Origin of the sequence: Nocardia sp. NPDC057440 (assembly GCF_042802915.1) — a bacterium.
Lineage (GTDB): Bacteria > Actinomycetota > Actinomycetes > Mycobacteriales > Mycobacteriaceae > Nocardia.
This window is the reverse complement of sequence record NZ_JBHVDF010000026.1, coordinates 1-55895: the sequence shown is the minus strand read 5'-3', so window position 1 is coordinate 55895 and position 55895 is coordinate 1. Positions and strand designations below refer to the sequence as shown.

Here is a 55895-nt window from a genome sequence, read left to right as displayed (position 1 = left end):
CGCGTTCCCCCCCCCCGGCCCAACCCATCAGCAAACCCCCCCCCCGAGGGGCGCGGGGTGCCGGTACAACCCCCCGCGATTGACCCCCACCATGCCGCTGTCCAGGCCCTCGGCGACGCGCAGCGCGCGATCGAGGTCGCGGGTGTAGACGTAGCTGACCAAACCGAATTCGGTGTCGTTGGCGGCGGCGAGCCCCTCGGCCTCGGTCTCGAAACCGACGATCGGGGCGACCGGCCCGAACACCTCCTCACGCAGGATCCTGGCGTGCGGCGGCACCTCGGTCAGGATGGTCGCGGGGTAGAACCAGCCGGGGCCGCCCGGCGCCTTGCCGCCCAGACGCACCTGCGCGCCCGCCGACACCGCGTCCTCGACGAGTTCGCTCACGATGTTCAGCTGGTCCTCGCTGATCAGCGGGCCGAGGGTGGTGCCTGGATCGGTGCCGGGACCGAGCGTGACGGTGCTCGACATGGTCTCGACGAACTTGGTGGTGAACTCCTCGAGCACGCCGCTCTGCACATGGAAACGGTTGGCCGCGGTGCATGCCTCGCCGCCGTTGCGCAGCTTCGCGAGCATCGCGCCCTGCACGGCCGCATCGACATCGGCATCGTCGAACACCACGAACGGCGCGTTGCCGCCGAGTTCCATCGAGGTGCGCAACAGTCCGTGGGCCGACTTCTCGATGAGCGTCTTACCGACCTCGGTCGATCCGGTGAAGGTGAGCTTGCGCAAGCGCGGATCATCGAGCAGCGGCTGCGTCACCGCGCCGGAACGGCTGGAGGTGATCACCGAGAGCACACCGTGCGGCAAACCGGCCTCGCTGCACAGCTTCGCGAGCAGCAGCATGGTCAGCGGGGTCGCGGAAGCGGGCTTGACGATCATCGTGCAACCCGCGGCGAGCGCGGGACCGATCTTGCGAGTCCCCATGGCCAGCGGGAAATTCCACGGCGTAATCGCCAGGCACGGTCCGACCGGCTGCTTGTGCACCATGATCCGGCCGGTGCCGGACGGCGCGTGCAGATAGCGCCCGTGCACGCGCACGGCCTCTTCGCTGAACCAGCGGAAGAACTCGGCGCCATAGCGCACCTCGTTGCGGCTCTCCGGCAGCGCCTTGCCCATTTCCAAGGTCATCAGCAGCGCGAATTCCTCGGCGCGTGCGGTGATCGCCTCGAACACCGCGCGCAGGATCTCACCGCGCTCCCGCGCCGAGGTGGCGGCCCAATCCGCCTGTGCCGCGTCGGCCGCGTCGAGCGCGCGCACCGCGTCCGCCGGCGTCGCGTCCGCGACGCGCGTCAACACCTCACCGGTGGCCGGATCGTGCACCTCGAAAGTGCCGCCCCCGGTGGCATCGACCGGCCCGCCGATCCACAACTGCGTCGGTACTGACTGAAGAAGTTCGCGTTCGGACACCATGTCGCCAGCCTATGCCGACCGATCGACCGATCACCGCAGAAATCTCCCTCGATCGAGCGGCTGCCGCGCCCGGCTCCGGTGGCCAAGCGCCCAACACCCGCCCAAGTTTCCGTACCTTCCCTGCGCGGCGGATCGAGGGCTTGTACCCTCGGCGAACGTGAGCAGCGACATCACCGCATCGGCGGCATGGGGGAAACTGCACGATCACCACGGCGCGGTCGCCGAGCGACACCTGCGTGAGTTCTTCGCCGAGGATCCGGCCCGTGGCCGTGAGCTGACCGTCCAGGTGGCAGACCTGCATATCGACTACAGCAAGCACCGCGTCACGCGGGAAACCCTTGACCTGCTGGTCGAATTGGCCCGCGAGGCGGGCGTCGTCGAGCGCCGGGACGCGATGTTCCGCGGCGCGCACATCAACACTTCGGAGAACCGGGCGGTCGAGCACATCGCGCTGCGCCTGCCCGCCGGTGAATCACTGATCGTGGACGGCGCCGACGCGGTCGCCGAGGTGCACGAGGTGCTGCGGCGGATGGGCGAATTCACCGACTCACTGCGCTCGGGCGCATGGCGCGGCGCGACCGGCGCACGGATCACCACGGTGGTCAATATCGGGATCGGCGGGTCGGATCTGGGACCCGAGATGGTCCATCGCGCGCTACGCCACTACGCCGACGCCGGGATCAGCGCGCGCTTCGTGTCGAATGTCGACCCCGCGGACTCTGTCGCGAAACTCGACGGCCTCGATCCGGCGACCACGCTGTTCATCGTTGCGTCCAAGACGTTCTCGACACTGGAGACCTTGACCAATGCCACCGCCGCGCGGCGCTGGCTGGTGGCGGCGCTCGGCGAGGACGCCGTCGCCAAGCACTTCGTCGCGGTGTCGACGAATGCCACGCGGGTCGCCGAGTTCGGCATCGATACCGCGAATATGTTCGGGTTCTGGGATTGGGTCGGCGGACGCTACTCGGTGGATTCCGCCATCGGCCTTTCGGTGATGGCGACGATCGGCAAGGAACGCTTCGGCGAGTTCCTCGCCGGCATGCACGCCGTCGACCAGCATTTCGCGACCGCCCCGCTCACGGCGAACGGTCCGGTGCTGCTCGGCCTGCTCGGCGTCTGGTACTCGAACTTCTTCGGCGCGGAATCCCGTGCGGTGCTGCCCTATTCGAACGACCTCGCGCGCTTTCCCGCCTACTTGCAGCAGCTGACCATGGAGTCCAACGGCAAGTCGGTGCGCGCCGACGGCACGCCCGTGACCACCTCGACCGGGGAAATCTTCTGGGGCGAACCGGGCACCAACGGCCAGCATGCCTTCTACCAGCTGCTGCACCAGGGCACCCGCCTGATCCCCGCGGACTTCATCGGATTCGCCCGTCCCACCGATGATCTGCCCACTCGCGACGGCACCGGCAGCATGCACGACATCCTGATGAGCAACCTGTTCGCCCAGACCAAGGTGCTCGCCTTCGGCAAGACCGCCGAGGAGATCGCCGCCGAAGGCACCGACCCGAAGGTGGTGCCGCACAAGGTGATGCCGGGCAACCGGCCGAGCACCAGCATCCTCGCCCCGCAACTGACTCCGTCGGTGGTCGGCCAGCTGATCGCCCTGTACGAACACCAGGTCTTCGTCGAGGGCACCATCTGGGGCATCGACAGCTTCGACCAGTGGGGCGTCGAATTGGGCAAACAGCAAGCCCTCGCGGTGGCGCCGCTGCTCACCTCTCCGGAAGAGCCCGAGCCCCAAGGGGATTCCTCCACCGACGCGCTGATCCGCTGGTATCGCGCCAACCGCTGACGGAGATCGCTCAGCGTGCCGTCTCGGAAACGTCAGTCATGCGGGGTGTTTCGCACGCCCGCGGCCTCCAATCGGCGGATAATGCCGGCGTTGACGACCGCGACAAGTATGCCGATCACGACGATATCGAAGGCCACCTGCACCATCGTCGCCACCCGGGCAGCCTGGCCGACGGCGCGCACGTCGCCGAAACCGACCGTGCCGAGGGTGACGATCGTGTAGTACAGCGCGTCGGTGCGGGTGCTGAGCCCCTCGAACTGGCCGGGGTTACGCAATTCGAGAATGTAGTAGAACAGCGCGAAGAACATCACCGCCGAACACAGCGCGAACAGCACGCCGTCGACCCGTCCACTCGTTGCGTCCGGATCCGCGATATAGCGACTGACCCGCTGCCAGCTCAGCCAGACCAACCCGACGACCCCTGCCATGAAGGCGAACAACCCGATGACCTTGGCGGGCCAGTTGTCGCTCAGCTCGAATCCGAGCGGTACGCAGTAGTAGAAGAGCAGTACACACACCATTGTCGCCGCGTTGCGCGCCGCGTGCGCGCGCCGCGAGATTCGCCGTGACTGCTTCATCGGTCCATGATCGGCCCCCATGTGCCGTCGAGCCGCAGCACTCGCCGAGCCGTTTCGACGCGGCCGATTGTCCGGGTATCGAGACCTCAGGCGTCCGCGGTGTAGTAGCGGCCCTCACGCTGACGGAGCACCAGATCAGCGCGCTGCCTCGTGCCCGCGATCAGGTCGGCATTCGGCAGATCGCTGTCGCGCACCTTGATTCGAGCGGCGTCGGCGCTGCGGCCACCGCGGATATGGCGGCGTATCAGGCGCTGTTCGATCACGTCCCGATGGACGTCCAAGTACCAGACTTCATCGAGCAGCGGACGCACCCGGCACCACGAGCTGGATTCGCGATCGTCCAGGAGCAGATAGTTGCCCTCGGTGATCGCGATCTCGTGCCCGGCGAAGACGACGCCCGCCTGCGTCGGTTCCTCGATGGCGCGGTCGAAGGTCGGCCATGGCACCGGCTCGCCGATCGGGGTATCGCGCAGGCGGCGCAGCGTGTCGAGGTAGCCGTCGACGTCGAAGGTATGCGGTTCGCCCTTGCGCTCGGCATCGCCCGTCGCGCGCAGCACCGCGTTCGGCAAATGGAAGCCGTCCATCGGCGCGATCTCGGCGATCAGCGCGCCCGCTCGGGTGTTCAGCTCATCCCGGATGGACTTGGACAGCGTGGACTTGCCCGCCCCCGGTGGCCCCGCGATGCCGAGCACATACCGACGGGCACACGCCGCCGCCCGTATCCGCAGGTGCTCGACGAGCGAGCGCACAGGCATTTCGACGGTAGTCCGCGTCATCGGAGCCACAGTACTCAGACTGCGCACCGCTGCCCCGAATTTGCCCCCGTGGCCGGTGAAGTCGGCTATCGAAGTCGATGCCGTACCTCGGCGGACAGCTCGGCCGCGCCATCGCGTAGCGCCTCGGTGAACATGCGCCGCGGCTCGGCGTCCCCGGCCTCGGATCGATAGACGACGACCGTGCCGCGCACCGCCGCGGGATGGTCGATGCGGACGAGTCCGATCGTCGGCGGAAGCACCGGCACCGCGATGCCGGGCACCACGGTGATGCCCATACCCGCCGCGACCAGACCGAGCTTGGCAAACCAGTCGCGTGCGACGAAGGCGATGTCGGGCTCCCAGGTGGCGTCGCCGAACGCACCGAGCAGGGTGCTGTTCGGCTCGGCGCTGCCCGCGATCCAGCGCTCACGGCGCAACTCCGCCGGCGTGACGCTGACCCGGTCCGCGAGAGCGTGGCCCGGCCCGACCGCGACAAGCAGCGGATCGTCGAGCAGCGATTCGACCGCGAGGTCGCCGGGCACGTTCGGTGTCGCGGTCACCACGGCCAGATCCAGCCGGCCCCTGGCGACGGCCACGAGCAGTCGCGGGCTGGTCCCCTCGCGCAGCGGCACCCGGGCCAGCCGTGCGGACGTGGCGGCAATGGCCCTTGGCACCAGCGCCGCCATCGCGGTCGAGAACGCGCCGACACGAAGCAGCGCCGGCGGACGCGCGACGAGCTCGTCGAGGTCGTGCCGGGCCGCGCCGATCCCGGCGAGCACCGTTTCCGCGTGCCGAAGGACGATCCGCCCCGCATCCGTCGGCCGAACCCCGCGCGCGTGTCGTTCGAACAACGTCTTGCCCGCCGCCTGCTCCATCAGGGCGATCTGCCTGGACACGGCCGACTGCGTGTAGCCGAGGTTCTCGGCGGCGGTCGAGAACGATCCGCATCGGCCCGCCTCACGAACCACGCGCAAGCCGATAATCGTGAACTCACCCATGCGATCTACTCATACCAAATATGCGAGACTCTCGCTTGTCGCATGCGTCAACACTGCATACCGTCGAATCCATGAGTGCAGCCGAAAACAAGAAACTGATCGAGCGCATGTTCGATCAGATGACACAGGGCAATACGCGGGCGATGAGTGACGCAATGGCCGACGACTTCCGCTGGACTTTCCCAGGGAACTGGTCATGGTCCGGCAGCTGGGAATCGAAAACCATTGTGCTGAAGGAACTTCTGCGCCCGCTGATGGCACAGTTCACCGAATATCGGAGCAGCGCCGATTTCCTCATCGCCGAAGACGACCGCGTCGTGGCACAGGTCCGCGGTCACGCGATCACAATTGGCGGCGAGCCGTACGAACAGACCTATTGCATGATTTTCCGACTCGCGGACGGTCGGCTCACCGAGCTGATCGAGCACTGCGACACCGCACTGGTCGAACGCGTACTCGAACGCCCCGCACGCGGCCGTCGTCAACAAGCGTGAGCTTCCCATAGGCGGTAAGACCGGCCCCCGCGCGGATCGATCACTTTTCCTAAACTCGGGTGGATGGCACAGCCAACTCCCTGGCAAACGGGCAAAAATCCACCCGGGCAAGGCGACCCGCCCAACCCAACCGCTCGCGGCGCGCCCCAACGTCGGGTCGAACTCCAGAACGCGATGACCACACTCCGGCCGTACCTGGCCCCGCTCCAAGGAAATTGGGGCTACGTGGTCGCCGCAGCCGGAAGCGTGGTCACTTTCTGCACACTGTTCCAACCGTGGGTAAACGCTGCCACGCTCGACGGCAGAATCAAAGCCACCCCCTTCGGGAAATTCGAAATATCCAGCTCCCTCGTGGCCCTGTGGTCGGGAGCACCACCGCCGCAGGCGAAAGTCAACGGCACATGGGCCGTTCTGGCCTGCGTCGCCATCGCCGTCACCTTGTTCGCCGTGGTTGTCAATCTTCGGGCGCGCACCACGACACTGTCGCATTTGGCCGCGTGCTCTTCGGTGGCCATGGCACTATTCATTGTCTTCGCCCTTGTCCATATGAACGGCAAGGCACCCGAATTGCGGTCCATGCTCGGATACGGACGAACGACGGATCTGGGCGGCCAAATCGGCCTATTGATGCGCTGGGCCTCCGGCAACGGCAAATACCCGATGCCAGGTATCCGCCAAGTTTCGATAACCACCGCCAGCCTCACCGCGTGGGCATGGTTCGCCGCCGCGACCGCAGTGGTTTCGGCCGTCGCGGCCATCGCCCAGTGGGTCCGCAATCGCCCGGCCGGACCTATCCAGATACCGCTGCAGATACCGCTGCGCATGCCGATCGTCATTACGCGGCCATCTTCTGCCCCTGCTCCTGCTCCCGACTCTGCACCCACACCCGACCCCACTCCAGCGCCCGCACCGGACCCGCCCGAGTGACGCGGAAAGTCTCGAGCGCACGGCGACCCCGCCGGATGCATGCGCCGACCGAGGCGAGCTTCCCACCGGCGGTGAGCTCGGATCGAACCACAACGTGGGATGACTTCTAAACTTGGCCAATGGTGCAGCCGACGCCCTGGCAAGCGGGCAAAACTCCACAGGCGCAGGCTGTTTCGCCCAGTCGAGCGGCTCGGGGCGCGCCACGACGACAGGTCGACGTCGCGAGCACCCTTACCTCGCTGCGACTGCTCCATGCCAGGCTCCGACCGCATCTTGTCTTGTTCCAAGGCAATTGGGGTTATCTCGGCGCAGCGCTCGGCGGCGTCATCACGCTGTACGCGCTGTTCCAGCCGTGGGTCAACGCCTCCTCGACCGATGGCAAGATCAAAGCCACCCCGTTCGGAAAATTCGAGATATCCAGCTCGCTCGTGGCCCTGTGGTCGGGATCGCCACCGCCTGCCGCGAAGATCAACGGCACCTGGGCTGTGCTCGCGTGCATCGCCATCGCCGTCATCGTCGTCGCCGCAGTAGTCAATCTGCGGGCGCACACTCGGGCGCTTTCGACTTTGGTGATGGGTTCCTCGATAGCCCTGTCCCTTTTCGTCGTCTTCGCCTTGGTCCACATGAACGGCAAAGCGCCCGACGTGCGAAACATGGTCGGAAACGGCCCCACACGGGATCTGGGCAGCCAGGTCGGCATGATAGTGCGCTGGGCCTCCGGCAACAGCGGTTACGCGCTGCCCGGTGTCCGCCGGTATACCTGGACCACCGCCGGTCTCACCTCTTGGGCATGGTTCGCCGGTGCGATGGCGGTGATTTCGGCAGTGGCCGCGATCGCCCAGTGGGTACGCAATCGCCCGGCCGGACCCATCCAGATACCGCTGCGCATGCCCATCGTCATTACGCGGCCATCGTCCGGCCCCGCCCCCGCACAGCCGGCTCCTGCGCCGCAACAACCGTCGGCTTCCCCGCAGCCTGCTCCCGAGCCCCAGCAACCAGCACCGGCTCCTCAGCAGGCATCTCCCGAAGTCGCCGCCCAGCAGGCACCGGAGGCCGCCGCCCAGCAGACGCCCCCCGACCCGGCCACCAAACGGCCATCTCCCGACCCCGATCAAACCAACTGATCCAGCCGGGATTTCGACGACGCCCGGGGACGCTCCTGTTCACCCGAGCGAACGAAGCGATCACAGACGCTGGTCGAGCGGATACTCGACCAGCGCGGCGTCCGGTCAGACGAAGGCGCGTTCGATGATTGCGCCGGTGTCGACACCCGTCGGCAGGGTGCCGAAGGCGATGCCCCAGTCCTCGCCCAATCGGGTGGCGCAGAAGGCGTCCGCGACGGCGGGGTGGCCGTGGCGGACCAGTTGCGCGCCCTGCAGGACGAGGGCCATGAGTTCGATAACGCGGCGTGCGCGGTATTCGATGTCGCTGAGGTCGGAGAGTTCCTTGCCGACCCGGGTGATGGCGTCGTCGAGACGGGGGTTCGCACCGCGGGCCAGCGAGACCTCGTTGAAGTACGCCTCGACGGTCTCGGGCTGACGACCCATGGCGCGCAACGCGTCCAGGGCCGCGACATTGCCGGAGCCCTCCCAGATCGACATCAGCGGAGCTTCGCGGTAGAGGCGCGGCATCCCGGATTCTTCGGCATAGCCATTGCCACCGAAGCATTCCAGTGCCTCGGCCGCGTGCGAAGGCGCGCGCTTGCACACCCAGTACTTGGTGATCGCCAAGGCGATTCGGCGCAGCGCCGCCTCGGCCGGATCCTGGCCTGCCCGGTCGGTGGCGCCCGCGAGACGCATCATGACGGTGGTCGCGGCGTCGGATTCGATCACCAGGTCGGCGAGCACATTGCGCATCGCGGGCTGATCGATCAGTTTCTTGCCGAAGGCATCCCGGTGCCGTGCGTGGTGCACCGCGTACACCGCACCGACGCGCATACCGGTCGACGAGCCGATCACGCAGTCGAGGCGGGTCATATTGACCATTTCGATGATGGTCTTGACCCCGGCCCCCTCCGCGCCGACCAGCCAGCCGGTGGCGTTCTCGTATTCGATCTCCGAGGAGGCGTTGGACTTGTTGCCGAGCTTGTCCTTGAGTCGTTGGATCCGAATCGGATTGCGGGTGTCATCGGGCAGCACCCTCGGCAGCAGGAAGCAGGACAGGCCGCCGGGCGCCTGCGCCAGCGTGAGGAACATGTCCGACATGGGCGCGGAGGTGAACCATTTGTGTCCGACGATCCGGTAGCTGCCGTCGGGCTGCGGAGTCGCGGTGGTGGTGTTGGCGCGAACGTCGGAGCCGCCCTGCTTTTCGGTCATCGACATGCCCGCGATGAGCCCGGCCTTGGTCGACGGCTCACGAAGGCCGAAGTCGTAGGTCCTGGAACCGAGCAGCGGTTCGTATTTCGCCGCGAGTTCCGCGTTGTGGCGCAGCGCGGGCACCACCGCGTAGGTCATCGAGATCGGGCACATATGGCCCGCGTCGGCGACGCCCCAGGTGTAGAACTTGGCCGCACGGGCGGTATGAGCGCCGGGCCGGTCGTCGAGCCAGGGCGAGCCGTGCAGTCCATGCGAGACAGCGACATTCATCAGGTCGTGCCAGTGCGGGTGGAATTCGACCTCGTCGATGCGATTGCCGTAGCGGTCGTGGGTGTGCAGCACCGGCGGATACTCGTTGGCCAGCCTGCCCCACTCCTGCGCCGCGAAACCGCCCGCGAGCCTGCCGAGTTCACGGACCTCTTGCTCGGCCCAGCCCGCGCCCTCACGGTGCAGGCCCTCCAGCAGCGCCGGGTTCTGCGAGACGTCGAAAGGCACGATGTTCGGAACCTGGTTGAAGACTTCATGCGTCGGCATCGGACAACTCCTGTTTCTATCGAGCGCCCAGGGCGCTCTGATCATCGCGCACGCCGAGCGCGCGCATCGCGAAGGCAACGAGTTCAGGGACAACGGATTCGCCGTGTGGTGCGTGGGCCAGCGGACCGACGAGCACCTCACCGATCGCACCGACCAATGCGGCGGCGCTGATTCGCGCGTCCTGCGCGGGCAGTTCCCCGCGCGCGACACCCTCGGCGATAGCCGATTCGAAGGCCTCGGCGAAAGCGCGCCGGAAATGCAGGCGCTCATTGTCGACAGCCGCGTCGACCGGTTCGACGAGCAGGACGTAGGCGAGCTTCGGATTCTTCAGCGCGCGCCCCGCGAAGGTTTCCACCGCGGCGGTGACGCGTTCGACCGCGGAGGCCACGGTGTCGGCATCCGCGATCCGTTCCGCGGCCGCCGCGGTGACGGCGGCGACCTCACGGGCGACCACCTTCCGGAAGACCGCGCTCACCAGTTCGGACTTGCCTTCGAAATGCTTGTACACCGTTCCGGTCGCCACCGCGGCCTCGTTCGCGACCGCCGCCATGGACAGCCCGGCGAAACCCTCCCTGGAGAGGACCCTCGTCGCGGCGTGCACGATCAGCGCGGCCTGCGCATCGAGGCGGGCCTGCACGGCAGGGGTTCTGCGGTACACCACGCAAGAAGTGAACCATGGATTCACTTCTTGGCGCAAGGACTGTTTCCAGGCTGTTGTACGTCGTATGGTCGTGTACGTGACTGACCAAGCCAGCGGTCCCGCCGTCCGTGTCGAACACTCCGGACCCGTGACGACCGTCATCCTGCATCGCCCCGCCGCGCGCAATGCCGTCGACGGCCCGACCGCCGCCGCACTCGCCGACGCGTTCCGCGCCTTCGACGCCGATCCCGACGCGTCGGTCGCGGTGCTATGGGGTGACGGCGGCACCTTCTGCGCGGGCGCGGACCTCAAAGCGCTCGGCACCGAGAACTCCAACCGGCCGGTCGAAGACGGGGACGGACCCATGGGCCCCACCCGCATGAAGCTGTCCAAGCCCGTGATCGCCGCCGTCTCCGGTTACGCGGTCGCGGGCGGGCTCGAGCTCGCGCTCTGGTGCGATCTGCGAATCGCCGAGCAGGACAGCACCTTCGGCGTATTCTGCCGCCGCTGGGGCGTGCCGCTGATCGACGGCGGCACCGTGCGGCTGCCGCGCATCATCGGGACCGGGCGGGCGATGGACCTGGTGCTCACCGGCCGTGCGGTGGGCGCACCGGAGGCCTTGCAGATGGGCTTGGTGAATCGGGTGGTGCCGAACGGTGACGCGCGCCGGGCCGCCGAGGAGGTCGCCGCCCAGCTGGCCGCGCTGCCGCAGACCTGCTTGCGCTCCGATCGGATGTCGATGCTCGAACAGGACGGGCTCGACGAGGACGCCGCGATCCGCAATGAGTTTCGGCACGGCATGACCGCCCTTGCCGACGGGGCCTTGGAGGGGGCCCAGCGATTCGCCGCGGGGGCAGGCCGCCACGGCGCACGCGCCTGACCCGGATGGGCCGACCCAGCGCACGGAATCGACTCGACGACGGCAATCGCCCCGGCGGCAGCGACCGCCACGACGACAGCAATCGACTCGACGACGCCAACCGATTCGACCTCACGGATCGACTCGGCAGCAGCCGTCGACTGAGCGTCGTCGACGAAATCTTCCTGCGCACCCATCGCGGCCTCGGCACCCCGATCGCCCTACAGGGTCTATGGCGCACGGCCGACCGCATCGACCCACGGCTGCTCCAGGAGGTCCACACCGCCTTGCGCACAGGGCCGTTGGGCCGCCGCGTGATCCGCCCGCGCGTACCCGGCGCCCGACGATCCTGGCGACCGAACACCAGGGCCCACCCGCTCGACAGCACGACCCAGCCGATCCCTGCCGAAACACTGCTGGACTGGGCCGACAGCCGAGGCGCCGACCTCGACCCCGAGTTCGGCCCAGGGTGGCGACTGTCGGCCGTAGCACTCGACGACGGCGGAACCCTTGTCTCCCTTGCCTGTTCACACGCCATCGCCGACGGCCGCGCACTCGTCCTCGCGGTCGACGAAGCCCTGCGCAGCCGGGCCGCAAGGCATCCCGCCGCATCCGACGGCGGTCGCGGCACGAACTCGACAGCACCGCAATCACATCGAGCCGACGCCACCCGCGCCGTCGACTACGCGCCGAGCGGATCGGACCTGGTCGATTCGGCGAACCTCGCCAGTCGATCGACTAATTCCCTTGCCTCGAAATCGGATTGGTCCGATGCGCTGCGGCAGTGGTCGATCGTATTGCGTGGCACTGCCCGCGCATTGCGCAATGGCATTCCACAGCGCCCCGGGACAATCCAAGCGGACCGTACCCGCGCCGATTCCAGCAGTGCACCGACGCACAGCGCGATCATGCAGTGCGCGGTATCCGACTGGGACCAGGCGGCCGCCGCACAGGGCGGTACCGCCAACAGCCTGTTCATCTGGCTGGTGGCGAACATACTGTGGGCCACTGGATTCCCCCACACGACGATCGATGCCAGCCTCCCCGTCGACACCCGAGACGAACCCCGTGTCGACAACGATCTCGAGATGACGGAGATTACCGTCGACCGCGCCGATACCCCCGCGACGATTCGCGAGAAGTCCCGCATCGCCTACGAGCGTCGCATGTCCAGCCCCGGCGGCATGCCCGAGGAACTGCTACAGGTGATTCCCGATCGCTGGGCCTACGCGCTGTCCAAGGGCGCCGGTGAACGAGACATCCTGTGCTCCAATATCGGAACCCTCCCCGCATCCCTGCGCACCCTCGGCCCACACCACTGCACCGGCGTCGCCGCCCGCGCCATCCACCCCGGCCTCACCGCGAACCTGCTCCCCCGCACCCGCCTATCCGGCTACCTGTGCCGCATTGCCGACGACTACGTCTTGTCCCTGGTCGGCCTCGACCCCCTCCGCATCGAATCCACTTCGGCATTAACGGATCTCGTTCGCGCGACAGCAGCAGATCAGCATTTGCCGCTCACCATGTGGTGACGAGCGATCTATCCGACGCCCGGCGCGTCCGTCGGAGCACGCGGCGCACCGCACTCGTCGTCGCCCCCATGGGTGGTCGAGGCTGGATGGCGGTAGTTTTTTCGAGCCCGTCCAAATTCGGCGCGGTGAATCCCTTGGCGAACGCGCAGTGACCAGACGATCAGCAGCTGCGCGGATCACCCTGGTCTTCGTCGACTACCGGCGAAGCTGTGACCGGCTCCCGGAAACGGATGCCCTCCATTACCAGTGAAATCAGCTGTTCTGCTTGCTCACCACCGTCCAACTCTCGCTCGGTGACGAAGGCGATCGCGTTGACGAGTTTGAGTAGTTGCGCCGCCGTGACATCAGGGCGCACGGCTCGGGACTGCCGAGCTCGGGTGAGCAGTGCTGTCGCGGCGGCGAATATCGTTTCGCGGCACCACGACATATCCGATCCCTCGTTGTGGAGGGCGGCCGTCAGCGCGGCAACCAGCCCACGTGAGGTACTTCCGTGGGCAGCGACAGCCCGCAACCAGGAGGCCAGTGCCTCGCCTGGTGCTTGCGCGGTAAGCAATTCCCCGGCCTCTTCCGAGAGTGCCTCGATCTGGTCGCGGTGAACAGCTTCCAGCAGGGCCTGCCGTGTCGGGAAGTGGCGGTAGAGCGTCGCGTTTCCGACCTCGGCACGCCGGGCGATGTCGTCGAGAGACGCGTCGATGCCGTGCTCGGCGAACGCGGTCCTGGCGGCGACAAGCAGCTGTTCGTAGTTACGCCGCGCGTCGGCGCGCATCGGACGCCGGGTAGGAGCGTCCTGGCCCTTCGGTTTCGTCACGCGTCTCTCTCGGTTGCCAAACGGGGACAGTCCCCATATCGTAGCAGCACGAAAGCAGGGAGACTCCCCGATTAACTGCGTTGGGCCACGATGGAGGAAGACATGCCTGCAGAACAACCGATTCTCGTAACAGGCGCCACCGGGTGGCAGGGCGGCGCCGCGGCGCGACACCTGCTCGCGAATGGCTGGCGGGTCCGGGCGCTCGTCCGCACACCGGGCAGCCCAGCGGCTCAGGCACTTGCCGAGGCCGGTGCCGAACTCGCGCCGGGCGACATGGACTCCCGCACCTCGCTCGACGCGGCGATGCGGGACGCATACGGAGTCTTCAGCGTCCAGCCGACCCAGGGCTATCCCGGCACCCCAACCGAATTCACCATCGATGACGAAATCCGACTTGGCGCCACTGTGGCCGACGCGGCGAAAGCCGCCGGCGTTCAACACTTTATCTATGCCTCTGTCGGCGGCGCGGACCGCAAGACCGGCATTCGACGATGGGAGAGCAAGCGGCAAGTCGAGAGGCACATCGACAACCTCGGCCTGCCGGCCACGATCCTGCGCCCGGTCAGGTTCATGGAGAACCAAGCCGACCCGCAACTCGGCGTGCGGGACAGCACCCTCGCCGATGTATTCCTCCCCGAAGTTCCCGTGCAGCTCATCGCCGTGAGCGATATCGGAGCCTTCGCCGCACTGGCCTTCGGCAGCCCGCACGAATACCTAGGTAAGGCAATCGAATTGGCGGGTGATGAACTGACCATGCCACAGATAGTCGAGGCGATCACCAAGGCCACCGGACACCCCGTCACCTACCGCCACATCCCACGAGAAGCACTCGAAGGACGTGACCCCGACGCGATCGCGGGTTACATCGTCGCCAACGAAAAAGGCGGCTGGCAGGCCGACATCCCCGCCCTACGAAAACTGCACCCCACACTCATGACCTTCGACACCTGGCTCACCAAAGAAGGCAAAGCGCAATTCGACTTGCACGCAGAACGGTGAAGTCTGTGTGATCAGGATGCCGTGACGGCGTCCGCGCGGTCGAGTACATCCCGCGGCACTTCGAGGCCGGGCTCGAGGTCCGCCGAGGGCACCGGCGCATCCCACACCTGACGTATGGGCAGCACGCCTGCCCATACGCCGCCTGCCTCGATGTCCTCGAGATCGTCATTCGGGCCACCGGTCCTGACCTTCACCGACGCCTCGGTGAGGTCGAGCGCGAGCACCTTGGTTGCGGCCATTTCCTTCTTGTTGGGCCTGCGTACCCGATCCCATGCGCCGGGTGCGGAGTGCTCGATCACTACACGCAGCGCGTGCATCCGTTCTTCGGGGTCGGTCACCTCCACGGCGCGGCCGCGCACCACCGCCGAGCGGTAGTTCATCGAGAAGTGCATGGCCGAGCGGGCGTAGATGAGGCCGTCGACGAGGGTGACGGCGATGGAGATATCGCCGTCGAGCGCGGCCCGGAGATTGCCCGCACCGGTCGAGCCGTGCAGGTAGAGCGTGTCGCCGTCACGCCCGTAGACGGTGGGGATCACCACGGGAGTGCCGCCGAGCACGACACCGAGGTGGCAGACCAGCCCCGCGTCGAGGACCGCGTCCAGGTCGGTCCTTTCGGTCTCGGCTCGCTCCTTGGCGCGGGTCGGCGTGCTGCGCGGAGTCGGCGAGAGCGGAGGCCGAGAAGTGATCGACTTGGTCATAGCACTATCCTGAAAGGGAAAGTGGCATTCTGAAATAGCCAATTCAAGAAAAAGTCAACAGTCCAATTCTGGAGGATCTTGTGCTCGACGAGCTCCCGTTCATGCTCGATCGAGATGCCGCGCAGCCGCTGTCCGCGCAGGTCGCGGCGGGTTTGCGGGCCGCGGCAAGCACCGGCGTGCTGCGGACCGACGACCGGCTGCCATCCTCACGGTCGCTTGCGCAGCGGCTGGGAGTGAGCCGCACCGTCGTCGCCGCGGCCTATGACCAGCTGCACGCCGAGGGCTGGATCGCGGGCAAGCGCGGGTCGGGCACCTACCTGACCACCGCCCCCGTCGCGAGCCCTACCCGGCCGAGTGCCTTATCCGGATCGACGGACAACCCGGAGCTGCTCGACCTAGGCCCCGGCGCACCCTGCGTCGAAGCCATCGACCAGCCGGCCTGGCGACGGGCCTGGCGGGCCGCAGCCGACATCGCCCCGATGGTCCGCAAAGACCGCGGCGGCGAGCCGGAGTTCCGGTCGACGATCGCCGAGCACCTGCTGCGGCACCGCGGTCTCGGCGCGAACAGCGACACCGTCGTGCTCGCCACCGCCGGCACCAGTTCGGCGGTCGGCGAACTCGCCGCCGCGCTGCTGCGACCCGGCGATGCGATCGCGATGGAGGACCCCGGCTATCAACGCGCCGCGGGTGCGTTCCTGGCGGCGGGGGTCCGGGTGCTGCCGGTTCCCGTCGATGCCGAGGGACTGCGGGTCGAGCTGCTGCCGCCCGGCATCAAGGCGGTGTATTGCACACCGGCACACCAGTTTCCGATCGGCGCGCGCATGCCCGCGGCGCGCCGGGTCCAGCTCGTCGAATTCGCCAGGCAGGCAGGTGTGCCCATCATCGAGGACGACTACGACGGCGAGCTGCGCTATGACACCGCGCCTTTGCCATTGCTCGCGGCGATGGCGCCGGACGTGGTCGTACATCTGGGCACAACGAGCAAGATCTTGTCACCGAGCCTGGGCACCGGCTGGTTGGTCGCGATGCCGGAGATCGCCGACGCGGTACTCGCGCAGCGAGAGCTGACCGGCACCGGGCCGAGTCCGGCGGGCCAGCGGGTGCTCGTCGAATTCGCCAGGCACGGTGACCTGGCGCGACACCTGCGCAGGCTGCGTCGCGCACTGCCGCCGCGCCGGGCGCTGGTGGTCGACGAGCTGCGCAGGCGGGGTCTCGAGGTGGTCGGCGACGACGCGGGTTCGCATGTCGTGGTGCCGCTGACATCGGCGGCGGCCGAACAACAGGCCGTCGCCGAGGGCCGGGCACGCGGCATCGCCCTGGACGGATTGGCCCGCCACCACATCGGCGCGCGACAGTTCTTCGGCGTCGCTCTCGGTTACACCGCGCTCAGCTGGGCAGACCTGGAGATCGCCGTTCCATTGGCCGGAGATTGCCTGACCCGGTCGTAGCATGGTCTGCATGACCGAACAGGACATCCTGGCGCGTATCAAGAATTTGGTCGACCGCGAGCACGATCTGCGGTCCAGAGCGACGGCCGGCGAGGTCGATCCGGTGACCGAGCGGCAGCAACTCGCGGAGCTCGAAGTCATGCTCGATCAGGCCTGGGATCTGCTGCGGCACCGGCGGGCGCGCATCGATCATGGCGGCTCGCCCGACGATGCACAGGTCAATTCGGCCCGTCAGGTCGAGGGCTATCTGCAGTGACCTCGGGTCCGGAGACCACCGAGTACGACGTCATCGTGATCGGTGGTGGGCCTGCCGGGGAGAACGCGGCGGCCTACGCCATCGCCGGTAGCGAGCGCACCGCGGCCATCGTGGAGCGCGAACTGGTCGGGGGCGAATGCTCGTATTGGGCTTGTATGCCGAGCAAGGCGCTGTTACGTCCCGTGCACCTGTTGTCCGACGCGCAGGCCATGGCCGGGATCTCCGCGAGCGGTCTCGACGTCGAAGCGGTATTGCGCAGACGAGACAGCTTCACCCACAACCACGATGACAGCTCGCAGGTGCAGTGGGCCACCGACAACCGGATCGACGTGATCCGCGGCAGCGGCCGCCTGGGCGGCGCACGACGCGTCGAGGTCGAGGGCCGCGCACTGCGCGCCAGGCACGCGGTGGTGCTGGCCACCGGAACCACCGCCAGCGTTCCGGACATCCCCGGCCTGCGCGAGGCACTCCCGTGGACCTCGCGAGATGCCACCAACCTGCACGAAGTCCCCCGGCGGGTAGTGATCGTCGGCGGCGGTGTCGTCGCCTGTGAGGCCGCGACCTGGCTGGCAGGTCTCGGCGCCGAGGAGGTCACGTTGCTGGTGCGCGGGAATTCACTACTCGGCAATGCCGAACCGTTCGCCCGGGAGCGCGTGGCCGCCGGATTGGCCGACGCTGGTGTCCGGGTCCGCTTCCGGACCCAGCTCGCGAAGGTGGAGCGCGCGGACGCGAAGGACACCGGCGAGGGGCGCGTCCACGGCGGCCCGGTGACTGTGTGGTTGCGCGGCGAGGACGTCGATCCGGATAGTGCCCGGATCGAGGCCGACGAGATCATCGTGGCCGCCGGGCGCGGACCGGCCACCGAAGCACTCGGCCTGGCCACGGTCGGATTGCCCGATGGCCCGGTCGAGGTGGACGACCAGTTGACCGCACGCGGTGTCGAAGGCGACTGGCTGTACGCGGTGGGCGATGTGAACGGGCGCGTCGCGTTGACGCACATGGGCAAATACCAGGCCAGAGTGTGTGGGGATGTCATTGCCGCGCGGGCGGAGGGCCGGGAGCTTTCGGACGCGCGGTTCGCCGCGACCGCCGATCACCGGCAGGTCCCGCAGGTCGTGTTCACCGCACCCGAGGTCGCCTCGGTCGGACTCACCGAGGCTGCGGCGCGCGCGGCCGGCTATTCGGTGGAGACCGTGGAGATCGATATCGCGGTCGCCGGTTCGTCATTGGCGCGCGACGACTATTCCGGGCGCGCGAAGCTGGTGATCGACGCCGCCACCGACACCGTGCTCGGTGCGACCTTCGTCGGCCCCGAGGTCGGCGAGCTCATTCACGCGGCGACCATCGCCGTGGTGGGCAAGGTACCGCTGGCAACACTGTGGCACGCAGTGCCTTCCTACCCGACGGTAAACGAGCTCTGGTTACGTCTGTTGGAAGCACGTCGAACGTAGTTACCATCGGTAGATGGCAGATATCACGACCGCCGACGGAGTTGTCCGCGGTCAGCGCGGCCGTCGCGTGGTGCGCTGGCGATCCCTTCCATACGCGGCGGCTCCGGTGGGAGACCTGCGCTTTCGCGCACCGCAGCCGGTAGTCCCCTGGACCGGTGTCCGGGTGGCGACGCGATTCGGTTCGGCCTCGATGCAGCACAGGTCCGGCGCGCGGATCGGGCCGCGGCGCTACCAGCCGACCAGCGAAGATTCGTTGACACTCAATGTCGTCGCACCGGCTGAGCACTCGTCGACACCGCGTCCGGTGCTGGTGTTCATCCACGGCGGCGGCTATGTGATCGGCACGTCGGCGCTGAGCCTGTATTCGGGCGCGCGGCTGGCGGTGCGCGGCGATGTCGTCGTGGTGTCGCTGAACTACCGGCTCGGCGCGTTCGGCTATGTCGACTTCGGCGAATTCGGCACGCCGGAACGGCCTTTCGACGCCAACCTCGGGTTGCGCGATCAAGTCGCCGCATTGGCGTGGGTGCAGCGCAATATCGCGGCATTCGGGGGCGATCCCGGCAATGTCACCCTCTTCGGTGAATCCGCGGGCGCGCACGCGGTGCTCTCGCTGCTTGCCACTCCCGCGGCCGAGGGCTTGTTCCACCGCGGCATCGCACAGAGCCCGCCCGCCGATTGGGCGATGAGCTCCGAGGACGCCCGCGCCTTCGCCCGCCGCTGCGTCGAGGCGCTCGGCGCCACTCCGGAAAACGCGGCCGACGCGCTGATCGCGGCCGACGCGAACGACATTCGCCGCGCGGTCGACCGGAGCAGCGGGCGGGTGCTGCGGGAACACCCGGGCCTGTTCCCCATCGCACCGACAGTCGACGGCGCCTGTCTGCCGAAGGCGCCGATCGAGGCGATCACCGATGGCACCGCGCATCGGGTGCCGCTCATCATCGGCACCAATCGCGAGGAGGGCGCCCTGTTCGCGAAGTTCGCCGATGAACTGCCCACCGACCCCGACCGGCTGCACCGGCTGCTTTCGCAGGCGAGCGACGAAGCGGAATCCCGGGTCACCGCAGCGTATCCCGGCTATCCCGCGCCGAAGATCGCGGTGCGCATGGGTGGCGATTACGTCTTCTGGCGGCCCTCGGTCACCGTGACGGAAGGCCACAGCCGCCACGCGCCCACCTATGCCTACCGCTACGATTTCGCCCCGCGCGCATTCCATCTCGCGGGCGTCGGCGCGACCCACGCGACCGACCTGATCCCGGTATTCGGCGCGGTCGACTCCCCCTTCGGGCGGGCCGTCACCGCAGCGGGCGGGCGGCGTGGCCTGCGCGCTGTCACCCGCCAGTTCCAGGACAACTGGCTGTCCTTCGCGCGCAACGGCGTACCACTGCCGTCGTGGCCCGCCTATACCGAGGACCGCCGCACCACCTTGATCATCGATGATCCGACCCGGCTGGAAAACGACCCGGACTCGGCGAAACGTATTGCCTGGCAAGGTATCGGGGTGCCGACGCTGACGTGAGGTCCGAACCGGGCCGGTCGCGATCGATGCACCATGCCAAGCCTGGAAATGGCGCTCGACGGCAGCCCGCGCTGCCGCCGACTAGGGTTTGGACAACCGAGCGATAACGGGCGCTACCGGAACTTTCCACGCCGATATTCCTCGACCCCCGAGAAGGACACGCTCATGCGGACCCTACAGGGTTGCTGACCTCGATGCAGCGATCACTGTCCAACGAAGGCAATCAGCTCGAGCTTGGGCCGGTCGGGTGCGGTTCCCTCTGAGGGTAAGGGACACCGATGGGGTGTGGTTTCCTTGCGGGGTCCAGCACGGGCGGGCAGGTGAAGCGATAGCGGCAATCGGAGTGGCAATGGACCAACAGGCATCCAGAGTGATTCGACACGGCGAGTCACTCGTTCTGACCGCTCCAGGATGGGAAGCGAGCAAACAACCACCGCCGGAAGCGATCGTAGGTAGATGGATAGTGGACCAAAACGGGAATGTAGGGCCGTTTCAACCGAATCCCGATTACTTGCCGACTGATGACGCGACACCGACGGACCCTCTCGATGCCATATTGCGGCTTATCGCCGAAGGCGATCAGCAACTCATCGATGAGTTCGTGTCCACGCTCTGCCACTCGATCGTCGAGGTCGGGTGTGACAAACACAACCGACCGGTCACGTCTGTCATGCCGGACGATACTGTGTGCATTGTGATCGTCACCGCTCAGGCGCAGAAGGTCGGCGTCGAAGTGGACCACTGGTGGCCCATGGTCGGCAGCGACCTTCCAGAGATCGCCCCAGCCGGTACCGGAATTCTCTTCAATCCCAACGGTTGCACCTCCCTCTGCTTGGTGGCGGATGCATTGACACTCCCGGGCCCGGAACGACGCAGGTGAGACTATGCCATCATTATCCAAAGCTGCTGCTCTACTGAAAGAGTTCCTAGACACCCGGCTGACTCCAGTAATTACCACTGGAGCAAGAAAAATAGCGGAAGAACCCCTACATGGGTTCGCAGGAACATTGCGCGAGACTGTCGAAACAGTCGGCCACGCCGACCGCGCCGCCGCCATCCCCTTGAAGAACTTCATCCCCGATGCTGAAGGCAGAATCGAATTCACTGCCGACCAAGTCGTCGTCAACCCCATGAATCGACACGCTTCCTTAGTTCCCTACAGTAGATATAAACGTTCGATAATAGATAAGATAAACCCACATATCGGCAGGCCGAAAACTCCAGTGGGAATAGATCTGCCTCCGGCTGCAGGCGCTGACCACGGGACGCGTTGGGCAGCAGCGGAGATCTCCGATGCCGAGTTCGGCTATCAGGTCGAACTTCCCGACGGGAGTATACGGCAAGAACGAGCGCATTGGACACGCGATCGTTCCGAAATAAACATCCGCAGCAGAGCCTTGGATCGACCCTTGCCAGCGGGAACGGTGCAGACGCCGAACGGTATCCCCGAGCGCGATGAACCCAGGTACCAGAGATTGGTGACGGTCAAGACCGGCCTTCTTGGGCTGAAAAAAAGAACAGTGGTTGTAGATGACGAGACTTTTCTCAAAGTACAAGCACGGGCTATAGAAGACTACATGCGAAAGGGAGCTGGGAAGGGCCTGGCCGCAGAAGAGTCGACCCGATGGGAACCACCAGCAATGGTGCTGGCGCCCGATAAGCCTTTCAGCCACTTGCCTCCCGATTACCTGAAGTCTCTCAAAGACGAAACAGGAGCTGGTGGAGTGTACTTCCCGCAAGGTGATGTCTCGACAACGACACGGGGAGAAGCTTGGAAAGCCCCATCCCGGCCGTTTTCTTCTGATATGACAGTATCCAAACCGGAAGATGGGAGTACTCCGTGGTCGCACTATCCTCCTGGAGAATTCAGCAGCACTAGGATGCGCGCAGACCCGAACCATTCAGAAAACCCTCCTGATGGAATATAGAGGGCTTCCCTGTCAGCTAACCGGACGGGGGATTCCGGCCGACGAGCGAGCCCATCGTTAGCGAAGTGCGCGGCGGAGGTTTCCCGGGCGAACGTATTGCGGATGCGGAAGTTGAATTCAGACCTGTAGTCGTGCCTTTCGGAAAGTGACGCAGAAGACCGGTGGTGTTTTCGTTGGATCCGCATGCCGAGAGTTCCCGGGGTCATGCAGACGGACATGTCGGTGATCGCAGAGAATGGGGACCCTTCTGGCGTCCTGGCCGCGGATGGGCTCTGCGCACGGCCCGACATCAGGCTGCACACCTGGCGCTTTCGCCGTACCGGTCGGCTACTTCAACAGCCGAGACATCCGCCGATCGGCCAGCACCTTGCCACCGGTCTGGCAGGTCGCGCAGTACTGGAACGAGCGCTCGGCGTAGGAGACCTCGCGGACCGTGTCGCCGCAGATCGGACACGGAAGCCCGGTGCGCGCGTGTACCCGCATGCCGGAACGCTTTTCGCTCTTGAGGCGGGCGGCAGCCTGGCCGACCGATCGTTGCACCGCGTCGGTGAGCTCGGCCCGCATGGCCGCATACAGTGTCGAGATCGTTTCCGCCGACATGGTTTTGGTGTTGGCGAACGGGGAGATCCGCGCGGTGTGCAGGATTTCGTCGGAGTAGGCATTGCCGATCCCGGCGATCAGCGTCTGATCGACGATCGCGGTCTTGATGCGCTGGGAAGTGCCGTGCAGGATTTCGGCGAACTGCGCCTCGGTGACCTCGAGCGCGTCGGGGCCGAGGCGGGCGATGCCGGGCACCACCTTCGGGTCGTCGACGATATAGACGGCCAGCCGCTTCTTGGTGCCCGCCTCCGTCAGATCGAAGGCAGGCGTCGCCCCTTCCGGCGTGAAGAAGTGCACACGCAACGCCAACGGTCCCTTACCCGGTTTCGGCGGTGTCGCACTCGGCTCATCGATCCAGCGCAGCCAGCCGCCCCGCGACAGATGCGTGATCAGCCACAACCCGCCGCACTCGAGCCCGAGGAACTTGCCGAACCGGCCCGCCCCGGTCACATCCCGTCCGGACAGCGCCGTCACCGGCGGGTCGAACGTCTTCACCGCACTCAGCGCGGCCACATCGACACGCCCCACGACAGCGCCGACCGCATGTTCCCGCAGGAACTGCGCCAACGCCTCCACCTCGGGTAGCTCGGGCACGAATCCCAGGCTACCTGGGAGCACCGACAAAACAGCTGGATGCGCAGCGCAACACCACTCGCCTCCTCGAGCACCGAGAAATGAGCGAGCGTAGTGAAATGGTGCCCCCCCAGCCCTGCGCAACCACCATTCCGCTACCGCCGATGACCACTGTCGTGGGCACGCTCTGTGTCGGCACGAAGGAGGTAGATGTCCATGATCCAGCCCTTTTCGGCGCGCAATTCCGCACGGCGACGGACGATCTCGGACTCGACCGCACGGAGCGGGCCTTCGATGAGGGTTTCGTCGGGCATGCCGAGGTAGGCGCCCCACCAGATATGCACATGGTCGCCGGGGACTTCGGTGAAGGCGCAGTCGCCGTCGAGCATCACCAGGTTGGAACCGGGACCGAGACCTTCCGTGCGCAGGCGCCTGCCTGTGGTGATGTGCACCGGTTCGCCGATCCGGTGCAGCACCATCCGGTGCCGGGCGGCCAGCGCCTGTGCGCTGGTGACGCCGGGGATCACCTCGTAGTCGAAGCTCAGCGCACCACGTTCGAGCACCCGTTCGATAATCCGCAAGGTGCTGTCGTACAGCGAAGGATCGCCCCACACGAGAATGCCGCCGACTCCCTCGACCTGCGCGAAAGCTTCCTCCAGCAGTGCCGAGCGGCGATCGTGCCAGTCCTCGACGACACCCCGGTAGTCGGCGGGCATGCGGTCGCGCGGCGGGTCGGGGATCTCTACGATCCGGTAATCGCCCGCGAGGTGCTCGGTCAGGATGGCGGTCCGCACGTCGACGAGCTCCTGCTTCTCGACGCCCTTGCCGATGACGAAGAACACCTCGACCTGCCGCATGGCCTTGATGGCCTGCACGGTCACCTGGTCGGGGTCGCCGGCGCCGATGCCGATCACGTAGAGCTTGCGCATGTGCGGAGAGCTTGCCAGGCATCAGTAAACTCGCGAGGCGTGGCCACCAATGCTCGCGATACCCAGTACGAGGACCTGCTCCGTCTGGTCCTGGACTCCGGGACGGCGAAAGCGGACCGTACCGGGACCGGTACCCGCAGCATCTTCGGCCACCAACTGCGCTACGACCTCGCGGCGGGCTTCCCGCTGATCACCACCAAAAAGGTGCATCTGAAGTCGATCGTCTACGAGCTGCTGTGGTTCCTGCGCGGCGATTCCAACGTCTCCTGGCTGCAGGAGCACGGCGTCTCCATCTGGGACGAATGGGCCGACGCCGATGGCGAACTCGGGCCGGTCTACGGCGTGCAGTGGCGGTCGTGGCCGACGCCGGACGGCGCCCACATCGACCAGATCTCCGACGTGCTGCAGACCCTGCGCAACAATCCGGATTCGCGCCGCATGATCGTCTCCGCCTGGAACGTGGCCGAGCTGGACCGGATGGCGCTGGCTCCGTGCCATGCGTTCTTCCAGTTCTATGTGGCCGACGGCAAGCTGTCCTGTCAGCTGTATCAGCGCAGCGCCGATCTGTTCCTCGGCGTCCCGTTCAATATCGCCAGCTATGCGCTGCTCACCCACATGGTTGCCCAGCAGACCGGGCTGGAGCCCGGCGACTTCATCTGGACCGGCGGTGACTGCCACATCTACGACAACCACGTCGAGCAGGTCACCGAGCAGCTCACCCGCGACCCGTACCCGTTCCCGACGCTGCGGCTGCACCACGCGCCGACGCTGTTCGACTACACCTATGCCGACGTCGACATCGTCGACTACCAGCACCACCCGGCCATCAAGGCCCCGGTGGCGGTGTGAGCGGACCGGACCGGACGATCGGGCTCATCTGGGCTCAAACCCCTGACGGGGTAATCGGTTTCGAGAACACCATCCCCTGGCGCGTGCCCGAGGACATGGCGAATTTCAAGGCCGTCACCATGGGACATCCCGTGGTGATGGGCAGGCGCACCTGGGACTCGCTTCCACCGAGATTCCGCCCGCTCGACGGCCGCCGCAACATCGTGGTGACCAGGCAGTCCGACTGGTGCGCCGAGGGCGCCGAACGCGCAGGATCGCTGCACGAGGCGATGGCCATGAGCGCGCCGGGCACCGTGTGGATCGCAGGCGGCGGCGAGATCTATCGTGCCGCAATGGATTTCGCGACTGACCTGCTCGTCACCGAGGTCGACACCACGGTGGACGGCGACGCGTACGCACCTCCCATCGGCCCCGAATGGCAGGACGCCGAACCGGCGCAGTGGCGCGAGTCGACGACCGGGCTGCGCTTCCGTATCCGGCACTACATCCGTCACCGATCCGGCTAGTCGGCAAACCTCCGGCATCGGTCCGCCGCAGCAGCACAACACCGTTCGACCCGTGGGGACGGCGGTGAACACGCCGCGCGGAGGGCAGGCGATCAAACCTGGCCCGCGGCACGCAGACGTCGGGCATACTCCTGGATAGGCGGCGGCCGGACATCCGTCCACCCGCCGCCCACCAGCCTGGATCACCAGCCCTGATCCGGGTGGATGTGATCTGCGAAAGGCGGTCCATGGACAAGAAATCGCTGACAGCGGTCGCTCGCCAACAGCTCAAGTTGGCCGCCACCGCCACGAGCGGGCGCAGTTCGCAAACCATTTACGGCGGACACGCCAATTCGCTGCGCCAGACCGTTGTCGGTCTCAGCGCGGGCCAGAGTCTGGCCGAGCACGATAACGCGGGCGAGTCGACGCTGCTGGTGCTCAGCGGAACGCTGACGCTGATCAGCGGCGCCAACGAATGGAAGGGCTCGGCCGGTGACCTGCTGGTTGTGCCGAAAGCACGACACAGCGTCAAGGCCGTGGACGACGTCGCGTTCCTGCTGACCGTCGCCAAGTAGCCCCCACCGCTGGACCGGTGTGCCTGCGGCGGCCACTACGCTGTTGATCATGGGTGAGCCGCAGCCGATCCTCGAACCGCTCACACCGGCCGCGATCTTCCTCGTCGCCACCATCGACGAGGGCGGAGAGCAGACGGTGCGCGAGGTGCTCGCAGCACTGTCCGGATTGCGCCGTTCTGTCGGGTTCCGGTTGCCGGGATCCGGGCTGACCTGTGTGACGTCGATCGGCTCGGCCGCGTGGGATCGGCTGTTCACCGGACCACGGCCCGCCGAGCTGCACGAATTCCCCGGCTACGACGGCGCACACCACAAGGCCCCCGCCACACCGGGCGACCTGCTGTTCCACATCAAAGCCGAAGTGCAGGACGCCTGCTTCGAGTTGGCGATGCTGCTCAGCGACCGGCTCAACGGCGCGGTGACCATCGTCGACGAGACCGTCGGCTTCCGCTACTTCGAGCAGCGCGATCTGCTCGGCTTCGTGGACGGCACCGAGAACCCCGAAGGCGCCTCGCGAACCTCGGACGCGGGACGGGTGGCGCTGATCGGCGACGAGGACCCCGACTTCGCGGGCGGCAGCTACGTGATCGTGCAGAAATACCTGCATGCCATGACGGATTGGCGCGAACTACCCGTCCCCGAGCAGGAACGGGTCATCGGCCGAACCAAGCTGGACGACATCGAGTTCTCCGACGCGGACAAGCCCCTGAATTCCCATGTCGCCGTGAACACCCTTCTCGATCCCGATGGAACCCAACGTCAGATCCTGCGCGCCAATATGCCGTTCGGCAGCATCCGCGACGACGAATTCGGCACGTACTACATCGCTTACGCCGCCACGCCCAGCGTCACCGAGGCCATGCTCACGCGGATGTTCCTCGGTTCGGACGAGGCCGAATACGACCGGATCCTGGACTTCTCCACCGCGGTCACCGGCACGCTGTTCTTCACACCGCCCCAGGACTTCCTCGACGCTCCCCCGGACGCTCCCGAGGTCGAGGAATCTTCGAGCGCCGAGAGCGTTGACAAGTCGGAGACCGCAGACGGATCCCTCGGTATCGGCACGTTGAAAAGGAGCACGCAGCAATGAACAACCTCCATCGCGAACTTGCGCCGATCACCTCCGAGGCGTGGACGGCAATCGAGGAAGAGGCGACGCGAACCTTCAAGCGGCACATCGCCGGACGTCGCGTCGTCGATCTGTCCGGGCCGCACGGCACCGACTACTCCGCCGTCGGTCTCGGCCGCACCACCGCGATCGCCGCACCCGACGAGGGCGTGCAGGCCCGTCAGCGCGTTGTCGCGCCGCTGGTCGAACTGCGGGTTCCGTTCACCCTGTCGCGCGATGAGCTCGACGATGTCGAGCGCGGCGCCAAGGACACGGATCTGGATCCGGTGAAGGAGGCCGCGCGACGCATCGCGTTCGCCGAGGACCGCGCCATCTTCGAGGGCTACCCGGCCGCGAATATCACCGGTATCCGGGCAAGTTCGTCCAACGAGGCGATCAGCGTGCCGAGCGACCCCCGGCTGGTCCCCGAGGCCGTCACCCAGGCGCTCAGCGCGCTGCGGCTGGCGGGCGTCGACGGCCCGTACTCGGTGCTGCTCAGCGCGGACCTGTACACGGCGGTCAGCGAGACTTCCGATCACGGCCACCCGATCCGCACCCATATCGAACGCCTGATCCCCGACGGCGAGATCATCTGGGCCCCCGCCATCGACGGCGCGTTCGTGCTGACCACCCGAGGCGGCGACTTCGACCTGCAACTCGGCCAAGACCTGTCGATCGGCTACCTGTCGCACGACGCCGAGTCGGTACAGCTGTACTTCCAGCAGAGCCTGACCTTCCTGGTGTACACGGGCGAGGCCGCGGTCGCGTTGGAGGCCTGAGTTCGGTCACCACCTGACCGCACGGCCTCGACCGATCACGCTCATGTTCCCGGCGATCGGCCGTGGCTTCAACTGGATTCAGGAGCAGCCGTACAACCGCTGATCCCTTGCGGCTCGACGGCGGCCCGGCCCGGTACGGTGGGATTCGCAGTCGGCAGGAGGCGAGATGACGATGGTGCGCGCTGGCGTGGTTCCCACTCGACGAGCGCTGCTCTACGGCGCGCTGGGCATCGGGGTGACCGCACTCGTCTGTGGTGCGATCGTCACGGGGTTCGGCCCGAATCGGGTGTTCACCGGGCTGCTCGCCGGTATGGTCGCGGGTATCGCGATCCTGGTCGCGCTGTTCGGACGCGACGTCGTCGTACTCACCGACGGAGGAATCCACCGTCGCACCCCGTGGCGGGAATCCAGTATCGACTGGGATCGGGTGGTCGCCGGGCGGTTCGCACTCGACGAGCGGGCCAGGTGGTCGCTTGCCCTGGACCTTTCCGGCGGTGACGAACGCCACGGCGAGCTGGTGCTGCTGTCCATTCCGCCGGTGGTTCGCCCGGTGTCGGGCGCCTACGACATGCGCAAACGTGAGCAGGTGCAGGAAATTCGGGAGATGCTGCGCCACAAACGCGTCCCGGTGACCGTGCTCCCCGAGATCGCGGGCGGGCTGCATCGGCATTGGCAGATCGCGCCGCCGGCCCGCGGCGCGTAGCCCTGACGCGGGCGGCCCGTTTCCGATACGTTGGCAGCTGTGTCGATGATGAAAGGCGCCAATGTTCCGGTGCCGACGTCCGCGGTCCGCGTCGAACTGGGGTGGCAGTCGGGACCCGGGGTTCCCGACGCGGATGCGTCCGCGCTGCTGCTCGTCTCGGGCAAGGTGCGGTCCGACGGTGACTTCGTCTTCTACAACCAGCCTGCGCATGCCTCCGGCGCGGTCCGGTACGAGGGCAAACAGCAGGGTCCGATCGTGCTGGACACCTTGTCGGTGAATCTGGCCCAGGTCGAGGCGCAGATCGACACCATCGTGATCGCGGCCTCCTCGGACGGCGGCACCTTCGGGCAGTTGCACGGCCTCTACGTGCGGGTGATCGACGCGTCGAACAACGGCGAGGTCGCCCGCTTCGACAGCGCCGGCGCGGATGCCGAGACCGCGTTCGTGCTCGGCGAGCTGTACCGCAGGCAGGGCGCGTGGAAGTTCCGTGCCGTCGGGCAGGGATACGCCTCGGGGCTGGCCGGTCTCGCCACCGACTTCGGCATCTCCGTCGATGACGCACCGGCGCCCGCCACGGCGCCCGCGCCACCGCCGCAGTTCACTCCACCGCCGCCCGCGCCGCAGCAGCAGTTCGCACCGCCGCCGTCGCCGCCCGCGCCACCACAGCAATTCGCCCCGCCCGCACCGCAGTTCGCACCGCCGCCGACCTACGGTGCGCCCACGCCGACACCGCCGTACCCGACGCCACCGGCTTACCCACCGGCTCCCTACACCGCGCCGACACCGCCCTACCCGCCGCAGCAGCCTCCGGCAGCCGGGCCGTCGGGCGCCCCGATCAACATGAGCAAGATCTCGCTGACCAAAGAGTCGCCATCTATCTCGCTGACCAAACAGGGCGCGATCTCGGGCACCATGCGCGTCAATCTGAACTGGACGACCTCGGTCGCCCCGAGCGGTGGCGGACTGTTCGGCAGGAAGCGCGGCGGCGGCACCCTCGACCTCGACCTCAGCTGCTTCTTCGAGCTGGCCGACGGCCGCATCGGTTCCGTTCGCGCACTGGATCGTTCGTTCGGCGCGCTGGACCGTCCGCCCTTCATCAGACTCGACCAGGACGACAGGACCGGCAGCAGCACCACCGGCGAGAATCTCGACATCAACCTCGATTTCACCGCGCAGTTCCGCCGCATCCTGGTGTTCGCGTCCATCTACGAGGGCGCGGCCGATTTCCGCGGCGTGCAGGCCACCGCAACCCTGTACCCGGTCAACTCGGTGCCGATCGAGATGACCATGGATGGCTGCACGGACAACTCACGCGACGTCGTCCTCGCCCACATCGAGAATCTCAACGGCGAGTTCGTCGTTCGCCGCGACGGCACCTTCATCCGTCCGCCGGGGGGCCGTCCCGGCAGCGGCATCCGGGAGATCGCCCAGATGTACGGCTGGGGCTTCGAGTTCCAGGCTTCCAGCGGCAAAGGCTGACCAACCGCGGGTCAGGCGGACTGCAATCGCTGCAGCAGCCTGCCCGCCACCTGACGCAACTCGTCGAGGTCGCCCGGCCAGCTGAGCATCCGCAGCACCGCGTCGGGGATCGCGCGTTCGGCGTAGGCAGGCGCGCTGCCCGCATCGGAGCGGATGCCGATCACCGTCTCGACGAGGCGAAACGGGAGCCCCTCCAGCCCGGCGACGCTCGCACCGGTCGTCTCGGCGATCACGCTCGCGGCCAATACCTCGTAGTGCCTGCGTAATTCGTCGCGCCGCAAGCGGAAGGCGGCGAAGCGTTCGGTACGCAGCTCGGGAAGCAGGTACAGCGCACCGAGATTCCAGCGGGCCGCGCACAGCTGGCGGACATCGAACCTGGCCAGCGCGTAGAGTCGCGCGGCCACCGATTCCGGCACATCGCGCAGGCGTTCGGCGAGTTCCAAAGGGGCGGCGACAGTTTCGCCGAGCAGCGCGTCGAGGATGTCGTCTTTGGCGGCGAAGTGGTGGTAGAGCGAGGCCTGCCGGATTCCGACCGCATCGGCGACAACACGCGTCGAGGTGTTGGCATACCCGTTGGTGGTGAACAGCTCACCGGCGGCGTCGAGGATCTCGGCACGCGGTGTCTGCCCGCGACGCGGTCGCTGTTCCAGTCGAGGGCGGCCGGGGCCGAGGTTTGCCACCTGCCCATTCTGGCATCGCGTTTCGGGGCTCTCACCGCCGCGTTGGCGTTCACACGGCCGGTCGTGGCCGAGCGGAGAGGTTTCTGTCACTTGATAGAAATCAAGGCAATCCAGAAGTTACCGGGGTTCCCGTAAGCGATACACGCCGGACACCGAAAGCGCGAACGCGAACGCAAAACTGTCATCTGATAGGTATTGGCCGCTCGCCGAAGGACCCCACCCATGGCCATTAAAGTCGATTCGCCCGCCCCCACCCTCGCTACCCCCGCGGCGCCACCGGACACCAGCGCCGACGGCGCGGACCTCGCCGGCTTCGGCTATCAGCCGGTGCTGCACCGCAAGCTCGGCCGCTACGCCTCGTTCGCGGCCGGATTCTCCTTTGTCTCGATCCTCACCACGATCTTCCAGTTCTTCGGCCTCGGCTACTCGTTCGGCGGCGCCGCGTTCTTCTGGACCTGGCCGATCGTGTTCGTCGGCCAGCTGCTGGTCGCACTCAACTTCGCCGAACTGGCCGCGCGGTACCCGATTTCGGGCTGTATCTACCAGTGGTCGCGCCGGCTGGGCGGTGAAGTCGTCGGCTGGTTCGCGGGCTGGATGATGGTCATCGCACAGATCGTCACCGCCGCCGCCGCGGCCATCGCACTCCAGGTGGTGCTGCCCTCGATCTGGAGCGGATTCCAGGTCGTCGGCTCGGAGACCGCACTCACCTCGTCGTCCGGGGCCGCGAACGCGGTACTGCTCGGCAGCGTCCTGCTGGTGATCACGACGCTGATCAATGTGATCGGCATCGACTTGATGGCCAAGATCAACTCGATCGGCGTCACCGTCGAGATCGCCGGTGTCGTCGCGATCGTCGCGCTGTTCTTCACCCACACCGAACGCGGTCCTGGAGTGGTGCTGCAGACCGATCAGGCCGCACCCGGCCCCTACTGGGCCGCGTTCCTGGTCTCCGGCCTGATGGCCGCGTATGTGATGGTCGGATTCGATTCCGCCGGTGAGCTTTCCGAAGAGACCAAGAATCCGCGCAGAGTAGCGCCACGCACCATCCTCACCGCGCTGTCGGTCTCCGCGCTCGGCGGCGGCCTGCTACTGATCGGCGCACTGATGGCCGCACCGAGCCTGGCCGACGGCGCGCTGGCCACCGACGGTCTGGCCTATGTGCTCACCTCGAAGCTCGACAGCCCGGCGGGCAAGGTGCTGCTGGGCTGTGTCGCGGTGGCGATCATGGTGTGCACCCTTGCCATTCAGACCGCTGGTTCGCGGCTGATGTTCTCGATGGCGCGCGACGGCAAGCTGCCCTTCGCCGAGCGGCTCGCCGCGGTGCATCCGCGCTACGGCACACCCATGCTGCCCGCCATCGTGATCGGCGGGCTGGGCATCGGTCTGCTGGTGCTCAACCTCGGCAACGCCGCGATCTTCGCGACGCTGGCCAGCGTCTGCATCGTGACGCTGTATCTGGCCTACCTGCTTGTCACCGTGCCGCTGCTGGCCGCGCGCTTCAAGGGCTGGGGCCGCGACAACTCCGACGCCGGGCTGTTCAACCTCGGCCGCTCGGGGATTCCGATCAATCTGCTGGCGGTGGTGTGGGGCATCGCCATGGCGGTGAACCTGATCTGGCCCCGCGCCGAGGTGTACACGCCGAAGGGCGGGAGCTGGTGGATGCTCTGGGCCGCACCGCTTTTCGTGCTGACCGTGGTGGCCGTCGGGATCGTCGTACATCGGTTCGTCGATACCGGACCGCGCCGCGCCGCCCGCGGCGAACCCGCCGTAGTACCTGCCTGACTCCGGCCGTGCGCGGTGGTGGGCCGCCCTTGCCCACCACCGCGCACGCCCGATCCGACACGTCGACACACCTGACCCGAGGGAGCAATCATGACAATTACCGCTTCCACCACCGACGCCCGCGCGCACGCCCGATCGCAGGCCGCAGCGGCCGCCGTCGCCGACCCTGTGCTGCCCGACGGCGTCGCCACCGCGAAGATCACGTGGGCCCAGCGCATTCCGGCAGGCGGCTACGCGAACGTCGTGCTCGGCCGCGGCACCCGCATCCGGCTCGGCGATCCCGCGGGCGCCGCATGCGGACACCTGCTGCTCGTGCGGGCCGACGCGCCATGGGAACGCCTCAATGTCGCCGACACCGTCAAGGTGCCGTGGCAGGCCTACCTCGCGGACGGCCATCCACTGCTCTCCGATCAGGGCCGGGTGCTCGCCACCGTGCTCGCCGACACCTCCGGCCACCACGACACCCTCTGTGGACCCACATCGCAGGCCCGTGGCCTGCTCCGGCTCGCCGGAACCAAACAGGGCCTCGAAACGCGGGACATCGCACCGACGGTGTCGTTCTTCCGTGGTGTCCGCGTCGAATCCGACGGCACGCTGATCACCACCGGCGGCGCGGGTGCGGGCGCCTCGGTCGACCTGCTCGTGCACTTACCGGTCGTCGCGCTGATCGCCAATGCCACGCACCCGCTGGACGACCGGCCCGCAACAGACCTCGACGTCGTCGCCTGGTCGGCGCCGGAAGAGCTCACCGCCACCCACAACACCGACCCGGAATACCGACGGGCCGTGCAGAACACCGAACAAGCGTGGGCGGCCGCGCTGACGCTGGAGGTATCGGCATGAACTCGACGCTGACGCGCACCATCGTGCTCGACGAGACAGTCCCCGCGTGCGCGCCGTGGTCCACGGTGGTCCGGGCAGGCGAACAGCTCGAGATCATCGACCTGCACGGCAATCAGGCCGTCGACTGCCTGCTGTACTCGGCCGCCGACCACACCGACCGCTACAGCGCGCAGGCCACCATCACCGCCCAGCGCAATATCTTCCTCACCACCGGCAGCGTGCTGCGCACCGACGTGGGCACCGCCCTGATGACGGTGATCGCCGACGAGGTCGGCAACCACGACACCATCGCGGGCGCCTGCTCCCAGGAGTCCAACACCCTGCGCTACGGCCACCACACCCGCCATCAACACGCCTGCGTGGAGAATTTCCTGGCCGAGGCACTGAAATGGGGGCTCGGCAAGCGGGATCTGGTGTCCAACATCAACTGGTTCATGAACGTCCCGGTGGAGGCCGACGGCACCCTCGGCATCGTCGACGGATTGTCCGCTCCAGGAAAGAAAGTCACCCTCCGCGCCGAGACCGACACCCTGGTGCTCGTCTCGAATTGCCCGCAGATCAACAATCCCTGCAACGGCTTCGACCCCACCCCCGTGCGCATGGTGGTGACCCGATGACCGTCGCCGAACTACCGCTGAGCAATGCCCGCGCCACGGTCTCAGACCGCGAGGCACAGGAATCATCCGTTCTCGCACAGGTCGAGGTAGTGCGCCCGGGAATGCTGACCACCGTGCAGGATTGGCCCGGCCGGATCGGGTATTGGCATGTCGGAGTACCACCGTCGGGACCGATGGACGATCTGTCGTTCCGACTCGGCAATCGTGTGCTCGGCAACGACGAAGGAGCGGCCGGACTCGAATGCACGCTCGGCGGGCCCGCACTGAAGTTTTCGGCACCGACCTGGGTGGTCGTCACCGGCGCGCCCACCGATATCACGGTGAACGGCGCGCGCGTGCACCAGTGGCGGACCGTGCGGGTTCCGGCCGGCGGCGTGCTGGATGTCGGGGCCGTACGCGGGCCGGGCATGCGCTGCTACGTGCTGATCGCCGGAGGCATCGAGCTCCCCGAATACCTCGGCAGCGTCTCGACTTTCACGCTCGGCCGGTTCGGCGGCAGTGCGGGCACCGCGCTACGGGTGGGCGAAATGCTGCCGCTCGCGCCGCATATCGGCCCAGTCGCGGCGGCGGTGCCGATGGAGCAGCAGCCGGTGCTGAGCCGGCGATGGGAACTGGCGGTCACCGAGGGTCCGCACGGTGCACCGGAGTTCTTCACCCGCGCCGACTTCGACACCGTCATCGGCACCGACTACGCAGTGCATTTCAACTCCGATCGCACCGGAGTCCGGCTCATCGGCCCCAAGCCGGAGTGGGCACGGACCGACGGCGGCGAGGCGGGCCTGCATCCGTCGAATATCCATGACACCCCGTATTCCGTTGGTGCACTCGACTTCACCGGCGACACCCCGATCCTGCTCGGACCGGATGGGCCCAGTCTCGGCGGTTTCGTCTGCCCGGTCACCGTGGTCGCCGCCGACCGGTGGAAGCTCGGCCAGCTCGCCCCCGGCGACACCGTGCGCTTCGTCCCGATTCGCAGTGCGCGGGCCGCCTCGATCCAGGAACTGGGTCCGGCACGCCGGGCCGCCTGGCCCACGGTCATTTCGACCGGCGGCGACAGTGACGACGGCGTGCTGCGCCGCACCGACGTCGACGACGAGACCGGCGTGACCTACCGACGCCAAGGCAATGACGGCGTGCTCGTCGAGTACGGTGCCATGACACTGGATTTGGGTCTGCGCGCTCGCGTCCACGCACTGCACCAGCACCTGCTCGCCGCCGGAGTGCGCGGCGTGACCGAGCTGACCCCCGGTGTCCGGTCGCTCCAGATCCGCGTCGACCCTGCCGTCCTGCCGGTCCCCGCATTGCTCGACCTGCTCGCCGAGGCCGAACACATCATCCCGGCCTCCGACCAGCTCATCGTGCCGAGCCGCACGGTCCATCTCCCCCTCTCCTGGGACGATCCGTCGACCCGGGAGGCGATCACCCGCTATATGCACGGCGTCCGCGCCGATGCCCCCTGGTGCCCGTGGAACATCGAATTCATCCGCCGCATGAACGGATTGGCGGCGGTACAGGACGTCTACGACACCGTGTTCGGCGCCGAGTACCTGGTCCTCGGCCTCGGTGACGTCTATCTCGGCGCGCCCGTAGCCACCCCCACCGATCCGCGCCACCGGTTGGTCACCACCAAATACAATCCGGCCCGCACCTGGACCCCCGAGAACGCAGTCGGCATCGGCGGCGCCTACCTGTGCATCTACGGCATGGAGGGCCCCGGCGGCTATCAGTTCGTCGGCCGCACCACCCAGGTGTGGAACCACCGCAACGCAGGCACCGACCCCGACGACAACCCGTGGCTGCTCCGCTATTTCGACCGAATCCGCTGGTATCCCGTCGAAGCCGAGGAACTCCTCGACCTGCGAGCCGATTTCGCCGCGGGCAACGTCGGGGTGAAAGCCGAAGACGGTGACTTCCGACTGGCTGACTACCGACAGTTCCTGGCCGACAACGCCGGATCCATCGAGGAATTCCGAGCGATGCAAGCCGAGGCATTCGCCGAGGAGCGGAACTCGTGGCAGCGCGCGGGCGAACTCACCGCGTGACCGCGCACGTCCAGGTCACCAGCCGAATAATGCGGCCATGTCGATCGACTCGTCGTCCCAGCGGTTTTCGATGGTCAGGCGGTCCGATTCGGGCAGGGTCGGCGACCAGCCGCAGCGCCGCCAGAAATCTTCCCGCTGTTCCTGGGTCAGCCAACGCTGCTCGCTCATGACGGTCACTCCTGTACATCCAATCGTGGTCTTGCTCCGGCGACGAAATGCCGACACGAGCACCACAGGCTTCGGTTTTAGCACAAGTCACGCAAGAACGCGCGGCGTCGGCGACCAGCCGCTGCGGCTGCTCCATTGCCGCGAGGTGCCACCGCGATCGACATCGACCCCCTGGTCATGACCATGACGTGATGACCCATCTAGGACGTCTTTCGCCCTAGGTCCGGGGCAGACTTCTATTCATGTTGGAAACCTCCGCCCGCCTGCTGCGTCTGCTGTCGCTGTTGCAGACGCCTCGCGACTGGACCGGCGCCGAACTGGCTGAACGTCTCGAGGTCGACGCACGCACCGTCCGCCGCGATATCGACAAGCTGCGCAACCTCGGCTATCCCGTCGACGCCACGCCGGGCGTCGCGGGCTACCGCCTCGGCGCTGGCGCGAAACTCCCGCCGCTGCTGCTGGACGACGACGAGGCCGTCGCGGTCGCCATCGGCCTGCGCACCGCGGCGGGCGGCACCATCGCGGGCATCGAGGACAGCTCGCTGCGCGCACTGACCAAACTCGAGCAGGTGCTCCCCTCGCGGCTGCGCCACCGCGTCAGTCTGCTGCACTCGACCACCGTCACCGTCCCCACCGGGGCGGCGACCGTCGATCCCGATATCCTCACCACGCTCGCCGCCACCATCCGCGACAACCACCGCCTGCGCTTCGACTACCGGAGCCATAGCGACACAACATCACTCCGCACCACCGAACCCCACCGCCTCGCCCACACCGGCCGCCACTGGTACCTCATCGCCTGGGACCTCGACCGCGATGACTGGCGCACCTACCGCGTCGACCGGATCACCCCCCGCATCCCCACCGGCCCCCGCTTCACCCCACGCGAAGCCCCCGACATAGACCTCGCGGGCTATATCTCCCGCGGCGTCACCACCTCTCCCTACCGCCACTCCGCCCGCATCACGCTGTACGTCTCCGCCGAGTCGGCCGCCGATCGCATCGCCCCCACCGTAGGCGTCATAGAACCTCTCGACCACCAATCCTGCTTACTCCGAACAGGTTCCAACTCCCTGGACGAACTGGCCATCTATGTAGCCGGGTTCGGCTTCCCCTTCCACATCCACGAGCCCCCCGAACTGATCACCCACATCCGCACCCTGACCGCCCGCCTCACCGCCGCCATAGAAGAGCCGAGTGGCACATGAGCGAGAGATCTTCTCGACCTTCGCCGCAGAATCAACGGTGTTGACGCTTCGCGATCACCCGAGAAGCACCGTCTTGCCCTGCGCATGACCCTCGGCTATGTGAGCGAACGCGACTGCCGTCTCGGCGAGGGGATACCGCCGTTCGATCAGCGGACGCAAGGCGCCGTTCTCGGCGAGGCCGGTCAGGAATTCCAGGTCGGCGCGGGTCGGGCGCATGAGCAGCGGCGCGAAGGTCTGGCTCACGAACAGGTTGGTCAGGAAGACTTTTCCGATCCAGAGCACGGGGCCGAGCCAGTTGCCGCCGGGTGAGCCCGCCGAGGAGACGAAGACACCCTCGGGCGCGAGTACGCGACGGCACTCGCGCAACGACCGGTTGCCGACCAGGTCGAGGATGACGTCGTAGTCACGGTCGAGGCCGGTGAAATCTTCTGCGGTGTAGTCGATTACGTGGTCGGCACCCAGCTCGCGGACCGCGGCGAGGTGGCGCGTACTGCAGACGGCAGTCACCTCGCCCCCGAGGGCCTTCGCAATCTGGACGGCGAAGGTGCCGACACCGCCGGAAGCGCCATTGACGAGGACGGACCCACCGGGGCGGAGCCGTCCGACATCACGCAAGCCCTGCAGCGCGGTCATGCCCGAATCCGGCACGGCGGCAGCCTGTTCGAAGGTGAGCGTGGCCGGTTTGGGCGCGAGAGTGCGCGCCGACGCACAGACGTATTCGGCGAATCCGCCGCCGGAGGTCTTGCCGTACACCTCGTCACCGACCCGGAACCCGGTGACGTGGTCGCCGACCGCAGCGACTACACCGGCCACGTCCTGCCCCGGGATTCGATACTTGGGCCTGCGCAGCCCGAATCCCAGTCTGATCAGGTACGGCTTGCCGGTGAGCAGGTGCACATCGCCGGAGCAGACGGATGCCGCACGCACCCGGATCAGCACCTCACCGTCGCCGACCGCGGGGCGGTCGACCACCTCGTGGCGCAGCACCTGACTCGACCCGTACGACGGGCCGACAATCGCACGCATCGTGGTGCCGTCAGCACCGGCGGACACCCCTGCCCCGTCCGGCGGCACGGCTTTCGACCTGACCTGCTGACCCTTCGGTTCAACCATGGAACTCGTCCTCACCTGCGGTTCGACGCACTTACACCGTAAGTCGTTCGCTCGAAACGGTACGCTTACGGCGTAAGTACGTCAAGGAAGAAAGGCCCATGCCCAAGACCCCCGCAAGCCCTGCCCGCACCCCGCTCAGCCGAGACCGGGTGCTGCGCACCGCTGTCCGGTTCGCCGACGAGCACGGACTGGAGTCACTGTCCATGCGCAAGCTGGCACAGGCACTCGGCGTCGAGGCGATGTCGCTCTACAACCATGTCGCCAACAAAGACGACCTTCTCGACGGCATCGTCGACCTCGTGGTCGCCGAGATCGAGGTGCCGGAGATCGGCGGCGATTGGAAAGCAGCCATGCGCAAGCGGGCCGCCTCCGCGCACGACACACTGCGGCGCCACCCCTGGGCCACCGGACTCATCGGGTCCAGGATCAACGTCGGCCCCGCCATGCTGCGCTACATCGATGCGACCATCGGCTGCCTGTACACCGCGGGCTTCAGCCTCCAGCAGGCCGACCGCGCCTGGAATGCCATGGACAGCCACATCTATGGATTCACCCTGCAGGAACTCAACTTTCCGCTCGTGCCCGACGAATACGCCTCGGCCGCACAGCAATTCCTGCCGTTGATCCCCGCCGAGAGCCACCCCCACATGAATGCGCTGGCCCGGCTGGTCAGCTCCGGCGCGCACAACGGCGTCGCCGACTTCGATTTCGGGCTCGACCTCATCCTCGACGGACTGGAACGGCTGCCGCGGACTCGGCCCGAGTAGCTAATCGCCGAGTGCCGTCGCCTCGGGATTGGCCGCGTCGCGGATGATGCGCAGTCCCGCGACCAACTCGTCCAACTGCGCCCCGGTCAGCAGCCCGGTGAACCATCGCTCGATGCCCTCCAGATACGCGGGCAGCACGCGCGCTATCCGCGTCGCTCCCGCCGCGGTCAGCACCGCGTAGGAGGTGCGCCGATCGCCCACATCGGCTTCCCGCCGGACAAACCCGTTCCGCTGCAGCCGATCCACCAAACGCGTGATGCCACTGGTGGACAGATTGGTCTGCGCGGCGAGGTCGGTCATGCGCAGCCGTCGACCGGGCGAGCGACTCAGCCGCATCAACGCGTTGGCATCCAGGCCCGAAAGGCCGTTCTCCTTCCAGGTCGGCTCCAGCTTCGCGATCAGCCCGTCGTGCGCCTCGTAGAGCAGGCCGATGGTGGTGAGCCTCGGGTCGTCGAAGAGGTCTGTCGCGTCCATGGTGCCCAGCCTATCCGAGATAGTTGCATCGCGGATAGTTGACATGAGGAAAATGTAGGCTAGATTGTTGTCAGAGCAATATTCCTCACATCAACTAAATGGAGATTCAGATGACTGCCACATCGCGTTGGATCGCAGGATTCCGTTCAGCGCTGGTCGACCCCGCCGAACAGATTCGACTGGCCGAGCCGAGGAGCTTCACCGACCAGACGCTGCGCCAGGTGCTGCACATGGCAGGCGGCGGCGAGCAGCTGCGAGTGCGCTTGACCAATCGCTACGGCCGGACGCCACTCACCATCGGCGCGGCCCGCATCGCGGTGCGCAAGGCAGGCGGGGAGATCGTGACCGAGACCGACACCGAGGTGCGGTTCGGCGGCGCAACCCGGGTGACCATCCCGGCCGGGAGCGACATCATCAGCGACACCGTCGATCTGGCCGTGACCGCAGGCACCGACCTCGCGCTGAGCCTGTACCTCCCCGGGGAGACCGAGTTTGCGCCGTTCGCCCAGATCCCCGCGGAGTCCGCGTACGTCGCCACCGGAAACCACACGGCGGCAGTCGATGTGCCGGATGCCGAGGAGCTCACCTCCCGCTTCTACGTCACCGGCATCGATGTGCCGAGCGCGACCGACGCTCCGCTGATCGTCGCCTTCGGCGACTCTTGGTTCGAGGGCGTCGGTTCCAGCCATGGCGCCAATCGCCGCTCCGTCGACGTGCTCAACGAGCGCCTGACCGCAGGCTGGGCGGTCAATCAGGGCACCGGCGGAAATCGCCTGTTGACAGACGAAGTCGGCGATCACGGGCTCGCGCGATTCGATCGCGATGTGCTCGATGTCCCAGGCGTGACGCATGTTCTGGTGAACTTCGGGATCAACGACCTGATCGTGGCAGGCACCGCTTCCGTCACCGACCTGATCGCCGGTTTCACCTTGCTCGCGCAGCGCGCGCACGCCGCCGGCCTGCCCATCTACGCCAACACCGTCGGCCCCTTCGCCGGGGTGATCTACCCCGGCCTCAGCACGGAGACCGGGGTACCCGTCCGCAACGAAATCAACGAATGGCTGCGTACCACTGACGTTTTCGACGGAGTCTTCGATGTCGCACGAGCCGTGGAGGACCCGGACAACCCCGACTACATCCGCCCGGATTTCGACAGCGGCGACGGCCTGCACCTCAATGACGCCGGAGCCCGCGCGATGGCCGAAACCTTCGATATCACCGCACTGACACAACGCTCTCGGCACTTCGCGCCGACGGCAGGCTAAGGCGCGAGGCCGCGCAGCACGATCTCGAGTCCGCCGCGGAATTCGTCTGCGGCGGAGACTGTTCGCGCGTCGACGGCCGTCCGGGACAGATACGGGTAATCGTCGAGAGCGAGATTTGCCATGGCGGCGGTGCCGGTTCCCGCGAGTGACGCGTAGTGGGCATTCTGCAGAAACCCGAGCAGAAAGCCGATCAGGGTGCGCTGGGCGATCACTCGATCACGACCGGTGAAACCGGCATCGGTGAGGACAGCGAGCATCGCCTCGATCCAGGCCAGGGAGCCGGCCGAGGATTGCCGGTGCCGCAATAACAGCGGCACCGCATCGGGGTGCGTCGCGGCGGCGTCGCGCACCCGCGCCAAGAGCGTCGCCGCGCGGTCGCGCCAGTCCGGCTCCGGCGGCGGTGACGCATCGATCGCCTGGAAGATCTCGTCGACCACCAGCGCCTCGAGCCCGTCGCGGTCGGGGACGTAGCGGTACAGCGCCATCGTCGCCATGTGCAGTTCCTTGGCGACGGCCCGCATGGTGAGCGCGGGCAGGCCGTCGCGGTCGATCACCGTGAGCGCGGCGGCCGCGATGGCGGTCGGCGTCAAAGAGCGCGGACGAGGCATGGGTTGACAGCGTACCGGGTACGCTCATACTGAATGTAGGCGTACTTTGTACGCTTACGAGAGGAGCATCATGCCGCTGCCATCCACCGTGACCACCAGAACGCTGGACACCATCGCCGGTGTCACCGTGCCGGTCCCGGACCCCGATCACCTGATCCACCTACAGTTCCGCCGCTTCGCCGGTTGCCCGGTGTGCAATCTGCACCTGCGTTCGATCGCCGCTCGGCACCACGAGATCCTCGCCGCGGGCATTCGCGAGGTCGTCGTGTTCCATTCCAGCGCGGCCGAATTGCGCGCGTACGAGGGCGATCTGCCGTTCGACCTGATTGCCGACCCGACCCGAATCCGCTACCGCGAGTTCGGCGTCGAATCCGCCCCGCGTGCGCTACTGGACCCCCGCGCCTGGCCGGGTATCGCGCGTGCTGTCGCAAGGACACTGCCTGCCGTCCTGCGCAAGGACAAGCCCGCTCCCCCGAATAAGCCCGGCGGCGGCCGCCTCGGCCTGCCCGGCGACTTCCTCATCGCGCCGGACGGCCGCGTACTGGCAAGCAAACTCGGCAGGCATGCCGACGATCAGTGGTCTGTCGACGAACTGCTCGCACTCGCATCCATCCGAGAGCCGCACCCGTGAATTCGACCGAACAGGCAAGCCCCCACCCGGCTCCGGCCAACGGAGTCATGCCCATGACGACAACCAAGGGCGTCGACGACGCGTTCTGTGCGCCGTTGTGCCGCAAGGTTTTCGCCGAGAAGCACGCCATCTCGGCGTAGCACCGTCCCTGACACCGCGAAAGCCGTTGCCACGAATGGGCAACGGCTTTCGCGCATCGATGTCGTCCTACTCGGCGACCACGATTCGGATCTCCGCATCGGCGGCATCCGTCGATTCGCCTGGAACGACGAACCAGTGCGTGACCTCCCCGTCTGCGAGGTCGTCGGCGAGGTCACCGCCGCTCGGGAGCACCGACAGTGCGCCCGCCGTGGCCGCGGTCAGGAACTCCAGCATCGCCGCCTGGCCGGCGGCCGCCGTGGTGAACGTCGTCGACTCGTAGTCGATTCCGTACTCCTCCCGCACCCGCGCGGCCCGGTCGAGTGCCTCGGCCTGGCTGAGCACCACCGGCGCACCGTTCGCGAGCACCACGAAAGCGGGGTGCTCGTCGGCGAGCGGACGGACCCGATCCGAGTACGAGACCGGATGCGATGGCGCGGCGGCCAATTCGGCCTGCACCTGCGGATCCGACGGCACCAGCCAGTGCACGGCGCCCGCCGCCGGTTCGAGGGTGATCCCGAAACCGGCTCCCGCAGACTCGATCTCGGCGACCGACTGCGCGAACAGGCAGGCGGCGCCGGCCTTCTGCACAGCCCAGGTCGCGACCACCGCGTCCACCGAACGCGGCAGTGCCACCGCGACGATGTCGCCGGGGCCCGCACCACGATCGATGAGCACCCTGGCCAGCTGCGAGGAGCGGCGATCCAGGACGTGGTAGGCGATTTCGTCGCCGTCGACCAGCAACGCGGGCGCTTCGGGGTCCGCCTCGACGACCTCGGCGAGCACCTTGGCCACCGTGCGTGCACCGACCCGGCCCACTGGTTCCGGTGCGGACGCCGCCGCACCGATACCGGATTCGGCGAGCAGCCGGGTGCGCTCGTCGCTATCGAGGATATCGATGGCGCCGACCGGTCCGTCCGGATCGCCGAGCAACGCCTCGAGCACCCGGATCAGTCGGGCGGACAAGGTTTCCACCTCATCGGCGGAGAACCTGCTCGTCAGGTACTCGAGGGTGAACTCGATGGTCGAATCGGCGTTCACCTGCAGGGTCAGCGGGTAGTGCGCCGCACTCTCGACGCTGACATCGATCACCGACATCCCGTCGATCGAGCTCGCCGCCGCGATCGCCTCGCGGTCGATCGGATACGACTCGAACACCACCAGCGTGTCGAACTGTGCGCCGGGACCGGCCACACCCTGGATGTCGGTGAGCCCGACATAGTGGTGGTCGAGCAGGTCGGCCTGATCGCGCTGCAACCGCTTCAGCTGTTCGTCGATGGTCGAGTGATCATCGACGCGCACTCGCACGGGCAGCGTGTTGATGAACAAACCGACCATCGATTCCACGCCGGGCAGCTCGGCGGGCCTGCCGGACACTGTGGCGCCGAAGACCACATCGTCGCGACCGGTGAGCCTGCCGAGCAGGATGCCCCAGGCCGCCTGCACCAGAGTGTTGACTGTGATGCCGAGTTCGGCGCAGTGCTTGGTCAGCCTGCGAGTCCGATCGGCATCGATCTCGGTGCTCAGCTTGCGGGTCTCGTAGGTCTCCACCGAACGTGACGGCGGCGCCAGCTCGGTCGGTTCGCCGACACCGTCGAGCGCCTGTGCCCAGGTGCGCAACGAGGAGGCCACGTCGCGCTCGGCGAGCCAGTCGAGGAAGCTGCGATAGGAGGTCACCTGCGGCAATGCCGCAAGATCACCCCGCGTCGCATAGAGCACCAGCAGATCGCGCAGCAGCAGCGGCATCGACCAGCCGTCGAGCAGGACGTGATGGGTGGCGATCGCCAAATGCCACTGCTCGGCACCGGTACGGAACAGCGTGTAGCGCACCAGCGGCGCGACGGACATGTCGAACTTGGTCGCCCGGTCCGCGGCCAACTGCCGTGCCAGTTCCTCGGCCCGCTCGGCTTCCGGCAGCCCGGTCAGATCGACCTCGCGCCACGGCACCTCGAGCCGATCGACGACAACCTGCATGGCCTGGCCATCGGAGCCGCTGACGAACGCGGTGCGCAGGTTCGGGTACCTGTCGAGGATCGCCTGCGCGGACGAACGCAGTCGATCGCCCTGCACAGTGCCGCTCAGATGCACAACGGCCTGCATGGTGTAGACGTCCACGGTGGCCGCGGTCATCAGCGCGTGGAAGAGCAGACCGGACTGCAGCGGCGAGACCGGCCACACCTCCTCCAGGCCCGGGTATGCCTGCTCCCAGCGCTCGATGTCGGCCTGGCTGACCTGCACCAGCGACATATCCGACGGCGTGAGGCCACCGGCATCCGGGCGCTGTGTGTGCTCGGCCAGCGCGGTCACCGCGGCTACCCACAGCTCGGCGAGCTCCTGTACCCGATCCCTGCCGAGCAGCCCGGCCGGGAATGCGAAGGTGGCGGCCAACTTCGGCCCGTCGGCGGCTTCGATGACATGCGCCTCGATATCGACCGCGGCATCGGCGGGCGCGTCGGCGGAGGTCTCGGAAGTGACCGTGACCGACGACAGACCCCGGTAGCGGAAGCTGACCTGACCCACCTGCGGCAGCGCGAGCAGGCTGTGGCCCGCACCGTGATCCGGCACGGCGAGCAGCTGTTCCTTGACCGTCTTGACGATCCCGCTCACGGCCATTCCGCCGGTGAACGCGTTGTCCAGGTCCGCGTCGGCCAGATCGAGCCGGAACGGGTAGGCGGTGGCGAAGGCGCCGATGGTGCGCGAGAGCTCCGCACCGGACACCGCATCGCGACCGTCGGCCTCGAGCCGGACCAGCATCGCATTACCCTGGCCGCGCCAGCGCACCAATGCCATGGCCAGCGCCGAAAGCAGCCCGTCGGTCACGCTTGCGCGATACAGCTCCGGAATCACGGTCAGCACGGAATCGGTGACCGTAGCAGGCAATTCGACCTGTACCCGCTGCACCGTGGCAGCGGTGTCGATCGCCGGATCGAACGCACGGAACCCGAGCAGTGGATCCGGCGTCGCCGAAACCTCGTGCCAGAAAGGCAGTTCCGCAGACCGATCGGCGGCTTCGTCGGCCAGGCTGTGCGCCCAGCGCCGCAGCGAAGTACCCACGCTCGGCAATGCGACGGGCAGCCCGGCTGCGACCTGCGACACCGCCTGCGCGAGATCCGACATCAGGATCCGCAGCGACGCGCCGTCGACCGCGAACCGGTGCGCGACGACAAGCAGTTCGTCACCGCGCTCGTCATCCGCGAAGCACAACCGCACGAACTGCGCCATGACGGCGTTCGCCGGGTCGAGACGAGCGGCGGCGGCCGCGCGTTCGGCGTCGATGATGCGCGACAGTTCCGCCTCATCGACCACCACCGACTCGACCGACGCCTCGCGCACCAGGTCGTCGATGTCGGGGACGCTGTCGAGCGCCTCGAACACCCAGTTCTCCTCCACCCGGCGCAGGCGCGTGCGCAGCGCGTCGTGGTGCTCGAGGACCGCGGTGATCGCCGCGATCAGGGGCGCCCGATCGAGCACGGCGGGCAGTCGCAGCGTTGTCGCCTGCGAGCGGCGCTGGTAGTCGGCGCCATTCGACAGCACCGCCGCGATGCTCGGCGGCAGCGCGATCGCGCCGACACCGCCGCCGGGCAGCTCCGGCAGACGCACCGGGTCAGCGGCCGTCGACCTGGCGATCGACGCGAGCCCCACGACACTGCGCTGCTCGAATACTTCGCGCACGCTGAACACCACGCCGAGCGCCTTGGCCCGCGAGACCAACTGGATCGACAGGATGCTGTTACCGCCGAGTGCGAAGAAGTCGTCGTCGGCGCCGACTCGCTCGACCCTGAGCACGTCGGTGAAGACCTCCGCGACGATCCGCTCGGTCGGCGTGGCCGGTGCGCGGAACTCCGCCTGCTCGAAGACCGGCTGTGGCAACGCCTTTCGATCCAGCTTGCCGTTCACGTTGAGCGGCAGCGCATCCAGTTGCACGAACACCGAAGGCACCATGTACGACGGGAGTTCGGCGGCGAGGCGCGACTCCAGATCCCGGGTGTCGACCGCGTCCGATCCCGCGACGATATAGCCGACGAGGCGATCACCGAGGTTCGCATCATTGTGTGCGACCACGGCCGCCGCGGCGATCTCCGGCTGACGCAGCAGCGCGACCTCGATCTCGCCGAGCTCGATGCGGAAGCCACGGATCTTCACCTGGAAGTCGGTGCGGCCCCGGTAATCCAGCTCGCCGTCGGCGTTCCAGGCCACCAGGTCGCCGGTGCGGTACATCCGGGTGCCGGGCTGGAACGGGTTGGCCACGAACCGATCCGCGGTCAGGTTCGGCTGACCGAAGTAGCCGCGCGCCAACTGCGCACCCGCCAGGTAGAGCTCACCGGCGACACCGACCGGAACCGGCCGCAGCCGAGCATCCAGCACGTACACCTGGCTGTTCCACTCCGGCGCGCCGATGGACACCGACACCTGGTCGGCGTCGGTGACACCGTGGCTGGTGATCGAGACCGCGGCCTCGGTCGGGCCGTAGAGGTTCCACAGCCGTGCCGAGTTGTTGCGCCGGAACCGCTGCGCGGTCGCCGGGGGCAGCCCCTCGCCGATCGCCAGCACCCTGCGCAGCGAATCGGCCAGCGTGTCACCGGAGTCGATCAGCAGGGCATCCAGCATCGAGGGCACCACATGCAGCGTCGTCACCGACTCGCGTGCCATCAGCGCGTTGAGGTATGCCGGATCCTGATGCCCGTCCAGTACGGCGATCACCAGGCGCCCACCGCTGACCGCGGCCGACCAGAACTCCCACACCGACAGGTCGAAGGTGGCGGCCGTCTTGAGCAAGACGGCGTCATCCGCGGACAGCGCGAATTCCGCTGTCTTCCACGACAACTGGTTGACGATCGCACCATGCGGGACCGCGACGCCCTTCGGACGGCCGGTGGAACCCGAGGTGAAGATCACGTATGCCGTGTGCTCCGGACGCAGCGGCGCGACCCGTTCGGCGTCGTCGATCGGATCGGCGGCGTGACCCGCCAGATCGACAGCATCGATCCGGACGGACTCGACGGCACCCGCGGTGAACCCGTCGCGGCTGGTGGTCAGCACACACACCGGTACGGCGGTATCCAGGATGTACTCGGTTCGCTCAGCGGGCTGATCGGGGTCGATCGGCACATACGCCGCACCCGACTTCGCCACCGCGTACATCGCGACGACGAGATCCACCGAACGCCGGATCGCCAGCGCGACCCGATCCTCCGGACCAACGCCACGACCGATCAGGTAACGCGCCAACCGATTGACCCGAGCGTCGAGCTCGGCGTAGGTCAGCACCGTCGGCTCGGCCGCGGATTCGTCACCGATCAGCGCGACCGCGTCCGGGGTGGCCGCCACGGTGGCATCCAACAGCGACGCCAAGGTGGCGGCCGCATCGACCTCGTGCTCGGTCGCGTTCCATGCGGTGACCACCCCGGCGCGCTCGGCGGCGTCGAGTACTTCGATGTCACCCACCGAAGTCCGTGGCGCGGTGGCGATTTCCCGCAGCACCCGCAGGAATCGGTCGGCGAAGCCCTGCACCGTCGCCTGGTCGAACAGATCGGTGGCGTAGGTGAAGTAGCCGCCGATGCCGGCCGGATTACCGTCCACGTCGTAGCCGTCGGTCACGATCAAGTGCAGGTCGAACTGCGACAGCTGCGCGTCGATGTCGAGCCCGGAGACCTTCAGGCCCATCAGTTCCAGCGAGGCTCCGGCGAGGTTCTGGAACGACAAACCGACCTGGAAGAGCGGATGCCGCGCCGTCGAACGCTCCGGGTTGAGCACGTCGACGAGTCGTTCGAACGGCACCTCCGCGTTGGCGAACGCCTGGATGTCCGTCTCACGTTGCCGTGCGAGCAAACCCGTGAACGGCTCGCCGGCATCCACCGTGGTGCGGAACACCAGGGTGTTGACGAACATGCCGATCAGGTCATCCAGCACGGCCTCGCCGCGACCAGCGATCGGCGTACCGATCGCGATGTCATCGGTACCCGACAACCGGGCAAGCAGCACCGCGAGGGCGGTGTGCACGACCATGAACAGGGTGGCGCCCTCGGCGCGCGCCAACTCGGTCAGTGCCCGATGCAGCTGCGCGTCGACGCGCACCTCCACCTTGCCGCCTGCGAAGGACTGCACTGCCGGACGCGGGTGGTCCGACGGCAGATCCAATTGATCGGGAAGCCCCGCCAATGTCTGCTGCCAGTGCGCAATCTGCTTGGCAACCAGCGAATCCGGGTCGTCCTCACTACCGAGCACCTCGCGCTGCCAGATGCTGTAGTCGGCGTACTGCACCGCGAGCGGAGCCCAGTTCGGAGCCTCACCCGCCGCGCGCGCCGCATACGCGATCATCAGATCACGAGTCAGCGGACCGACCGACGAACCATCACCGGAAATGTGGTGCACGACCATGGCCAGCACATATTCCTGCGCGTCACCACTGTCCTCGATCTGGAACAGCGCGACCCGCAGCGGCACCTCGGTGGTGACGTCGAAGGTCGCCGACATGAAGGCACGCACGGTGGATTCGATATCCCCCGGCGCGACGACGGTCACGGTGACCTGCGGTATGGCCTGCGCCACCGGCAGGATCACCTGTACCGGCGCGTTGTCGATCTCCGGGTACATCGTCCGCAGGATCTCGTGGCGGGCCACGACGTCCGCGATAGCCTGCCGCAGCGCCTCGACGTCGAGTTCTCCGGTGAGCCGCACCGCGACCGGCACATTGTAGGCGGCCGATTCGGTGTCGAACCGGTTGAGGAACCACATCCGCTGCTGTGCCAGCGACAACGGAATCCGCTCCGGGCGCGGACCCGACACCAGGGCCTTGCGACCACCGGCACCGGCGTCCTGTTCGACCTTGACGGCCAGGCCCGCCACCGTCGACGCCTCGAACAGCCTGCGCACCGGCACCTGGGCATCCAGCGCGGCACCGATGCGTGCCACGGTGTGCGTGGCCAGCAGCGAGTTGCCGCCGAGCGCGAAGAAGTCGTCATCGACACCGACGCGCTCGACGCCGAGCACCTCCGCGAACACCGACGCCACGATCTCCTCGATCGGGGTCGACGGCGCGCGGAATACCTGCGCCTCGAATTCCGGTTCCGGCAACGCCTTTCGATCCAGCTTGCCGTTCACATTGAGCGGCAGCTCGTCCAGTACCACGAACGCCGACGGCACCATGTACGACGGCAGACCGGCGGCGAGCGCCGACTTCACCTGCGCCACATCGATATCGCCGCTCGACGCCACCAGGTACGCGACGAGCCGATCACCGGTCTTGGGATCGGACTTCGCGAGCACCGCGGTCTGCGCGATCTCCGGCAGCGCCAACAGGGCCGCCTCGATCTCGCCGAGCTCGATCCGGAAACCACGAATTTTCACCTGGAAGTCCGTGCGGCCCCGGTACTCCAACTCGCCGTTGCCGTTCCACGCGACGAGGTCACCGGTGCGATACATCCGGGTGCCCGACTCGAAGGGGTTGGCCACGAACCGGTCCGCGGTCAGATCCGTCCGGCCGAAGTACCCCCGCGCCAACTGCGCACCGGCCAGGTACAACTCACCCGACACGCCCGTGGGCACCGGGTTCAGGCGCGCGTCCAGAACATAGACGCGACTGTTCCACTCCGGCACACCGATCGATACGGACGCCAGGTCCTGGGCGGTCACCCGATGACTGGTGATCGACACCGCGGCCTCGGTCGGACCGTACAGGTTGAACAACTCGGTACCCGGCCGATCACGGAGGAACCGCTGCGCCAAGGCACCCGGCAGCGCCTCACCGATCGCCAGCACCCGCCGCAGGGAATCGGACAGACCCATGGTGAGCAGCGCGTCCAGCATGGACGGCACCACGTGCAACGTGGTCACCGATTCGCGAGCGATCAACTCGTTCAGATATGCCGGGTCACGATGCCCATCCGGGGCCGCGATGACCAGACGTCCGCCGCAAACCGCGGCCGACCAGAACTCCCACACCGACAGGTCGAAGGTGGCGGCCGTCTTCAGCAGCACCGCGTCCGCCGCGTCGAGCCCGAATTCCGTGGTCTTCCACAACAGCTGGTTCACGATCGCCGCATGCGGCACCGCGACACCCTTCGGACGGCCGGTCGAACCAGACGTGAAGATGACGTACGCGGTGTGCTCCGGACGCAACGGCGCCACTCGATCCGCGTCGGTGATCGGCGCGTCGTCCAGATCGCCCAGCGCGTCCATCGACACCAGCGGCGCGACATCGGTGCTGAACTGCGCTTCCGCGTTGGTCAGCACACACACCGGTCCCGCGGTCGCGAGGATGTAGTCGGTGCGTTCGGCGGGCTGATCCGGATCCACCGGCACATACGCGCCACCGGCCTTCGCGACCGCGTACATCGCGACGACGAGATCCACCGAGCGGCGCACTGCGAGCGCGACCCGGGACTCTGGGCCGACGCCCAGCGAAATCAAGTGCCGGGCAAGACGATTCACCCGTGCGTCGAGCTCACCATAGGTGAACGTCGAACCGTCGTCGCGCACCAGCGCGACACGCTGCGGCGCTGCGGCCACCGTGGCATCCAGCAGGCCGGCCAGTGTCGCCGCCGAATCCACCTCGTGCTCGGTCGCATTCCGGCCGACGGTCAGCTCGGCCCGCTCGGCGCGATCGAGGAACTCGATGTCGCCGACAGCCGTGCGTGGCGAGGCGATGATCGCACCGAGCAGTCGCGCGAACCGATCGGCGAAGCCCTGCACCGTCTCCTGATCGAACAGGTCGGAGGCGTAGGTGAAGACACCGGCGATGCCCTGGGGTTCGCCCGCGTCGTTGTAGCCGTCGCTGGCGATCAGGTGCAGGTCGAACTGCGACAGCGCGGTGTCGATATCGAGTCCGGCGACGGTGAGTTCGGGCAGTTCCAGCCCGGCCCGAGCCAGGTTCTGGAAGGACAAACCCACCTGGAACAACGGGTGCCGTGCGGTCGAACGCACCGGGTTGAGCACCTCGACGAGGCGCTCGAACGGCACGTCGGCATTGGCGAAGGTCTGGATGTCCGTCTCACGTTGCCGCGCGAGCAGTTCGGTGAACGGCTCGCCGGCGTCGACGCGGCTACGGAACACCAGCGTATTGACGAACATGCCGATCAGGTCATCCAGCGCGGCCTCACCACGGCCCGCGATCGGCGTACCGATGGCGATGTCGTCGGTGCCCGAGAGGCGAGCCAACAGCACCGCGAACGCGGTGTGCACGACCATGAACAGCGTCGCGCTTTCGGCACGCGCCAGCTCCATCAAGGCCTGATGGGTGGCCGCGTCGATCCGCATCTCCACCTTGCCACCGACGAAGGACTGCACCGCGGGACGCGGCCGGTCCGACGGCAGATCCAACTGATCAGGCAGCTCCGCCAATGCGTCACGCCAGTAGGCGATCTGCTTGGTCGCCAGCGAATCCGGGTCGTCCTCACTACCGAGCACCTCGCGCTGCCAGATGCTGTAGTCGGCGTACTGCACCGCGAGCGGAGCCCAGTTCGGAGCCTCACCCGCCGCGCGCGCCGCATACGCGATCATCAGATCACGAGTCAGCGGACCGACCGACGAACCATCACCGGAAATGTGGTGCACGACCATGGCCAGCACATATTCCTGCGCGTCACCACTGTCCTCGATCTGGAACAGCGCGACCCGCAGCGGCACCTCGGTGGTGACGTCGAAGATCGTCGATGCCAGTGCCACCACAGCGGATTCGATGTCCTGCGGCGCAAGCACCCGCACGTCCAGCTCGGACATGGCCTGTGCCGGTGGCAGGATCACCTGTACCGGACCGCTCTCGGTCTCCGGGTAGACCGTGCGCAGGATCTCGTGGCGGCCGACAAGGTCCACCACCGCGGCGCGCAGCGCGGCCACATCCAGAGCGCCGGTCATGCGCACCGCGATCGGCACATTGTAAGCAGCCGACTCCGTATCGAACCGGTTGAGGAACCACATCCGCTGCTGCGCGAGCGACAACGGAATACGCTCCGGCCGAGGACTCGCCACCAACTCACGACGGCCGCCGGCACCAGCCTGCTGCTCGACCCGAACAGCCAACGCCCCCACCGTCGGCGCCTCGAACAACAACCGCACCGGCACCCGAGTATCGAGCGCCTGCCCCAGCCGCGCGGCAACCTGCGTCGCCAGCAACGAGTTACCGCCCCTGGCGAAGAAATCATCATCCAGACCGACACGCTGGTCGCCCGCACGCTGAGCAAGACCCAGCACATCAGCGAACACACCAGCCACGATCTGCTCGATCGGGGTAGTCGGCGCGCGGAACACCACCTTCTCGAAGGTCGGCTCCGGCAACGCCTTCCGATCCAGCTTCCCGTTCGCATTCAACGGCAACGCATCAAGCGGAATCAACACCGACGGCACCATGTAAGAAGGCAGCTCCGCAGACAGCGCCGTCTTCACCTGCGCCTTGTCGAACTCACCGGCGGCGGGCACGACATACGCGACCAAACGGTCACCGAGGCTGGGGTCGACATGCGCCAGCACAGCCACCGACGCCACCTCGGGCAACCGCAAGAACGCAGCCTCGATATCACCCAACTCGATACGGAAACCACGAATCTTCACCTGGAAATCGGTACGACCCCGATACTCCAGCTCGCCTGAGGCATTCCACGCCACCAAGTCACCCGTGCGATACATGCGCTCGGCGGCGCCGAACGGGTTGGCCACGAACCGATCCGCCGACAAATCCGGACGACCGAAGTAGCCACGCGCCAACTGCGCACCGGCGAGGTAGAGCTCACCGGACACGCCGACCGGAACCGGACGCAACCGCGAATCCAGCACGTAGACACGGCTGTTCCACTCCGGCGCACCGATCGGCACCGACACCTTGTCCGCACCGGTCACACGATGGCTCGTGATCGACACCGCGGCCTCGGTCGGACCGTAGAGGTTGAAAAGCTCGATGCGCGGATACGCCTCACGGAACCGCTTCGCCAACGCAGCAGGCAACGCCTCACCGATGGCGAGCACCCGCCACAGCGAATCGGGCAGCTCGGCGGTCAGCAGCGCATCCAGCATGGACGGCACCACATGCAGCGTGGTCACCCACTCCTGCGCCATCAACTCGTTGAGGTACGCGGGATCACGGTGACCATCCGGGGCGGCGATCACCAGACGACCACCCGACACCGCAGCAGACCAGAACTCCCACACCGACAAGTCGAACGTCGCCGCGGTCTTCAACAACACCGCATCACCAGCATTGAGACCGAATTCCGCGGTCTTCCACAGCAACTGATTCGCGATCGCGCCATGCGATACCGCGACACCCTTCGGCTGCCCCGTCGAACCCGACGTGAAGATCACATACGCGGTATTCGCGGCCGTCAACAGGCCACGACGTTCATCGACCGTCACCGGAGCAGCCGAAACCTCCGACAGGTCCAGCTCGTCGATGGCGACCGTCTCCACCGACTCCGCCGTGAAACCGTCACGGCTGGAGGTCAACACGAACGCCGGTGCCGCCGTGTCGAGGATGTAACCGACACGATCGGCAGGCTGATCCGGATCGACCGGCACATACGCCGCACCGGACTTCGCCACCGCATACATAGCGATCACCAAGTCGGCGGACCGGCGAATCGCCAGCGCGACCCGGTCCTCCGGCGCGACACCCCGTTCGATCAGGTACCGCGCCAGGCGATTCACCCGCGCGTCGAGCTCGGCATAAGTGAGTTCCTGCCGGTCGCCGATGGTCTCGTCGGACACCAAGGCCGCGGCATCGGGTGTCGCGGCAACCGTCGCGTCCAGCAACGACACCAAGGTCGCGGCCGCATCGACCGCATGCTCGGTGTCGTTCCACGCGCCGAGAATCCGGGCGTTCTCTTCCGGCGCGAGCAGATCGATCTCGCCGATGACCACCGAGTCGTCGGCGAGGAACGCGTCGATGACGCGCATGAAGCGGTCCGCGAAGCCCTGCACGGTCGCTTCGTCGAACAGGTCGGTGGCGTAACCGAATTCGGTGATGATCGCCTCCGGGGTGCCGTCGTCGGCGTACCGGTCGAAGACGGTCACATGCAGGTCGGTTTTGGCCAGATGCGCATCGAAATCGACCGCGCTCACCGAGAGACCGGGCAGCTCGAAGGCGGTTTCGGCCATGTTCTGGAACGACAGACCCATCTGGAACAGCGGGTTGCGCGCCGTCGAGCGCACCGGGTTGAGCACCTCGACGAGGCGTTCGAACGGCACGTCGGCGTTCGCGAACGCCTGCAAGTCCCGTTCCCTGACCTTCGCCAGGAGGTCGGTGAATCGGTCGTCCGGCTGCACGCTGGTGCGGAACACCAGGGTGTTGACGAACATGCCGATCATGTCGTCGAGTTCGCGCTCGCCACGGCCGGCGATCGGGGTGCCGACGGCGATGTCGTCGGTGCCCGACAGGCGTGCCAGCAGCACCGCGAGCGCCGCGTGCACGACCATGAACAGCGAGGCGTTGTTGGCCCGCGCCAGTTCCTGCAGCCGGGCGTGCTGATCCGCGGAAATCTCGAAACGCACCGCGCTACCGCGGAAGGACTGCGCTGGTGGACGCGGCCGATCCGCGGGCAACTCCAGCTGATCCGGCAAGCCATCCAGCGTCGACTTCCAGTACGCGATCTGCTGCGCCGCAATCGATTCCGGATCATCCTCGGAACCGAGCACCGCACGCTGCCACACCGCATAGTCGGCGTACTGCACCGGCAACGGCGCCCACTGCGGTGCGTCACCATTCGACCGGGCGATATAGGCGACCATCAGATCGCGGGCCAACGGACCCGTCGACGCACCGTCCGCGGACACGTGATGCACGACGAATGCGATCACATGCTCCTGTGGCGCGAGCCGGAACACGGCCACCTTCAGCGGCACCTGGGTGGTGACGTCGAAGGTCGTGAGCACGAACTCGATGACGGTGTCGAGCAGCTCGGAGTCCGCGACATCGACGACGCGCAGGTCGGGCGTCACCTGCCGCGACGGCAGAATGACCTGGTAGGGGCCTTCCTCGCTGTCGGGGTAGGTGGTGCGCAGCACTTCGTGGCGGCTGAAGATATCGCCGATGGCCTGCTGCAGCGCCTCGATATCCAGTGCGCCCGACAGGCGGACGGCGAGCGGGATGTTGTCGACCGCCGACGCGGTGGTGTCGAACTGGTTGAGGAACCAGTACCGCTGCTGCGCGGGCGAGAGCGGAACCCGCTCCGGTCGCGCGCCTGCGACGAGCGCGGGCCTGGCCCGACCCGAACCGGTCTTGCGTTCGGCCCGCGCCGCCAGCGACTCGACCGTCGATGCCTCGAACAGATCACGAACCGCCAGATGGGTATCGAGCGCGGCACCGAGCCGGGCCGTCACCTGGGTGGCGATCAGCGAGTTGCCGCCGAGTGCGAAGAAGTCGTCGTCCGCTCCGACCCGCTCGATACCGAGCACGTCCGCGAAGACACTCGCGACGATCTGCTCGATCGGCGTTGCGGGAGCACGGAACTCACGACTCGTGAACTCCGGCGCGGGCAATGCCTTGCGGTCGAGCTTGCCGCTCGCGTTCAGCGGGAACGCGTCCAAGACCACGACCGCAGCGGGCACCATGTACG

At 67.1% G+C, this 55895-nt stretch carries 44 protein-coding genes; 28 read left to right on the top strand and 16 right to left on the bottom strand.

Translation table 11 applies throughout. The features are described from left to right. Positions 1-27 precede the first annotated feature (27 nt). Positions 28-1410 (bottom strand): NAD-dependent succinate-semialdehyde dehydrogenase, encoded by a 1383-nt coding sequence (locus tag ACFU4Z_RS34080; RefSeq protein ID WP_379071791.1) that lies wholly within the window; start codon positions 1408-1410, stop codon positions 28-30. A gap of 157 nt (positions 1411-1567) precedes the next feature. Here ACFU4Z_RS34080 and pgi point away from each other — a divergent pair, with 157 nt between their 5' ends. Next, positions 1568-3205 carry a glucose-6-phosphate isomerase gene (pgi, locus tag ACFU4Z_RS34075; protein WP_379071789.1) on the top strand — a complete coding sequence of 546 codons (1638 nt, stop codon included), beginning with the start codon at positions 1568-1570 and terminating at the stop codon, positions 3203-3205. A 32-nt stretch (positions 3206-3237) separates the two neighbouring features. Here pgi and ACFU4Z_RS34070 read toward each other — a convergent pair whose 3' ends face one another. The 3 genes from ACFU4Z_RS34070 to ACFU4Z_RS34060 form a co-directional block, all read right to left on the bottom strand. Continuing rightward, positions 3238-3783 (bottom strand): potassium channel family protein, encoded by a 546-nt coding sequence (locus tag ACFU4Z_RS34070; RefSeq protein WP_379071786.1) that lies wholly within the window; start codon positions 3781-3783, stop codon positions 3238-3240. Between the two features lie 86 nt (positions 3784-3869). Beyond that, positions 3870-4559 (bottom strand): nucleoside/nucleotide kinase family protein, encoded by a 690-nt coding sequence (locus tag ACFU4Z_RS34065; RefSeq protein ID WP_379071784.1) that lies wholly within the window; start codon positions 4557-4559, stop codon positions 3870-3872. Between the two features lie 65 nt (positions 4560-4624). Next, positions 4625-5536, bottom strand: coding sequence for a LysR family transcriptional regulator (locus tag ACFU4Z_RS34060; RefSeq protein WP_379071782.1), 912 nt, complete (start codon positions 5534-5536; stop codon positions 4625-4627). Between the two features lie 71 nt (positions 5537-5607). Between ACFU4Z_RS34060 and ACFU4Z_RS34055 the strand changes: the two genes are divergently transcribed. The 3 genes from ACFU4Z_RS34055 to ACFU4Z_RS34045 all read left to right on the top strand — a co-directional run bounded on the left by ACFU4Z_RS34055 (position 5608) and on the right by ACFU4Z_RS34045 (position 8081). Further along, on the top strand, positions 5608-6030 hold the full coding sequence (locus tag ACFU4Z_RS34055) for a nuclear transport factor 2 family protein (protein ID WP_379071779.1): 423 nt from the start codon (positions 5608-5610) through the stop codon (positions 6028-6030). A gap of 174 nt (positions 6031-6204) precedes the next feature. Further along, positions 6205-6957, top strand: a complete 753-nt coding sequence (locus tag ACFU4Z_RS34050; RefSeq protein WP_379071776.1) for a hypothetical protein — start codon at positions 6205-6207, stop codon at positions 6955-6957. A gap of 119 nt (positions 6958-7076) precedes the next feature. Further along, positions 7077-8081 carry a hypothetical protein gene (locus ACFU4Z_RS34045; RefSeq protein WP_379071773.1) on the top strand — a complete coding sequence of 335 codons (1005 nt, stop codon included), beginning with the start codon at positions 7077-7079 and terminating at the stop codon, positions 8079-8081. Between the two features lie 105 nt (positions 8082-8186). Here ACFU4Z_RS34045 and ACFU4Z_RS34040 read toward each other — a convergent pair whose 3' ends face one another. Both ACFU4Z_RS34040 and ACFU4Z_RS34035 read right to left on the bottom strand, forming a co-directional pair. After that, positions 8187-9806 carry an acyl-CoA dehydrogenase family protein gene (locus ACFU4Z_RS34040; protein ID WP_379071770.1) on the bottom strand — a complete coding sequence of 540 codons (1620 nt, stop codon included), beginning with the start codon at positions 9804-9806 and terminating at the stop codon, positions 8187-8189. Positions 9807-9822: 16 nt separating this feature from the next. Then, on the bottom strand, positions 9823-10467 hold the full coding sequence (locus ACFU4Z_RS34035; protein ID WP_379071766.1) for a TetR/AcrR family transcriptional regulator: 645 nt from the start codon (positions 10465-10467) through the stop codon (positions 9823-9825). Positions 10468-10543: 76 nt separating this feature from the next. Between ACFU4Z_RS34035 and ACFU4Z_RS34030 the strand changes: the two genes are divergently transcribed. Next, positions 10544-11326: a crotonase/enoyl-CoA hydratase family protein gene (locus ACFU4Z_RS34030; protein ID WP_379071763.1), complete on the top strand. Its 783-nt coding sequence runs from the start codon at positions 10544-10546 to the stop codon at positions 11324-11326. Between the two features lie 5 nt (positions 11327-11331). Continuing rightward, the gene (locus ACFU4Z_RS34025) at positions 11332-12837 is read left to right on the top strand and encodes a hypothetical protein (RefSeq protein ID WP_379071760.1); all 1506 of its coding nucleotides are present in this window, start codon (positions 11332-11334) and stop codon (positions 12835-12837) included. Positions 12838-12997: 160 nt separating this feature from the next. On the opposite strand, the gene ACFU4Z_RS34020 is transcribed toward ACFU4Z_RS34025, so the two are convergent. Then, a complete protein-coding gene (locus ACFU4Z_RS34020) occupies positions 12998-13645 on the bottom strand; it encodes a TetR/AcrR family transcriptional regulator (RefSeq protein ID WP_379071757.1) in 648 nt (215 codons plus the stop codon). Between the two features lie 102 nt (positions 13646-13747). Between ACFU4Z_RS34020 and ACFU4Z_RS34015 the strand changes: the two genes are divergently transcribed. Beyond that, complete coding sequence (locus tag ACFU4Z_RS34015; protein WP_379071755.1) at positions 13748-14644, top strand: NmrA/HSCARG family protein; 897 nt, start codon at positions 13748-13750, stop codon at positions 14642-14644. A gap of 11 nt (positions 14645-14655) precedes the next feature. Here the strand turns inward: ACFU4Z_RS34015 and ACFU4Z_RS34010 are convergent, their stop codons facing one another. After that, positions 14656-15342: a pyridoxamine 5'-phosphate oxidase family protein gene (locus ACFU4Z_RS34010; protein WP_379071752.1), complete on the bottom strand. Its 687-nt coding sequence runs from the start codon at positions 15340-15342 to the stop codon at positions 14656-14658. Positions 15343-15422: 80 nt separating this feature from the next. Here ACFU4Z_RS34010 and ACFU4Z_RS34005 point away from each other — a divergent pair, with 80 nt between their 5' ends. The 6 genes from ACFU4Z_RS34005 to ACFU4Z_RS33980 all read left to right on the top strand — a co-directional run bounded on the left by ACFU4Z_RS34005 (position 15423) and on the right by ACFU4Z_RS33980 (position 21941). Beyond that, the gene (locus ACFU4Z_RS34005) at positions 15423-16790 is read left to right on the top strand and encodes a PLP-dependent aminotransferase family protein (protein WP_379071750.1); all 1368 of its coding nucleotides are present in this window, start codon (positions 15423-15425) and stop codon (positions 16788-16790) included. Positions 16791-16800: 10 nt separating this feature from the next. Beyond that, positions 16801-17046 carry a DUF2630 family protein gene (locus ACFU4Z_RS34000; protein ID WP_379071747.1) on the top strand — a complete coding sequence of 82 codons (246 nt, stop codon included), beginning with the start codon at positions 16801-16803 and terminating at the stop codon, positions 17044-17046. Next, complete coding sequence (locus ACFU4Z_RS33995; protein WP_379071744.1) at positions 17043-18497, top strand: dihydrolipoyl dehydrogenase family protein; 1455 nt, start codon at positions 17043-17045, stop codon at positions 18495-18497. The genes ACFU4Z_RS34000 and ACFU4Z_RS33995 overlap by 4 nt, the downstream gene beginning before the upstream one ends. 13 nt (positions 18498-18510) lie before the next feature. Then, on the top strand, positions 18511-20013 hold the full coding sequence (locus ACFU4Z_RS33990) for a carboxylesterase/lipase family protein (RefSeq protein WP_379071741.1): 1503 nt from the start codon (positions 18511-18513) through the stop codon (positions 20011-20013). 349 nt (positions 20014-20362) lie between these two features. Then, on the top strand, positions 20363-20893 hold the full coding sequence (locus ACFU4Z_RS33985) for a type VII secretion system-associated protein (protein ID WP_379071738.1): 531 nt from the start codon (positions 20363-20365) through the stop codon (positions 20891-20893). Between the two features lie 4 nt (positions 20894-20897). Further along, positions 20898-21941 carry a hypothetical protein gene (locus ACFU4Z_RS33980; RefSeq protein ID WP_379071735.1) on the top strand — a complete coding sequence of 348 codons (1044 nt, stop codon included), beginning with the start codon at positions 20898-20900 and terminating at the stop codon, positions 21939-21941. A gap of 327 nt (positions 21942-22268) precedes the next feature. Here the strand turns inward: ACFU4Z_RS33980 and ACFU4Z_RS33975 are convergent, their stop codons facing one another. Both ACFU4Z_RS33975 and cobF read right to left on the bottom strand, forming a co-directional pair. Continuing rightward, positions 22269-23135, bottom strand: a complete 867-nt coding sequence (locus tag ACFU4Z_RS33975; protein WP_379071732.1) for an Fpg/Nei family DNA glycosylase — start codon at positions 23133-23135, stop codon at positions 22269-22271. 134 nt (positions 23136-23269) lie between these two features. Continuing rightward, the gene (gene cobF, locus ACFU4Z_RS33970) at positions 23270-24043 is read right to left on the bottom strand and encodes a precorrin-6A synthase (deacetylating) (protein WP_379071729.1); all 774 of its coding nucleotides are present in this window, start codon (positions 24041-24043) and stop codon (positions 23270-23272) included. A gap of 39 nt (positions 24044-24082) precedes the next feature. Here cobF and ACFU4Z_RS33965 point away from each other — a divergent pair, with 39 nt between their 5' ends. From ACFU4Z_RS33965 to ACFU4Z_RS33935, 7 genes are all read left to right on the top strand, one after another. Continuing rightward, the gene (locus tag ACFU4Z_RS33965) at positions 24083-24892 is read left to right on the top strand and encodes a thymidylate synthase (RefSeq protein WP_379071726.1); all 810 of its coding nucleotides are present in this window, start codon (positions 24083-24085) and stop codon (positions 24890-24892) included. Continuing rightward, a complete protein-coding gene (locus ACFU4Z_RS33960; RefSeq protein WP_379071723.1) occupies positions 24889-25398 on the top strand; it encodes a dihydrofolate reductase in 510 nt (169 codons plus the stop codon). The genes ACFU4Z_RS33965 and ACFU4Z_RS33960 overlap by 4 nt, the downstream gene beginning before the upstream one ends. 227 nt (positions 25399-25625) lie before the next feature. After that, positions 25626-25952: a cupin domain-containing protein gene (locus tag ACFU4Z_RS33955; RefSeq protein ID WP_379071721.1), complete on the top strand. Its 327-nt coding sequence runs from the start codon at positions 25626-25628 to the stop codon at positions 25950-25952. 49 nt (positions 25953-26001) lie between these two features. After that, positions 26002-27039 carry a Dyp-type peroxidase gene (locus ACFU4Z_RS33950; RefSeq protein WP_379071718.1) on the top strand — a complete coding sequence of 346 codons (1038 nt, stop codon included), beginning with the start codon at positions 26002-26004 and terminating at the stop codon, positions 27037-27039. Beyond that, complete coding sequence (locus tag ACFU4Z_RS33945) at positions 27036-27836, top strand: family 1 encapsulin nanocompartment shell protein (RefSeq protein ID WP_379071715.1); 801 nt, start codon at positions 27036-27038, stop codon at positions 27834-27836. Before ACFU4Z_RS33950 ends, ACFU4Z_RS33945 begins: the two co-directional genes overlap by 4 nt. 166 nt (positions 27837-28002) lie before the next feature. Beyond that, on the top strand, positions 28003-28539 hold the full coding sequence (locus tag ACFU4Z_RS33940) for a hypothetical protein (protein ID WP_379071712.1): 537 nt from the start codon (positions 28003-28005) through the stop codon (positions 28537-28539). A 45-nt stretch (positions 28540-28584) separates the two neighbouring features. After that, complete coding sequence (locus ACFU4Z_RS33935) at positions 28585-30018, top strand: TerD family protein (protein WP_379071831.1); 1434 nt, start codon at positions 28585-28587, stop codon at positions 30016-30018. An 11-nt stretch (positions 30019-30029) separates the two neighbouring features. Here the strand turns inward: ACFU4Z_RS33935 and ACFU4Z_RS33930 are convergent, their stop codons facing one another. After that, the gene (locus tag ACFU4Z_RS33930) at positions 30030-30698 is read right to left on the bottom strand and encodes a TetR/AcrR family transcriptional regulator (RefSeq protein WP_379071709.1); all 669 of its coding nucleotides are present in this window, start codon (positions 30696-30698) and stop codon (positions 30030-30032) included. Positions 30699-30920: 222 nt separating this feature from the next. On the opposite strand from ACFU4Z_RS33930, the gene ACFU4Z_RS33925 reads away from it, so the two are divergent. From ACFU4Z_RS33925 to ACFU4Z_RS33910, 4 genes are all read left to right on the top strand, one after another. After that, positions 30921-32480 carry an amino acid permease gene (locus ACFU4Z_RS33925; RefSeq protein ID WP_379071707.1) on the top strand — a complete coding sequence of 520 codons (1560 nt, stop codon included), beginning with the start codon at positions 30921-30923 and terminating at the stop codon, positions 32478-32480. A 90-nt stretch (positions 32481-32570) separates the two neighbouring features. Continuing rightward, a complete protein-coding gene (locus tag ACFU4Z_RS33920) occupies positions 32571-33323 on the top strand; it encodes a DUF1989 domain-containing protein (RefSeq protein ID WP_379071704.1) in 753 nt (250 codons plus the stop codon). Further along, positions 33320-33940, top strand: a complete 621-nt coding sequence (locus tag ACFU4Z_RS33915; protein ID WP_379071701.1) for an urea amidolyase associated protein UAAP2 — start codon at positions 33320-33322, stop codon at positions 33938-33940. The genes ACFU4Z_RS33920 and ACFU4Z_RS33915 overlap by 4 nt, the downstream gene beginning before the upstream one ends. Beyond that, the gene (locus ACFU4Z_RS33910) at positions 33937-35982 is read left to right on the top strand and encodes a 5-oxoprolinase/urea amidolyase family protein (protein ID WP_379071698.1); all 2046 of its coding nucleotides are present in this window, start codon (positions 33937-33939) and stop codon (positions 35980-35982) included. Before ACFU4Z_RS33915 ends, ACFU4Z_RS33910 begins: the two co-directional genes overlap by 4 nt. Positions 35983-35997: 15 nt before the next feature. On the opposite strand, the gene ACFU4Z_RS33905 is transcribed toward ACFU4Z_RS33910, so the two are convergent. Then, positions 35998-36150: a hypothetical protein gene (locus ACFU4Z_RS33905; protein WP_379071695.1), complete on the bottom strand. Its 153-nt coding sequence runs from the start codon at positions 36148-36150 to the stop codon at positions 35998-36000. Positions 36151-36392: 242 nt separating this feature from the next. Between ACFU4Z_RS33905 and ACFU4Z_RS33900 the strand changes: the two genes are divergently transcribed. Further along, on the top strand, positions 36393-37358 hold the full coding sequence (locus tag ACFU4Z_RS33900) for a helix-turn-helix transcriptional regulator (RefSeq protein ID WP_379071693.1): 966 nt from the start codon (positions 36393-36395) through the stop codon (positions 37356-37358). 54 nt (positions 37359-37412) lie between these two features. Here ACFU4Z_RS33900 and ACFU4Z_RS33895 read toward each other — a convergent pair whose 3' ends face one another. Next, positions 37413-38471, bottom strand: coding sequence for an NAD(P)-dependent alcohol dehydrogenase (locus ACFU4Z_RS33895; protein ID WP_379071690.1), 1059 nt, complete (start codon positions 38469-38471; stop codon positions 37413-37415). Positions 38472-38569: 98 nt separating this feature from the next. Between ACFU4Z_RS33895 and ACFU4Z_RS33890 the strand changes: the two genes are divergently transcribed. Continuing rightward, positions 38570-39238 carry a TetR/AcrR family transcriptional regulator C-terminal domain-containing protein gene (locus tag ACFU4Z_RS33890; RefSeq protein ID WP_379071687.1) on the top strand — a complete coding sequence of 223 codons (669 nt, stop codon included), beginning with the start codon at positions 38570-38572 and terminating at the stop codon, positions 39236-39238. Here ACFU4Z_RS33890 and ACFU4Z_RS33885 read toward each other — a convergent pair whose 3' ends face one another. Beyond that, positions 39239-39712, bottom strand: a complete 474-nt coding sequence (locus ACFU4Z_RS33885; RefSeq protein WP_379071684.1) for a MarR family winged helix-turn-helix transcriptional regulator — start codon at positions 39710-39712, stop codon at positions 39239-39241. A 110-nt stretch (positions 39713-39822) separates the two neighbouring features. On the opposite strand from ACFU4Z_RS33885, the gene ACFU4Z_RS33880 reads away from it, so the two are divergent. Continuing rightward, the gene (locus tag ACFU4Z_RS33880; RefSeq protein WP_379071681.1) at positions 39823-40977 is read left to right on the top strand and encodes a GDSL-type esterase/lipase family protein; all 1155 of its coding nucleotides are present in this window, start codon (positions 39823-39825) and stop codon (positions 40975-40977) included. On the opposite strand, the gene ACFU4Z_RS33875 is transcribed toward ACFU4Z_RS33880, so the two are convergent. Continuing rightward, entirely contained in the window at positions 40974-41585 is a 612-nt protein-coding gene (locus ACFU4Z_RS33875; protein WP_379071678.1) for a TetR/AcrR family transcriptional regulator, read from the bottom strand. The genes ACFU4Z_RS33880 and ACFU4Z_RS33875 overlap by 4 nt on opposite strands. A 70-nt stretch (positions 41586-41655) precedes the next feature. Between ACFU4Z_RS33875 and ACFU4Z_RS33870 the strand changes: the two genes are divergently transcribed. After that, positions 41656-42216: a peroxiredoxin-like family protein gene (locus tag ACFU4Z_RS33870; protein ID WP_379071675.1), complete on the top strand. Its 561-nt coding sequence runs from the start codon at positions 41656-41658 to the stop codon at positions 42214-42216. Between the two features lie 207 nt (positions 42217-42423). Here the strand turns inward: ACFU4Z_RS33870 and ACFU4Z_RS33865 are convergent. Further along, a partial coding sequence (locus ACFU4Z_RS33865) for an amino acid adenylation domain-containing protein (protein ID WP_379071672.1) occupies positions 42424-55895 on the bottom strand: 13472 nt, incomplete at its 5' end.

Bases quoted from the DNA above. Each gene is read 5' to 3' on its own strand.
- ACFU4Z_RS33950 (WP_379071718.1), top strand. From the start codon at position 26,002: ATGGGTGAGCCGCAGCCGATCCTCGAACCGCTCACACCGGCCGCGATC.
- ACFU4Z_RS33915 (WP_379071701.1), top strand. From the start codon at position 33,320: ATGAACTCGACGCTGACGCGCACCATCGTGCTCGACGAGACAGTCCCC.
- ACFU4Z_RS33940 (WP_379071712.1), top strand. From the start codon at position 28,003: ATGACGATGGTGCGCGCTGGCGTGGTTCCCACTCGACGAGCGCTGCTC.
- ACFU4Z_RS34045 (WP_379071773.1), top strand. From the start codon at position 7,077: ATGGTGCAGCCGACGCCCTGGCAAGCGGGCAAAACTCCACAGGCGCAG.
- ACFU4Z_RS33890 (WP_379071687.1), top strand. From the start codon at position 38,570: ATGCCCAAGACCCCCGCAAGCCCTGCCCGCACCCCGCTCAGCCGAGAC.
- ACFU4Z_RS33980 (WP_379071735.1), top strand. From the start codon at position 20,898: ATGCCATCATTATCCAAAGCTGCTGCTCTACTGAAAGAGTTCCTAGAC.
- ACFU4Z_RS34080 (WP_379071791.1), bottom strand. From the start codon at position 1,410: ATGGTGTCCGAACGCGAACTTCTTCAGTCAGTACCGACGCAGTTGTGG.
- ACFU4Z_RS33880 (WP_379071681.1), top strand. From the start codon at position 39,823: ATGACTGCCACATCGCGTTGGATCGCAGGATTCCGTTCAGCGCTGGTC.
- ACFU4Z_RS33900 (WP_379071693.1), top strand. From the start codon at position 36,393: ATGTTGGAAACCTCCGCCCGCCTGCTGCGTCTGCTGTCGCTGTTGCAG.
- cobF (WP_379071729.1), bottom strand. From the start codon at position 24,043: ATGCGCAAGCTCTACGTGATCGGCATCGGCGCCGGCGACCCCGACCAG.
- ACFU4Z_RS33905 (WP_379071695.1), bottom strand. From the start codon at position 36,150: ATGAGCGAGCAGCGTTGGCTGACCCAGGAACAGCGGGAAGATTTCTGG.
- ACFU4Z_RS33875 (WP_379071678.1), bottom strand. From the start codon at position 41,585: ATGCCTCGTCCGCGCTCTTTGACGCCGACCGCCATCGCGGCCGCCGCG.
- ACFU4Z_RS33925 (WP_379071707.1), top strand. From the start codon at position 30,921: ATGGCCATTAAAGTCGATTCGCCCGCCCCCACCCTCGCTACCCCCGCG.
- ACFU4Z_RS33885 (WP_379071684.1), bottom strand. From the start codon at position 39,712: ATGGACGCGACAGACCTCTTCGACGACCCGAGGCTCACCACCATCGGC.
- ACFU4Z_RS34065 (WP_379071784.1), bottom strand. From the start codon at position 4,559: ATGACGCGGACTACCGTCGAAATGCCTGTGCGCTCGCTCGTCGAGCAC.
- ACFU4Z_RS33920 (WP_379071704.1), top strand. From the start codon at position 32,571: ATGACAATTACCGCTTCCACCACCGACGCCCGCGCGCACGCCCGATCG.
- ACFU4Z_RS33990 (WP_379071741.1), top strand. From the start codon at position 18,511: ATGGCAGATATCACGACCGCCGACGGAGTTGTCCGCGGTCAGCGCGGC.
- ACFU4Z_RS34060 (WP_379071782.1), bottom strand. From the start codon at position 5,536: ATGGGTGAGTTCACGATTATCGGCTTGCGCGTGGTTCGTGAGGCGGGC.
- ACFU4Z_RS33945 (WP_379071715.1), top strand. From the start codon at position 27,036: ATGAACAACCTCCATCGCGAACTTGCGCCGATCACCTCCGAGGCGTGG.
- ACFU4Z_RS34000 (WP_379071747.1), top strand. From the start codon at position 16,801: ATGACCGAACAGGACATCCTGGCGCGTATCAAGAATTTGGTCGACCGC.
- ACFU4Z_RS34070 (WP_379071786.1), bottom strand. From the start codon at position 3,783: ATGAAGCAGTCACGGCGAATCTCGCGGCGCGCGCACGCGGCGCGCAAC.
- ACFU4Z_RS33870 (WP_379071675.1), top strand. From the start codon at position 41,656: ATGCCGCTGCCATCCACCGTGACCACCAGAACGCTGGACACCATCGCC.
- ACFU4Z_RS34050 (WP_379071776.1), top strand. From the start codon at position 6,205: ATGACCACACTCCGGCCGTACCTGGCCCCGCTCCAAGGAAATTGGGGC.
- ACFU4Z_RS34055 (WP_379071779.1), top strand. From the start codon at position 5,608: ATGAGTGCAGCCGAAAACAAGAAACTGATCGAGCGCATGTTCGATCAG.
- ACFU4Z_RS33895 (WP_379071690.1), bottom strand. From the start codon at position 38,471: ATGGTTGAACCGAAGGGTCAGCAGGTCAGGTCGAAAGCCGTGCCGCCG.
- ACFU4Z_RS33910 (WP_379071698.1), top strand. From the start codon at position 33,937: ATGACCGTCGCCGAACTACCGCTGAGCAATGCCCGCGCCACGGTCTCA.
- ACFU4Z_RS34010 (WP_379071752.1), bottom strand. From the start codon at position 15,342: ATGACCAAGTCGATCACTTCTCGGCCTCCGCTCTCGCCGACTCCGCGC.
- ACFU4Z_RS34040 (WP_379071770.1), bottom strand. From the start codon at position 9,806: ATGCCGACGCATGAAGTCTTCAACCAGGTTCCGAACATCGTGCCTTTC.
- ACFU4Z_RS33935 (WP_379071831.1), top strand. From the start codon at position 28,585: ATGATGAAAGGCGCCAATGTTCCGGTGCCGACGTCCGCGGTCCGCGTC.
- ACFU4Z_RS33985 (WP_379071738.1), top strand. From the start codon at position 20,363: ATGGACCAACAGGCATCCAGAGTGATTCGACACGGCGAGTCACTCGTT.
- ACFU4Z_RS34015 (WP_379071755.1), top strand. From the start codon at position 13,748: ATGCCTGCAGAACAACCGATTCTCGTAACAGGCGCCACCGGGTGGCAG.
- ACFU4Z_RS33955 (WP_379071721.1), top strand. From the start codon at position 25,626: ATGGACAAGAAATCGCTGACAGCGGTCGCTCGCCAACAGCTCAAGTTG.
- ACFU4Z_RS34025 (WP_379071760.1), top strand. From the start codon at position 11,332: ATGGGCCGACCCAGCGCACGGAATCGACTCGACGACGGCAATCGCCCC.